The following is a 55441-nucleotide window of genomic DNA, read 5'->3' on the forward strand; positions in this document are numbered from 1 at the left end:
CGTCACGCCGGGGCGGACCTAGGCTGGTGTCCGTGCACATCAGCTCCCTTTCCACACAGGACGGCGACGCCGGTCCCGGCGCGGCTGCGGCCCGGATCACCGGCCGTTCGGTGCGCAGCGAGCGCCGGTTGTCCGGTGCGCTTGCCGAAGTCGGCCTGGACGGCGGGCAGTCCGTGATCGTCAAGCGGGCGGACCCGCCCGGCGCGGTACAGGCCGAAGCGGCGGGACTGCGCTGGCTGGCCGATGCCGGCGCGGTCGCCGTTGTGAACGTCCATGGGTACGACGCGCGTTGGCTGGTGACCGGCCTGGTCCCGCCGGGCAGACCCACGGCCCGCTCGGCGGAACGGTTCGGGCGTGGACTGGCAGCCCTGCATGCCGCGGGCGCACCGGCGTTCGGCGCGCCACCGCCCGGTGGCCCGGTCGAGGCATACATCGGGCTCGCCCCGATGCGCAATGTTCCCGGCGCCGACTGGCCGCACTGGTACGCCGAGCAGCGTGTGCTGCCGTATCTGCGCGGCGCGGTCGACCGGGACACGATCCGCCCCGCCGAGGCGGCCGCGGTCGAGCGGGTCTGCGAGCGGCTGCCGGAACTGGCGGGGCCCGCCGAACCACCCGCCCGGCTGCACGGCGACCTGTGGAACGGCAACGTGCTCTGGGGGGCCGACGGGGAGGCCTGGCTGATCGACCCGGCCGCGCACGGCGGGCACCGGGAGACCGACCTGGCGATGCTCCACCTCTTCGGCTGTCCGCACCTGGAGCACGTACTCGACGGCTACCAGCAGGTGGCGCCCCTCGCGGACCGGTGGGCGGACCGGATCGCTCTGCATCAGCTGTTTCCGCTGCTGGTGCACGCTGTGCTCTTCGGCCGCGGCTTCGCCGAACAGGCCCTCGCGGTGGCGCGAGGAGCCCTGGCGTGAAGTGGGCGGCCCGGTGGGAAGTGAGCGGCGAGTGCCGCCCGCGCGGGCGCGAACGAGTACCGTCCCGTACGCCTACCAGCCCCGTGCAGCCTGCAGCAGGTGGTCGCGGACCAGGGTCACGTGCGGATTGGCGAAGGCGCCGGGGCGCACGCCGCCGTGTACTGCCCCGGCGGCCACGGTCCAACAGCCATGGGTGAGGACCCGGGCTGTGCTGTGCGGTCGTAGCAGCAGCGGTGGACCAGTTCTGCGGTGCTCAGGGCAAGAACCTCTCCGATGCCGAGAACGGACCTCCCACGGTGTTGGGAGGTCCACCATCGGCCGGGTGTTCAGGCCCATGCCGGGTGGCCGACGGCCCTCGTAGCGTCATGGTCATGGCTGACAACAAGAACGTCACTGGCAGGCGGCACGTGATGCGGGTCGCGGCAGGGATCGGGGGTGCCGCGCTCGCCGCCGGCCTCGGTGTGCCGAACGCGAGCGCGGCGGACGCGGACGGCCTCGGGTCTCGCCGCCGTCATGCCGTACGCACCTATGTCCTGGTCCACGGCACGCACAGCGCAGGTGCCTTCTGGACGGCGATCGGCCGCGAACTGGCGCTCCGCGGACACCGCGTCATCGCCGTCGACCAACCCCTGCACGGCACCGAGAGGTTCATGCCCGAGGCGTACCAGACACAGGACCTGCCTGCCCTTGCCACGGAGGCCTCGCCCATCGCCGCCCTCACGCTGGACGACTACGAGCGGCGCGTCACCGGCGTCGTACGCCGCGCCGCCCGGCTGGGCGGCCCCGTGGTGCTGGTCGGGCACAGTATGGGAGGCGTCTCGGTCAGCAGGGTCGGCAGTGCCGTGCCCGAACTCCTCGCGCACATCTGCTACATGGCCGCGTTCTGCCCGAGCCGGAGCATGCCCTCCCTGAACGCCTGCGCCGCCTCGCCCGAAGGGCAGCACGCCATCACTCCACTGGACCAACTCGTCGGAGACCCCTCGAAGTTGGGCGTGCTGCGCCTCAACTGGCGTACATCCGACCGCCGGGACCTCGCGGTGTTCAAGGAGATGATCTGCGCCAACTATTCGGACCTCGCGTTCCTGCGGGTGCTGGAGGGCATGCAGACGGACGAGTCGATGACCGCGTACGACGGCCGGGCCGTGGGCCGGGCGGAGGCGTGGGGCCGGATCCCCCGCACCTACCTGCGGTTCGGCAAGGACAGGACCGTCGCGGCCCAGCTCCAGGACCGCATGATCGCGGAGGCCGACGACCTCACCCCGGACAACCGCTTCACCGTCCGCAGCATCCCCGACGCGGGACACCTGGGCCCCGAGGACCCCACCCGTGTGACCGACATGCTGCATGGCCTGCGGGTGTAACCGCGCGGGCGCCCGGGCACGCCGAGGTGTTCACTGGACGTTCAGCCGAGCGACAGTTTGTTCGGTTCCCAGTGAGCACACTCGATTCATGGCGACTGTTCAAGCAACCGACACGAATCCCGGCGAGCTCAAAGACGTCCCCGGCTGGTTTCCGCCGCTGGACCAGACCCTGTTCACCTGGTTCCTCGAACGGCAGGAGACGCGCGGCTTCGGGGGCGACCTGGTGGAGCTGGGCGCCTACATGGGCAAGAGCGCCGTCCTGCTCGGTCACCACCGCCAGGACGGTGAGGAGTTCACGGTCTGCGACCTGTTCGGGGGCGAGGCACCGGACGGGGCCAACCGCGCAGAGACGGCGAAGTCGTATGCCTCGCTCACCCGGCAGGCCTTCGAACGCAACTACCTGGCCTTCCACGGAAACCTGCCCACGGTGATCGAGGCGCCCACCTCCGTGATCTCCAAGGAGGTGGCCGCGGACAGCTGCCGCTTCGTCCACATAGACGCCTCGCACCTGTACGAACACGTCCACGACGACATAGGCGCGGCCCGCGACCTGCTGCTCCCGGACGGCATCGTCGTCCTCGACGACTTCCGCTCCGAGCACACTCCCGGCGTCTCGGTCGCCACCTGGGAGGCGGTGCTCAACCGCGGGCTGCGTCCCATCTGCCTGAGCACCCAGAAGCTGTACGGCACCTGGGGCGACCCGGAGCCCGTCCAGGAAGAGCTGCTGACGATGCTCAGGGCCCGTACGGACGTCGGTCTGAGCGTCCAGGAGGCCGCGGGCCACCGGTTGGTCCGCACCCGCGCCCACAAGGGGATGCAGGCGCCGCCCTTCCCGCGCTCCCGGTACTACACGGGGCCCGAGCAGCCGAAGTCCTCGACGCCGGCCGGCCATGCTCCCGCTGCCACGCCCCGCCGACCGCGATCCCGGGCCCGCCGCATCGGCGTGGACCTGCTGCCCCCGATCGTGACCCGGGCGATACGCCGGGCTCTCGCATCCGGCGCCCAGGGTGCCGCTGGGCGCGCGGCACGCCGAAGGTCAGCGTGACAGGCGTCGGTCGCCGGTGAAGCCGCTGGCGCAGTAACCAGCCCCGGATCTCGTCCCGGCGAGCGGGTGGGCCGCTTCGTGGAACCGCTCCACCCGCTGCTCGGCCCGACATTTCGCGGCCCGGGGTGGAGCGTTCGACCGCACGCCGCTTTCCGAGGCTCGACGAGATGGAGGAGATGCCCCGACAGCCGTTCCGGTCGCGCTACTCGGCCAGACTCTGGGTGCCGACCACCGAGAGCAGCTCCAGCTTCTCTGCCGCCTCGGTGCCCGGTTCGGCCGAGTAGACGATGATGTGCAGGTCGTTGTTCTCCACGCGCAGGGTGTCGCAGTCCAGCGTGACCAGACCGACCTGCGGATGCTCGACCGTCTTGCGAGCGGCCTCCAGACGGCCGACGACACCCGACTCCCACAACTCGGCGAACCGCTCGCTCTTGGCGCGCAACTCCGCGATCAGGCAGCGCAATTGACGATCGGCCGGATACCGGGCGGCGGTCGTCCGCAGTTCGGAGACCATGCCGACCTGGAAGGCCCGCCATTCGTCCGGGGTGTGCCGCACCCGGGTCGGCCAACCGAGGAAGTTGCGCCACACACCGTTGCGTTCGAAACCGCGCAGACCGGACGGGTCACCCATCAGCGCCCCGTACATGGGGTTGGCCACCAGCAGCGTCATCGCCGCGTCGGACACCGCGACGGGCGTGTCCACCAGCCGGTCCAGCAGCCGCTGGACGCTGGGCGTGATGTGCCCGGGCACCAGCTCGGGACCCGGCGGCACCAGCTCCGCCAGCCTGTACAGATACGCCCGCTCGTCCCCCGACAGCCGCAGCGCCCGGGCCAGCGCCTCGACGACCTGCCCGGAGGGGTTGGCCGCCCGGCCCTGCTCCAGGCGAGTGATGTAGTCGACCGAGATCCCGGCCAGCAGGGCCAGCTCCTCGCGCCGCAGACCGGCCGCGCGCCGGTGGCCGCCCGCGGGCAGCCCCGCCGCCTCCGGGGAGACCCGGTCGCGCCAGCGCCGCAGAGCCTGTCCGAGTTCTGTCGCCGTCATCCCCTCAGTGAACACCGTGCGCCGTGCCCGTGCCTGGTACCCGCAGTCCCAGGAAGAAGGGTCTTCTGGCTGATGATGCCGCCGCGCCGGAGCCTGGACGCATGACGACAACACTGATCACCGGAGCCAACAAGGGCATCGGCCACGAGACCGCACGCCGACTCATCGCCACAGGTCACACCGTCTACGTGGGGGCCCGTGACGCCGAGCGCGGCCGCCGGGCCGCCGAGCGGCTGGGTGCGCGCTTCGTCCTCCTCGACGTCACCGACGACGCGACGGTCGAGGCCGCGGCCAAGACCGTCGAGGCCGACGGGGGCCTCGACGTACTGATCAACAACGCCGGCATCGAGACCAGGGGCGAGGGCAACAGCGTGCCCACCGCCGAGACGGTGACCGCCGACCAGATGCGGAACACCTTCGAGACGAACGTCTTCGGCGTCATCCGCGTCACCCACGCCTTCCTGCCCCTGCTGCGGCGCTCGTCCGCACCGGTCGTGGTAAACGTCAGCAGCGGCCTGGCCTCGCTGACCCATCTCTCCGACCCGGAACACCCCGCGCACTTCTACCCGGGCATCGCCTACCCGACGTCCAAGACCGCGGTGAACATGATCACCGTGCAGTTCGCGAAGGCATTCCCGGACATGCGTATCAACGCCGTCGAGCCCGGCTTCACGAAGACCGACCTGAACGACAACACGGGTACCCAGACCGTCGAGCAGGCCGCCGAGATCATCGTGCGCATGGCGCAGGTCGCGCCCGACGGTCCGACCGGCGGCTTCTTCGACGCTGGTGGTCCGCTGCCCTGGTGAGAAAGAGCTGAACCAGCTGGGGTGCGCCTGCCGAAGAGTTCACGCCGACTGAGTCGTCTCTGACAGGCATGCAGGGCATCACTGGCCGCTGCGCCGCAGCCGCACGCGATACGAGTAGTGCTCGGGCAGGAAGTGGCTGATGGCCAGCTCGACGAGCCGGCCGCCGACGGTCTGGTACGCGCGGTCGATACGCAGCACTGCCCGGCCGGGTTCGCAGCCGAGGTGCTGGGCGATCTCGGGGGTTGCCTCGGCGACGGTGATGCTCTGTTCCGCCTCGGCGATCGGTTCGGGCAGCCGTTGGTCGAGCAGCCCGATGACGGTGAAGGCGTTGGAGGAGCCCGGCAGCGTCAACTCCTCGACCTTCTCCAGTAGTTGGCCCACGGCGGGCGGCAGCCAGACGGAGGTGTGGCAGAAGGCCACGTCGTCGTGCAGCCGGAGGAAGGCCAGCTTGTGCACCCGGTCGGTGTCGAGGCCGAGTCGCCCCGCCGCCTCGACGTCGACCCGCCGATGCAGAGGCGTGACCACGTCCATGCGGGTGTCGATGGACAGCCCCATCAGATCGTCAACCGAGCCGAACTGCCGCAGGTACTGCTCCTCGCGGGGCGTGGCGAACGTCCCGCGTCCCGGTACCCGGTAGACCAGCCCCTCGGTGACGAGGTCCTGGAACGCCCGGCGCACGGTCTGCCGGCTCACCCCGTACGTCTCGGCGAGCTCCGCCTCCGTGGGCAGCCGGACGCCGTCGGGATAGTCGTGCCGCAGGATCGCCGTCCGCAGCTCCCGGGCGAGCCGGACGTATGTGCTCTCCCGCTGCGGCTGCTCAGGCATCGAGACCGCCTCGGGCCACCAACTGCGCTGCGATCACGTTCCGTTGGATCTCGTTCGTCCCCTCGCCGACGATCATCAGAGGTGGCTCCCGGAAGTACCGCTCCACGTCGCCCTCCGTCGAACAGCCGTAACCGCCGTGAATCCGTACGGCGTTGAGCGCGATCTCCGTCGCCGTCTCGGACGCGGCGTCGGCCTCACGAGCCGCGTACGGCGTCAGCGCTCATCGGGAAGCTCTCCACATCGTCGTGGTCAGATGACGGCGTCGGCACGCAGCGCCCCGATGTCGTCGGGGGACAGGCCGAGGTCGGTGAGGATCGTGTCCGTGTGCTGGCCCGCGTCCGGTACGGGATCCATGCGGGCGGGCACCCCCGCGAGGTCGGCCGGCGGAAGCAGCGCCAGCACCGTCGCACCGGGCACGGCCACCTCGCGCCAGCGCTCGCGTGCCGCCAGCACCGGGTGGTCCAGGAATGCGGCGACGTCGTTGACCCCGGCGCAGGCGATGCCGATCTCCTCCAGGTCCTTGAGGATCTCCTCGGCGTCCGAGCGGGCGATGCGTTCGGCGACGATCGCGTTGACCTCGGCGCGGTGCGTCACACGGTCCGTGCCCGTCGCGAAGCGCGGGTCACCGGTCAACGCCGGTCGTCCCAGGAAGTCCGCGCAGAGGGTGGCCCACTCGCGCTCGTTCTGGACGGAGAAGAGAACCTGCTTGCCGTCGGCCGTCGTGAAGGCGCCGTACGGTGCGATGGTCGCGTGCTGGGTGCCGAGGCGGGCGGGCTGACTGCCGCCGTAACGCGTGTAGTTCGCGGGCTGGCCCATCCACTCCGCCAGCGCCTCGAACAGGGACACCTCGACGGGGTGCGTGCGGCCGGTGGTGGCCCGTGTGTACAGAGCGGTGAGGACGCCGGTGTAGGCGTACATCCCGGCGGCGATGTCGGCGACGGAGATCCCCACGCGGGCGGTCCCGTCCGCGGTGCCGGTGAGGGAGACCAGGCCGGTCTGGCACTGCACCAGAAGGTCGTAGGACTTGCGGTCGGCCCACGGCCCGGTCGTGCCGTATCCGGAGATCGTGCACGGGATCAGCCGCGGGTAGCGCTCGGTGAGCGTGTCGACGCCGAGACCCAGCCGGTCGGCGGCTCCCGGCGCCAGATTCTGTACGAACACGTCGGCACCGTCGAGGAGTTGGTCCAGGATGTCCCGCCCGCGCGGGTCCTTGAAGTCCAGGGTGAGGGATTCCTTGGAGCGGTTGAGCCAGACGAAATAGCTGGAGTGGCCGTGCACGGTCGTGTCGTAGCGGCGCGCGAAGTCGCCCCCTCCGGGCCGCTCCACCTTGATCACCCGGGCGCCGAGATCGGCGAGCTGCCGGGTGGCGTAGGGGGCGGCCACGGCCTGTTCGAGGCTGACCACCGTGATGCCGGACAGGGGGAGCTGATGCACCGTCATACCTCTTGGTCCTCGTACGGGAAGTGCGTGCGCGGCAGTTCGGCCGCACCGGCCCGGGCCACTCCGTCGAGCAGTGCAGGCACGTCCGGGCAGCAGGCGGCGGCCTTGGCACGCAGGTCGGCCTCGGACAGCGGGCGCTCGGGTGCGCGCCGGGTGGCAGCGCCAGCTCGGTGCGGACCCGACGGCCGTCGGCGAGGTCGACGCGCAGGGCGACGTCGCCGTCGAGGAGGGAGCCGGTCTGCCAACGGTCCCCCTGGGTTCGTTGCCTGCTCTTCGTACGACGGACGGGTCCTCTGCGCAGATTTGTACGGCCAAATACAAGATCCTGTCAACGCCTGACCCACCTGTTCCGGGCCGCGGCACGCCGAACCCGGCCCGGACGGGCACCCCCATCTGCGGGGAGGGTTCGAAACGGCGGGGGAGCGGCAGCGGTGTGGCCAGGAGGAGGACCCCGGCGATCGCGATCGGCGTGCGGGGGCTGGTCGCGCCGGTCAGCGGGCCCCACAGGGCGGTCATCGCCGCGGTGGTCGCCACCCGCGCCGCATCCCCGTGCACGATCCGACGCCGGTGTATCCGCACTCCCTGATCCGGCGCGGCGACAACCCGCACCCCGCGCCGGCCGCACTGCGCACCCACCTCGGCTCCCCGCGCAACGACCGCGACAACACTTTGCAGCGCCCGCACTGTAGCGCGCATGCAAGTGAAGCTTTGCAGGGTCGCGCCCGCACCGCTCCGGCTGGTAGACCCTTGGCATGGCAGACGCAGATGACGATTCCGGGCGCTTCGTGACGGGGCAGACGGCGCTGGTCGTGCCCGTACCGGAGGCGGAAGCCTCGGTCCGGGTCTGGCGAGACCGCTTCGACCCCGCGGCCCGGGCCGGTGTCCCGGCGCACGTCACGGTGCTCTTCCCCTTCCTGCACGCGTCCCTCGTCGACGACGGGACGTGCGCCCTCCTGGACGAGGTCTTCGGGCGGCACCCGTCCTTCGACGTGCGGTTCGAGGAGTGCGGACGGTTCCCCGGGGTGCTCTACCTCGCACCCGCACCGGCCACTCCGTTCCGCAGGCTCACCGAGGCGGTCGTCGACCGGTGGCCGCAGGCCCCGCCGTACGGCGGAAAGTACGACCCCCACCCGCATCTGACGGTCGCCCAGGGACAGGACGACGCAGTCCTGGACGAGATCGAGTCGGGCCTCCGCCCCGGTCTTCCTTTCGCGGCGCGCGTGCCCACGGTCGATCTCGTGGTCCACAGTGGCACCGACTGGAAGCACCGGGCGTCCTTCGCCCTTCGGTAGCCGACCGGAACCAACCCGTCGTCGTCCCCAACTCCCTGGCCAAGCGCACCCGCACGAGCCCTGGAGGAGCGGAGGGGGACCGAGGCGGGACGCTCGGCCCAAAGGCGGCCCAGTGGCCGTCTGTCCGTCTCGGGGGCGGCCGTCGCGGTTCACGCCGTAGAGGTCCGGCATCGCGACGACGTGCCGACTGCACAGGTACTCGGCGGCCGCCAACCGCAGCCGACCGCATATCTGCCCTGGTCCGTGGTGAGCAGGTCCGCCCCGGGCCCGAGCGGGGTCCGGACCCGTCCGCCGCGCCGTGAGACCACCGCGGTATCCGGCCCGAGGGCGGTCACCCGCACGCCCGGGCGGGGCATCAGCTTGAGCAGTTGTCGGTAGAGGGTCTGCCTCCGGTCACCCTTCGAGAGGTGACGGGAAGTGATCGCTCCTTCGAGCGAACTTGGTCTTGACCGTGAGGAACGGTTGCCGACAGATGGCGCGCGAGGGCCGCGACCGTCAGCGCGGCGACCAGTGCGCATACGCCGGACCAGCCGAAACCGGCATACGCCCGGGCCCCCAGCCAGGACCCCGCGGTGCCGCCGAGGTAGACGCAGGTCATGTACGCGGTGTTGAGCCGGCTGTGGACGCCGGCCCGCAGCGCGTAGATCCGCACCTGGTTGGCGACCATCCCGGACTGCATCCCCACGTCCAGCAGCAGGGTGCCGACGACCAGCGCAGTCAGCCCGGCCGCACCGCCCAGCCCGCCCAGTGCCAGGACCGGCGCCGAGACGCCGACCACCAGGAAGCAGCCGAGGTTCACCGCGTCCGGCCCCCGGCGGTCCACCAGTCGCCCCGCGGCCGGCGTGCACAGCATGGTCGCCGCGTTCACCAGCGCGAGCAGCCCCGCGGACCGCGCAGTCAAGCCGTACGCCGGACCCGTGAGCAGGAGCGTCACGCCGGTCCACACCGCGGAGAAGCCCGCGAACACCGCGGCCTGGTAGAGGCAGGAGCGGCGCAGTTCGGGTTCGGTGCGCAGCAGGCGCAGAGGTGCGGCGAGCAGGGCCGGGTAGCGGTGCGTGACGGACGGGGCAGTCGTCGTCAGGGTGCGGGCGCGGGCCAGGAGGGCGGCAGCCGTCAGGGAGAGCACCGCCGACAGCACGTACGGGGCCCGCCAGCCGAGCCAGTCGCCGAGGGCGCTGCCGAACGTGCGGGAGAGCAGCATGCCGGCGATGGAACCGCTCAGCAGGGTGCCGCCGGCCACCCCACGGCGCTCGGCGGGCACCAGGGAGGCCGCGAGCGGGCCGGCCAGCGGCGCGACCACCGTGCTCACACCGACGAGGAGGCTGGCGGCGACGAGCGGCATCAGAGCCCCCGCGCTGCTCGCGGCGAGCAGGCCGAGGCCGGTCAGCGTCAGCAGGGTGACGATCAGCCGGCGCGGGCACAAGCGGTCGCCGAGCGGGACGAGCAGGAAGATCCCGGCCGCGTAGCCGAACTGCGTCGCGGTCACCACCGACGCGGCCGAACCGGGGGAGACGCCGAGGCCGTCGGCCACCAACGGGCTGATCGCCTGCGGGAAGTAGACGTTGCCCACGGCCACCCCGCAGATCAGCGCCAGGAGGGCGAGAGGCCGTCGGCCGGCGGTACGCTGCCGTGTGTCGTGTTCCGTCATGAACCGAAGTCCACGGCATCGACGGGCGGTTGCCAAAGGATGTAGCGGGAGGCTTAATGATCAGCTTCCTGCTCGACGTCGAGGACCTCGCGGACACCCGGTTCGCGATCTCGCCGCTGCGCGAGGTCATGGGCAGCCTGCGGGCCCTGCGCGCCCCCGCACTCTTCCCGCTGCACGTCCCCTGGCGCCGGTCGGTCCTGGCCCGCCTCGACCCCGCCGACGCCCGCCTGCTGACGGCCCTGGTCGGCGAGAGCCTGACCCTGCCGGACTTTCTCACGCCGCGGCCGACGACCTTCGCGCCCACGATCGAGGACCAGCTGGCCGTCGTACGCACCACCCCGGAAGACCTCGTACGACGTGATCTGTACGCGGCACACGCACCGCGCCCCCTCCCGGACGCGCTGCGGCAGATCGCCGCCCCCGGCGCCGCACCGGTCGCCGAGCTGCTGGAGGAGACATGTGAACTCCTGCTCCGTTACTGGGAGTTGTTCCTGTTGCCTGACTGGCCGCGGATGCGGCTCGTGCTGGAGGCCGACATCACCCACCGCGCCCGGCAGCTCGCCACGGGTGGCGCCCGGCTCCTCTTCTCCGACCTGCACCGCAACGTGCGCTGGCGGGACGGGGTGCTGCGCGTCGACCGGATGATCGGCCGGCACCAGGTGGACGGCTCCGGGCGGGGGCTGCGCCTGGTGCCGTCCCTGTTCGCGCACAAGCCCGCGCCTCCGCTCAGCGCCGACGAGCCGCCGATGCTGGCCTACCCGGGCCGGGGCGCCGCCACCCTGTGGGAGCCCGCACCCGACCCCGACACCTCGGCGCTCTCCGCGCTGCTCGGTGCACCCCGCACGACGGTCCTGCGCCTGCTCGCGGAGCCCCTCCCCACCGTCGAGATCGCGCGCCTGCTCGGCGTGACGCCCAGCGCCGTCTCCCAGCACTTGAAGGTCCTGCACGCGAACGGTCTCGTCACGCGAGCCCGCGCCGGTCGCCGCGTGCTGTACCACCGCAGTCCGCTCGGCGACCGCCTGGCCTTCGGCGCCTGACTTCGAGAGCGCTCGAAGGCCCGGGCGGACGGGGACGGCAAGCGGGCGGGCGTGCACATCATGGAACGCTACGGCGGCGCCGGGGCACCGATGACGGCTGCACCGGGCCGGGCCTTGGCCCCGTGATGCTCGGGCCGCGCCTCGGCGGGCCGGCGGACGTGGATCGGGAGATCGCGGCCACGGCCGTTCAGAGGTCGGCCGAGCTGGGCCGAGGCTGCGTGGGCCGGCTGCGGGAGACGACGCGCATCCCGCGGCCGTCCACCACGCGGACCTGCAGCGAGCCGCAGCCGCACCGGGCCCACACGGTGCGGCCCCCGGCGGTGCTGTGCCGCGACACCACCTGGAACGGCTCGGCATCGTCGGGCCGGGTGCAGTGCGGGCAGATGGCGCCGGTCGTGCTGATCATGGCAACTCCTCGTACGTGCTGACTGGTTGACCGTCGCGACACAGCCAGGGTGCAACCAGGGATCCGTTCACGTCCAGGTTGACTTTGTGGACCTCACCTTGAAGTCTGGGCTTCATGATTGACCTGCGCCGACTGCACGTCCTGAGGGCGGTGGCCCACTACGGCACGGTCACCGCGGCCGCCCGCGCCCTGCACTTCACCACCTCCGCGGCCTCCCAGCAGATCCGCCAGCTCGCCCGTGAACTCGGCGTCGACCTCCTCGAACCGCAGGGCCGAGGGGTACGGCTCACCCCGGCCGCCGAGAGCCTGCTTGCGCACGCCGACGCCATCCACGCCCGCTGGGAACAGGCCGAGCTCGACCTGCGCGCCGAACACGCCCTCGCCGGACCACTTCGCGTGAGCGGCATCTCGGTGGCCGTCTCGGTGCTGCTGGCCCCGATGGCCGTGCGGCTGCACGAGTGTCATCCGGGGCTGTCCGTCCGCATCCGGGAGGCGGGGGTGCCGGAGAGCTTCGACCTGCTCTTCGAGGGCGAGAGCGACCTCGCCGTCGTCGAGGCCACCCCGCACAGCCCGCCGTTGAACGACGCCCGCTTCGACCAGCAGCCGCTCCTGGACGACCCGTTCGACCTTGTCGTCCCCGCCGGCCACCCGTTGGCGGGGCGCGAGCGCGTCGACCTCTCCGAGGCGGCGCACGAGGACTGGATCGCGCCCATGGCGGACAGCCCCTGTCGCCAGCACCTGCTGTCCGCGTGCGGGGAGGCCGGATTCAGCCCCGGCATCCTCCATCACACGGTGGACTGGAACGTCACCGCGCACTTGGTCGCAGGCCGGCTCGGCGTCGCGCTGATCCCCCGGCTGGCCCAGCTCACCCCGCATCTGCCGATCACCCGAGTGCCCTGCACGGGCAACCCGCACCGCAAACTGCTCACCTGCACCCGCCGCGGCGGCCGGGAACGGCCCGCGGTCGCGGCCGCACTGCACGAACTGCGCGAGCTGGCGCCGACGGCGGTGGCCTGAGTGGCCTGAGCGGGAGTACGGGTGAGCGCGACGTCGTACTCGCAAGCCGGCGAGAGAAGGAACGGCGGACACGCCGGCCGTCCGGGTCAGGAGGATCACTCGCGTGGCCCGCCGGTTCCACCGCCCGGCGGGGAGAAGAGTCGCACCGAGTCGCCACGCCTGGCTGACATCAGCCGCACGGCAGGCGCGCAGTAGGAACACGCCCCATGTACGGGACGGCGGCCTCGATGATGTCCGCCCCGCTGGTTTGGAGGCGGTGCGTGTTCCGGTGCCGTTGCTGCGGCATGGGTGAGCGACTCGTGGCCCGGCTTCCACGCACCGAGGATCTTGGCGGACTTCGTGTGCCCGGACATGCAGAAGGGGCCGGAGCTGTCGGCTCCGGCCCCGTCAGTGTTTCGTGTTGCTGCGGGTCAGGCGGCGGCGACCTCGCCCGCGTGGCTGTGCAGGCGGGCGACCACCTCGGTCAGCTGCGCGGCGACCTCGGCGTCGTCGGCCGGGTGGGTCTCGGCGAAGCGGGTCAGCGAGCCGGGGATGGAGAGCTTGACGTCCTCCAGCACCTTGCCGCCGGCGATGCCCACGGCCTTGCGGGTCTCGTCCTGCGCCCATACGCCGCCGAACTGGCCGAAAGCGGTGCCGGCCACGGCGACCGGCTTGCCGCCGAAGGCGCCGGCGCCGTAGGGGCGGGACAGCCAGTCGATGGCGTTCTTCAGAACGGCCGGGATGGTGCCGTTGTACTCGGGGGAGAAGAGCAGGAAGGCGTCGGACGCCTGCGCGGCCTCACGCAGCTTGGCGGCGGCGGCGGGGACGCTGCCCTCGACGTCGATGTCCTCGTTGTAGAACGGGATCTCGGCGAGGCCCTCGAAGATCTCCACGTCCGCGCCCTCGGGAGCGAACTTGACGGCCGCCTCGGCGAGCTGGCGGTTGGTCGAACCGGCGCGAAGGCTGCCGACGAGCGCAAGGATGCGAACAGACATGCGAACTCCAAGATGCTGAAACATTGCCGTTACGATCCGGACTGGGGTCCGTTTAGTTCTAGCATCCTAACCGGACCGCGGTCCAGTTTTGTTCCCGATGCTTTACGCTGTCTTCATGTCCGCCGTCCTGCCGCCCATTCCGAGGCCCGAAGAGCCTGTCGGCGAGCCCGAGTTGTTGCAGCTCGGCTCGGCCGAGGACGAGCCGTGCCTGCGTGCCGACGCCGCCAGGAACCGGGCGAAGCTGCTGGAGGCGGCCGCTCGGCTGATCGCGGAGCACGGGGTGGCGGGGGTCACCATGGAGGCGGTGGCCGCCGCGGCCCAGGTGGGCAAGGGGACCGTCTTCCGGCGCTTCGGCGACCGCACCGGCCTGCTGATGGCGCTGCTCGACCATTCGTCGAGGACACTGCAGGCCGACTTCCTCGGTGGTCCGCCGCCGCTGGGCCCCGGGGCGCCGCCGGCCGACCGGCTGCGGGCGTTCGGTGTGGCGCTCCTCTACCGCTCGGCCGAGCAGCTGGACCTGCAGCTGGCCGCCCAGCCGGAGCCGACCCGCCGGTTCGCCCACCCGTCGACGCGGGCCCTCACCATGCACGTCACGATGCTGCTGCGGCAGATCGTGCCGAAAGCCGACTGCGACCTGCTGGCCCAGACACTCATGGGCTCTCTCGATCCCGCCCTGATCCACCACCTGACCAGGCAGCGAGGGATGTCGCTGGAGCGGCTGGAGGCGGGCTGGACCGATCTGGTCGCCCAGGTCACGGGCACGGAGCCGCCCCGCTGACCGGGTTCAGCGCCAGGCGGCGAACGCGTCCACGAGCCCCTGCGGTGCATCGGGGCGGAACAGCAGGACTCCGTTGCGGGCCGACTCCTCGGCGGAGCGCTCGCTGCGGGGGAACATCCTGTCCTCGTAGGCGGCCAGTGCGACCTCGGTGTCGCCCGGGTGCGCCGTCAGAGCCAGGCCCAGTTCCGCCCCGTCGAGCAGGGCCAGGTTCGCGCCCTCGCCGGCGAACGGCGACATCAGGTGCGCGGCGTCCCCGAGCAGGGTCACGCCCGGGACGCGCTGCCAGTGGTGTCCGACGGGCAGTGCGTGGATGCGCCGCGGGACCAGCGGGCCGTCGGCGTCGGCGACCAGAGCCCGCAAGCCCTTGTCCCAGCCCGTGAAGTGCTTGAGCACGTACGCCTTCGCCGCCTCGGTGTCGGTGAGGTCGATGCCGTCCAGCCACTCCTCGGGTGCCTCCACGGCCGCGTAGACGTGCAGGCTGCCGTCGGTCTCGCGGTGGGCGAGGAAACCCCGGCCCGCGCCGAGCGCGAAGAGTGATCCGCCGCCGACGATCTCGGCGCCGGCGGGATGTCGTACATCGGCGTTCCGCAGGTTCGCCTCGACGAACGACACCCCGGTGTAGGCGGGCTCGGCATCCGAGACCAGTGGCCGGATGCGGGACCAGGCACCGTCGGCGCCCACCAGGAGGTCGGTGGTGAAGACGCTGCCGTCCGCGAGCGCCACCTCGTGCCGGCCGCCGCCCAGCGGACGCGCTCCGGTGACCCTCGCGCCCCAGCGGACGGTGCCTTCGGGGAGCGAGCCGAGCAGAAGGCCGCGCAGGTCGCCGCGATCGATCTCGGGGCGTCCGCCGTCCGCGCCGTCCGCCTCGTCCATGTGCACCACGGCGTCCTTGCCGAGGATCCGCATGGCCTCGCCGCCCTCGTGGACGAGCGCCCGGAACTTCTCGTACAGTCCCGCGGCGCGCAGTGCCACCTGGCCGGAGTCCTCGTGGATGTCGAGCATGCCGCCCTGGGTGCGGGCGGCAGGGGAGGCATCCAGGTCGTAGACGGCGGATTCGACGCCGTGCACCTGCAGAACCCGGGCGAGGGCGAGGCCGCCGAGACCGGCGCCCACGATGGCTATGGGGTGGTGGGTGGTCATGTCGTACTCCCTGAAGTCAGTCGGATACGGCGGTCCGCTCGATGCCCGCGATCAAGGCCCGCAGGCCCCATGACAGGCGGGCCTCGGGCGCACCGGACAACAGCTCGCTCCCCAGTGCGGCGATATGCGGATGGGTTCGGTCCGAGATGCCGTGCAGGGCGCGGCGCAGGGCGTCCCACTCCTCCTCGGAGGCCTCCTGCGAGTGCTCGGCGGCCGTCGCGGTGGCGTGTTGCAGCAGCAGGTCCACGCCCCACGCGGCCTGCGCGGGCGGCACACCGCCCTCGTCGAGCAGGGCCAGCAGCGCCTCGATCAGCTTCAGGTAGTGGGGGCCGCTCGGCCGGGCCGTGAGCGCGGAGCGGGCCAGGCTCGGGTGCTCGAAGAGCGTCGCGGTGTACGCGGTGAGCACCCGCTCCAGCCGCTCCCGCCACGTGCCCCCGGCCGGGGCCGGGCCGACCGTCCCCAGCAGCTCGTCCAAGACGGCCGCGTGCAGCTCCGCGGTGTTGCGGACGTAGACGTACAGCGAGGCCGGACCGGTGTCGAGCTCCCGCGCCAGACGCCGCATGGTCACCTTCGTCAGTCCCTCGGCGCGCATGATCGCGACGGCCGCAGTCACGATGCCCTCCCTGGTCAGGGCGGGTTTGGCCGGGCGCTCGCGGCGGCTCGGGGGGGTGTCGGTGCGGTCTGTCATGCCTGGAGACTAACGAACATGTTCGTTACGAACAAGTTCGGGACGAACGCGTTCGCGCATGCCCGCCTGTGGTCTCTGCCACAGGTTCTGCAAAGATGCCGTACGTCATGGTGCAGATACCGAAAACGCCCGCGCCCACCTCGTCCACGCAGTGCTCCGTGCCCACGAGCGCCGATGTGGCCCGCCTGGCCGGCGTCTCGCGCGCGACCGTCTCCTACGTCCTCAACAACACCAGCGCCGTACGGATCAGCGAGCCCACGCGCCGCCGGGTCCACGAGGCCGCGAAGGAACTCGGGTACGTGCCGCACGCGGCCGCCCGCAGCCTGCGCGCCGGGCACAGCCGTATGGTCCTGATGCCCGCCCCGGACTTCCCGGTCGGCCCGCTCTACAGCCAGTTCATCAGCGAGCTGCAGTGGGCGCTCGGCCGTCTCGACTACACGGTCGTGCAGTACGGCTCGGTCGGCGTACGCGGCGACGAGGCCGCCCGCGCCTGGGCCGAACTGCGGCCCGTCGCCGTCCTGGTGCCGGGTGCGGGCCTCGGCCCGCAGGGCGTGACGGTCCTGAAGCGCTCCGGCGCCCGGGCCGTCCTCACCCTCGGCTCCGGGTCCGTCGAGGGCGCCCACGCCCTGGTCATGGACCAGGAAGCCGTCGGCCACTGCGCAGGCAGCCACCTCTTCGACCGCGGCCGCCGCCGCATCGGCGTCGTCGTGCCCGAGGAGGACGGCCTGGAGCCGTTCACCCTGCCCCGCCTCGAAGGCGTGCGCAGGTCCCTGCACGGCACCGACGCCACCGTCACCGAGTTGCCCCTCGCCTACGAGGAGGAGGCGGCCGCCCGCCTCGCCGCCCGCTGGGGAGACCTGGGCCTCGACGCCGTGTTCGCGTACAACGACGAATACGCGATGCTGCTGATGAGGGCCCTGCAGGATGAGGGCGTACGCATCCCGCAGGAGGTGGCCGTGATCGGAGCCGACGACCTCATGCTCGGCCGGCTGCTGCGGCCCCGCCTGAGCACCGTCCATATCGAGCTGCCGTCCGGCCGTGACCTGGCCGAACTGGTCGACCGCGCGGTCCGCAACCCCGCCGCCGCGCCCGAGTCCCACAAGGTGCTGGGAGCGACGGTGGTCCACCGCGAGTCCAGCTGACCCCCCGGGAGGTAGGCATGGCGCCCATGCGTACGACGGTCGGCATCATCGGCGGCGGCCCCGCCGGGCTGCTCCTGGCCCGGCTGCTGCACCGCACGGGCATCGACTGTGTCGTCCTGGAGGCCAGGGCCCGGGAGTACGTCGAACAGCGCCAGCGCGCCGGGATGCTGGAGCAGGGCACGGTCGACGCTTTGCGCGAGGCCGGCGCCGCCGAACGCCTCGACGCCGAGGGCCTGGTCCACCAGGGCATCGAGCTGCGCTTCGAACGCGAACGCCACCACATCGACTTCCCGGCCCTCACCGGCGGCCGTACCGTCACGATCTACGCCCAGACCGAGATCGTGAAGGATCTCGTCGCGCTCCAACTGGCCGAAGGGCCACCGCTGTTGTGGGAGGCGCAGGCACTCGCGGTCGAGAAGCCGGAGAGCGCCTCGCCCGTCGTGCGGTTCCTGCACGAGGGCCGCGAGCAGACACTCATCTGCGACTGGGTCATCGGCTGCGACGGCTTCCACGGCATCTCCCGCGGCACGTTCCCGGCCGCCGGCAGTCACACATACGAGCGCGACCACCCGTACTCCTGGCTCGGGATCCTCGCCGACGTGGCACCGTCCTGCGACGAACTGATCTACGCGCGCGGGCAGAGCGGCTTCGCCCTGCACAGCATGCGCTCTATCCATGTCTCCCGCCTCTACCTGCAGGTCCCGGGAGGGACCGACGCCGACGACTGGCCCGACGACCGCATCTGGGACGAACTCGACGCCCGCTTCGCCGTCGACGCCGACTGGACGCTGCACCGCGGCCCGATCACCGCCAAGTCCGTTACACCGATGCGCAGTTACGTCCACGAACCCATGCGCCACGGACGCCTGGTCCTGGCCGGCGACGCCGCCCACATCGTCCCGCCGACCGGCGCCAAGGGCCTCAACCTCGCCGTCTCGGACGTCCGCGTCCTCGCCCGGGCCTTCGCCGAACTGCACCGCACCGGATCCGAGCGACTCCTGGACGACTACTCCCGGACATGCCTCGCACGTGTCTGGCAGGCCACGCGTTTCTCGTACGACATGACTAGGATGTTGCACGCTCAACCAGATGGGGATGTGTTCGAGAACCGGCTGCAGTTGGCACGTCTGCGCCGGATCGCCTCATCCCGCCACGCGGCCGCCGAACTGGCCACGAACTACACGGGACTTCCGCTGTTGACCTGAGTCCCGCCCGGTGACGAAACGGAGAGCCGTCATGCCGTTGCTCGAATCGAAGACCTGGCAGTCCCGCCCCCTGTCGGGACCCGAGTACGCCGTAACCGAGCCTGCCACCGGGGACACCCTCGCCACCGTCACCCTCGCCTCTGCCGAGGATGTCGGCACGGCAGCCGAGGCCGCGCGCGCCGCCCAGGCCGAGTGGGCGCGTGTCCCGCACTTCGTTCGCGCCGGCGTTCTGCGCAGGGCAGGCGACCTGTTCACGGCGCACGCCGCCGAACTGCGCGACTGGATCGTGCGCGAGTCCGGATCGATCCCCGGCAAGGCCGACTTCGAGCTGCACGTCGCCGCCCAGGAGTGCTACGAAGCCGCCGCGCTCGCCTCCCGCCCGGCCGGACAGATCCTGCCCAGCGAGGCGCCCCGCCTGTCATACACACGACGGGTTCCGGTGGGCGTGGTGGGCGTGATCTCCCCGTTCAACGCGCCGGTGATCCTCTCGATCCGCTCGGTTGCCCCGGCCCTCGCCCTCGGCAACGCGGTCGTCCTGAAGCCGGACCCGCGCACGGCGGTCTGCGGCGGACTCTCCCTCGCCGCGGTCTTCGCCGAGGCCGGTCTGCCCGAGAACCTGCTGCAGGTACTGCCGGGCGGCCCGGACGTCGGCCAGGCCCTGGTCGCCGACCCGCGCGTGCCGGTCATCTCCTTCACCGGCTCCACGGCCGCGGGCCGGGCGGTCGGCGAGGCGGCCGGACGCCACCTCAAGCGCGTCCACCTCGAACTCGGAGGCAACTCCGCCCTCGTCGTGCTGGAGGACGCCGACCTCGACGCGGTGATCTCGACGGCCGCCTGGGGCTCGTTCTTCCACCAGGGCCAGATCTGCATGACGACCGGCCGGCACCTCGTCCACCAGTCGGTGTACGAGGAGTACGTCGAAAGGCTCGCGGCCAAGGCCGACGCACTGGCTGTCGGCGACCCGCACCGCGAACAGGTCCACCTGGGCCCCATCATCGACGACGCCCAGCTCGCCAAGGTGCACGGACTGGTGGAGGCCAGCACGTCCCGGGGCGCCACCCTGGCCGCGGGCGGCACCCATGAGCGGCGCTTCTACCGGCCGACGGTCCTGGCGGGCGTCGACGACAGCACTCCGGCCTACGCCGAGGAGGTCTTCGGCCCGGTCGCTCCCGTACGCTCCTTCGCCACCGTCGACGAGGCGGCGGCTTTGGCGGCCCACGGCGAGTACGGCCTCTCCCTGGGCATCGTCACCCGTGACACGGCCCGCGGTCTCGACCTCGCCGAACGCATCCCGACCGGCATCGTCCACATCAACGACCAGACGGTGAACGACGAGGCCGTCGCCCCCTTCGGCGGCATCGCCGCCTCCGGCACCGGCGCCCGCTTCGGCGGCGAGGCCAACCTGGAGGCCTTCACCGACGTGCGCTGGACGACGGTGCGTGGGGACGTCGCGCCGTATCCGTTCTAGTGCTCTAGTGGTGCGTGATGCGCAGTGCCCTACTGGCCGTTCTGGTCGGCCTGGGCCTGCTGCTCCGCGACCGCCTTGCGGACCTCGTCCATGTCCAGCTTGCGCGCCTGTCCGATGACGTCCGTCAGGGCGGCCTCGGGCAGGGCGCCCGGCTGCGCGAACACGGCGACCTGGTCACGGACGATCATCAGCGTCGGGATCGACTGGATACCGAAGGCCGCGGCCAGCTCCGGCTGCGCCTCGGTGTCGATCTTGCCGAACACCAGGTCCGGGTTCTCCTCCGCCGCCTTCTCGTACACAGGCGCGAACTGACGGCACGGCCCGCACCACGACGCCCAGAAGTCGATCAGGACGAACTCGTTGTCCGTGACCGTCTGGTCGAAATTCTCCTTGGTGAGCTCCACGGTGCTGCTCATGACCTGAAATCCCTCTTCCTGCTGTCGGGGCGAAGCCGTCGGCACAACACGGCCGACCAGTCACGTATTCCGCGCCCCTACCCGTGTGGCCTGAGCGCACACCACCCACCAGACTGGGCCCATGACGGAAACGGAAACCATCGCGTACGACGTCGTGGTGCTCGGGGCCGGGCCCGTGGGGGAGAACGTGGCCGACCGCACGCGTGCGGCAGGCCTGTCCACCGCGGTCGTGGAGAGCGAGCTGGTCGGAGGCGAGTGCTCGTACTGGGCCTGCATCCCCAGCAAGGCCCTGCTGCGCCCGGCCATCGCCCGCGCGGAAGCCCGCCGGGTGCCCGGCCTGCGCCAGTCGGTGCAGGGCCCACTCGACGCCGCCGCGGTCCTCGCGCACCGCAACTACTACACCTCCGACTGGCACGACGACGGCGCGGCCGGGTGGCTGGAGGGCATCGGAGCCGACCTCTACCGCGGCCGTGGCCGGCTGACCGGCCCGCGCACGGTGACCGTCACCGGCTCGGACGGCGGGCTACGCGTTCTCACCGCCCGGCACGCGGTCGTCGTCTGCACGGGCACCGACGCCGTGCTGCCCGACCTGCCGGGCCTGGCCGACGTCAAGCCGTGGACCAGCAGAAACGCGACGAGTGCGCAGGAGGTGCCCGGCCGTCTCGTCGTGGTCGGCGGGGGAGTCGTCGCCATAGAGATGGCCACCGCCTGGCAGGCACTCGGATCGCAGGTCACCGTCCTCGTCCGGGGCAAGGGCCTGCTCAACCGCATGGAGCCGTTCGCCGGGGAACTGGTCGCCGAGGCCCTCACCGAGGCCGGCGCGGACATCCGCACCGGGACGTCGGTCGGGTCGGTCGCCCGCGAGAACGGCACGGTCGTCGTGGTGACCGGCGACGGCGAGCGCATCGAGGCCGATGAGATCCTCTTCGCCACGGGCCGCCGTCCGCGCACCGACGACATAGGCCTGGACACGGTCGGCCTGGAACCGGGCGGCTGGCTGTCCGTCGACGACAGCATGCTGGTGAACGGAAGCGACTGGCTGTACGCGTGCGGCGACGTCAACCACCGCGCGCTCCTCACCCACCAGGGCAAGTACCAGGCGCGCATAGCGGGCGCCGCCATCGCCGCCCGCGCGTCCGGCGTACCGATCCTGGAGTCGGACGCCTGGGGCGCCCACGCCGCCACCGCCGACCACCACGCCGTCCCCCAGGTCGTTTTCACCGATCCGGAGGCGGCGGCCGTTGGCCTCTCCCTCGCGGAGGCGGAACAGGCCGGGTACCGGGTACGGGCCGTGGACGTCGAGATGTCCTCGGCGGCCGGCGCGGGACTGTACGCCGACGGCTACCGCGGCCGCGCCCGCATGGTCGTCGACCTGAACGAGGAGATCCTGCGCGGAGTCACCTTCGTGGGACCCGGCGTCAGCGAGCTCATCCACTCGGCGACGGTCGCGGTCGCCGGCCAGGTCCCGATCGCCCGGCTGTGGCACGCGGTGCCGTCGTTCCCGACGATCAGCGAGGTGTGGCTGCGCCTGCTGGAGGCGTACCGCGACAACTGACGTCCGCGAAGATCGGGGGCGCGGCGGGGGAGTCGGGGCGGCGAGGAGGCTGCGGTGAGCGCGCCCCCTGATTGGCGGCAAAGCGCCCCTGATTCACGGCAGTTCGAAGCCGAGTGCCTTCGCCGCATCCTCCGGCGTCGACTGCGTCCAGCGCTCCGCCATCGATGCGTTCGAGGACAGTGAGCGAAGTTCCGCGCGGTCGAGGTACAGCATCCCGTCGAGGTGATCGGTCTCGTGCTGCACGATCCGCGCGGGCCAGCCGGTGAACACCTCGTCCAGCGGACGCCCCCGCTCGTCCTCGCCCGTCAGCCGCACCTGGGCGTGCCGTGCCACCACGGCCTGCCAGCCCGGCACGCTCAGACAGCCCTCGAAGAAGGCGGCCCGCTGCGAACCGACGGGCTCGTACGACGGATTGACCAGGACCCGAAACGGCTGGGGCACCCGGCCGCGGGCCAGCCGTACCTCGTCCGGCACCGGCGCCGGGTCCTCGATCACCGCGATCCGCAGCTCCACACCGACCTGCGGCGCGGCGACACCGACGCCAGGCGCCGCATGCATGGTGACGCGCAAAGCCTCCACGAAGCGGGCGAGCAGGGCCGGGTCGAGCTGACCGTCGAACCGCTCGGTGCCTCGCCGCAGCACCGGGTCGCCGGCCGAGACGATGGGCAGCGGCCCTTCGGCGGCGAGGAGTTCCTCGACCCGCTCGGCAAGGGGCGCGTGGTCACGGGGAGTTGCCATCGGCCCAGCATGCCACGGCCACCGGCGACCGACGTCACCCCGTGTGACTCACGCCACTTCTGTCTCCGGGAACTCGGCGTCCCACGCGTCCGACTACTGGACCGCTACGCCACATCGCCTCCCCGCCCCCGTCCCCCGGAGAAGCCCGCCGATGTCCACCGCTCCCCCAACGACCAAGGACGACACCCCGCAACCGGCCACCGTCCCCGTGCCGTCCCCCAGCCGATGGGCGCCGCTCCGCCCGCTGGTACTGCGACTGCATTTCTACGCCGGAGTGATCGTCGCACCGTTCCTGCTCGTCGCCGCGGTCACGGGCTTCCTGTACGCCGGCGCCTTCCAGGCCGAGAAGCTTGTGTACGCGCATGAGATGACCGTCGCGAAAACAGGCGGCACCGAGCTGCCCATCTCCGAGCAGGTGGCCGCCGCCCGCAGGGCCCACCCTGGGGGCACCGTCTCGGCCGTACGCCCCTCCCCGCAGGCCGACGCCACCACCAGGGTGCTGCTGTCCGGCATGAAGGGCGTCGATCCCGACCACACCCTCGCCGTCTTCGTCGACCCGTACACCGGCAAGGTCCGCGGCGCCCTCGAACAGTACGGCTCGACCGGCGCGCTTCCGCTGCGGACCTGGATCGACGAACTCCACCGCGACCTGCACCTCGGCGACACCGGCCGGCTCTACAGCGAGTTCGCCGCGAGCTGGCTGTGGGTGATTGCGGGCGGCGGCCTGGTGCTGTGGTTCTCCCGGCGCCGCGCCCTGCGCACGGTGCGCGGCACCAGCGGACGGCGCCGCACGCTCGGCCTGCACGGCACAGTCGGTGTCTGGGCCGCCGCCGGGTTCATATTCCTCTCGGCGACAGGTCTGACCTGGTCGACCTACGCCGGGTCGAACATCGACGAACTGCGCACCTCGCTCGGCCAGGCCACCCCGTCGGTCTCGGCGACGGCCGGCGGTGCGCACGCGGGCCACGGCGCCTCCGCCTCCACCGGGGACGCCGAGCACGGCGTCGGCCTCGACAAGGTGCTCTCCGCGGCCCGTGCCGAGGGCCTGACCGACCCCGTCGAGATCGTGCCGCCCGCGGACGCCAACTCGGCATACATCGTCCGGCAGGTGCAGCGCAGCTGGCCCGAGAAGCAGGACTCGGTCGCGATCGACCCGGCCTCCGGCAAGGTCACCGACGTCCTGCGGTTCGACGACTACCCGCTGCTCGCCAAGCTGACCCGCTGGGGCATCGACCTGCACACCGGAGTCCTCTTCGGGCTGGTCAACCAGCTCGCCCTGATGGCGCTCGCTCTCTCCCTCGTCCTGCTGATCGTCTGGGGCTACCGCATGTGGTGGCAGCGCGGGCGCGGCTCCGCCTTCGGTCGGCCGATCCCGCGCGGCGCCTGGCAGCAGGTGCCTCCCCAGATCCTGGTCCCGGCGGTCGCCGTCATCGCAGTCCTCGGCTATTTCGTGCCGCTGCTGGGCATTCCGCTGGCCGCCTTCGTCGTCACCGACGTCCTGCTCGGCGAAATCGCCCACCGGCGCAGCGTGGCCGTCAAGTAAGGCGCAGGGGCCCGGTTTTCCGGGCCCCTGCCATGTCCGAGCCCTGCCACGTCCCACCTGGTCCGAAACGGTCCTCAGACCGAAACGGCGTGAATCGGTGCTCAGACCGAGACGGTCCTCAGACCTGCTCGAAGTCGCCCGCGAGGGCCGAGGCGATGCGCAGGTGCGACTCCGCCTCCTCCTGCCGCCCCTGCCGCTCAAGCGTGCGACCGAGCATCAGCCGGGCGTAGTGCTCCACCGGGTCGCGCTCGACGATGGCGCGCAACTCGCCCTCCGCGCGCCGCAGTTGGGCCGAGTGGTAGTAGGCCCGCGCCAGCAGCAGCCGCAGTCCGGTCTGCTCCGGCACCTCCTCGACCAGCCCGCCCAGCACGCGCGCCGCGGCGGCGTAGTCCTTGGCGTCGAAGAATATCCGCGCACGCTCCCAGCGCTCGGCTGCTGTTCCGTGGTCGTAGTACGTCGTCTCCACCGTCTTCTCCACCCTCGCCTCCACTGTGACCTCCTTCGGCGTACTGCAACCGCGAGGGATGGTTGAACATTCCAGTACATGATTTCGCTGCGGGGGAGTCCTCAGGCCGGCATCGCGGCCAGCTCCGCGTTGGCCCGCTCGGTCACCCGGGCCAGGACGTGCTCCAGGACGGCGCGGCCGGCGTAGTGGGCCAGGGCGATGACGCGGCCGTCGACGGTCGGTGTGGTGGTGGTCATGACTGCTCCGTCTCGTTGTCACTGAATGGATCAAGAGGTGCGTCGAGCAGCGTCGCCAGGTCGCGGTTGAACTCCCGCGCACGCGGGCTGTCGAGGCCGCCGAGCGGCTCCAGCAGTTGCTGCAGCAGTCCCTGTACGACCTTGATGGCGCGCCCGGTGACCTCGCGGCCCTGCTCGGTGAGGGCCAGCTGTACGGCGCGCGGATCCCGGGGGTCCCGGGTGCGCTCCAGGAGGGCGGCCGCCTCCAGGGTGCGGGCCAGTTTCGACACGTAGAGCGGTTCGAGTCCGGTGTGGTCGGCGAGGCGACGCTGGCTGGGGCGCTCTCCGCTGCGCTGCATGCCGTAGAGCGAGGCCACCAGCGAGTACTGCGCGTGCGTGAGGCCCAGTGGCGCCACCGCACGGTCGACGGCCACACGCCACTTCATGGACAGGCGCCACACCAGGAAACCGGGCGTCGCCGTCTCGGAACCATTGCTCATGAGACATACAGTACATGGCTACTATGTCCATGGCTACTATTCTGGATTGCCGGGCGAGACCGCCCGTGTGACGGACTGACGGGACGCCTCCGGCGGGGCTAGGTTGGCGCCATGAGCAATCTTGATCGCGAGGCGGTTCCCGCTCTGTGCGGCGGCCGCGGCTTCGTGGTGGCGGAACCCGTGCGTGAACTCCTCAGCCCTCGACGCGTCCAGCTCGGCGAGTCGACCGAAGTCCGCCGCCTGCTGCCCAACCTGGGCCGCCGCATGGTCGGCGCCTGGTGCTTCGTCGATCACTACGGTCCTGACGACATCGCCGACGAGCCCGGTATGCAGGTGCCGCCGCACCCTCATATGGGCTTGCAGACGGTCAGCTGGCTGCACGAGGGCGAGGTGCTGCACCGCGACTCGACCGGCAGCCTGCAGACGATCCGCCCCCGCGAACTGGGGCTCATGACCTCCGGCCGGGCGATCAGCCACTCCGAGGAGAGCCCCAGGCCGCACGCCCGGTTGCTGCACGGTGCGCAGCTGTGGGTCGCGCTCCCCGACACCCACCGCCACACCGACCCCCGCTTCGAACACCACGCGGAACTCCCGGTCGTCACCGCGCCCGGACTCAAGGGCACGCTGATCCTCGGCGACCTCGACGGCGCGACCTCGCCGGGAACGACGTACACCCCGATCGTCGGCGCCGACCTGGCCCTCGCCCGCGGCGCGGACGTACGCCTGCCGTTGCAGCCGGACTTCGAGTACGCCGTGCTGTCCATGTCCGGCGAGGCCCACGTCGACGGTGTGCCGCTGCTGCCGGGCTCCATGCTCTACCTCGGCTGCGGCCGCACCGAACTCCCGCTGCGCGCAGAGTCGGACGCCGCACTGATGCTCCTGGGCGGCGAGCCCTTCGACGAGGAGCTCATCATGTTCTGGAACTGGATCGGGCGGACGCAGGGGGAGATCGAGCAGGCGCGTTTGGACTGGATGGAAGGGCGGCGATTCGGTGAGGTGCAGGGGTATGACGGTGCTCCGCTACCGGCTCCGGAACTGCCGCCCGTCGCGTTGAAGCCGCGCGGGCGAGTGCGTTGACCTGCAGGAACGCCTGAGTGTGGGCAGGGCTGTCGGGTGGCGGGCGTCCAGGCGGTGCTGCTCGTGCGCTACGGCCTGTCGGACGGTGGCCGGTCGGGGCGGCTCCCTGCTTCGCGTCGGCTCACGGTTCCACCCAGGTCATCGGTTCGACAGGGGGGACCAGCTCTTTGTGTGTTGGTCAGGATGGTGCCGCGTTACGCAGTCGATTCGCGGTGGCGCCCGCTCGACGACGGGCTGACCGGAAGCCGGCAACCGGCCAGGCCGCGTGGGCGCACGGACAGCCGCTTTGCGATGTCCCGGAGCACCATTGCTGCCGGAGCCTCCGGTTCGTTCAGCACCAGCGGCGTTCCGGCGTCGCCCGCCTCACCCAGGCGGGGGTCCAGCGGCACCTGGCCGAGCAGGGGGACTTCCGTGCCCATGGCGAGAGACAGTGACTCGGCGACCGACCGGCCGCCCCCCGAGCCGAAGAGCCGTGCGGTCGAACCGTCAGGCAGTTGCAGCCAGGACATGTTCTCCACCACCCCGGCGACGCGTTGACGGGTCTGTGCGGCGATGGCTCCGGCCCGCTCGGCCACCTCCGCCGCGGCCGCCTGCGGGGTGGTCACCACGAGAATCTCGGACTCCGGGAGCAACTGGGCGATGGAGATGGCGATGTCGCCGGTGCCGGGCGGCAGGTCGAGCAGCAGAACGTCCAGATCCCCCCAGTACACCTCGCCGAGGAACTGCTGCAGCGCGCGGTGCAGCATCGGGCCGCGCCACACCACCGGGGCGTTGCCCGGGGTGAACATCCCGATGGAGATCACCTTCACACCGTTCGCCCGGGGCGGCATGATCATCTTCTCGACCCGGGTGGGGCCGGCCGTCGCTCCCAGCATCCGGGGAACCGAGTGGCCGTGGATGTCGGCGTCCGCCACGCCGACGGACAGACCCCGGGCGGCCATCGCGGCGGCCAGATTGACCGTGACGGTGGACTTGCCGACGCCGCCCTTGCCGGAGGCGACGCAGTACACCCGGGTCAGGGAACCTGGCCGGGCGAACGGGATCTCCGGCTCCGTCGCGTCGCCCCGCAGGCTCCTGCGCAGCTCGGTGCGCTGCTCGTCGCTCATCACGTCCAGTTCGACCCGCACCGCGCCCACGCCGGGCAGCGCGGACACGGCGGCGGTGGTGTCCGCGGTGATCCGCTCGCGCAACGGGCAACCGGAGACCGTCAGGTAGATCCCGACGGTGACGGTGCGGTCCGTGCCGACGGTGATCTCCTTCACCATGCCGAGGTCGGTGACGGGCCGCTGGATCTCCGGGTCGAGGACGCCGTCCAGCGCCTGACGGACGGCCTCCACGGTCGGGGCGAGGGCTACGTGGGTGTGTGCAAGGGTCACAAGAGGCTCCGTATCCGGATCCGGGGGTTGGTGCGGGGGAGATGCGGTGCGGCGTCAGCCGGCGACGGTCCAGGTGTCCTTGCCGGTGAGCAGCGACTGGAGGTCGGCGGGGGCGGCGGAGGTGGCCCGGTCGGTCTGGGCGCGGACCTGGTCGTCGTAGACCGGGCGGCTGACGGAGCGGAAGACGCCGGTGACGGTGTGGCCGAGGTCGGTGGCCGACAGCCGTGACAGCGCGAAGGCGTACGAGGGGTCCGTGAGGGTGGCGTCATGCACCACCAGTGCATCCTCCCCGGCCTCGGAGACCTTCGCCGGCGTCAGCCCGCCGGCTCCTGCGGGTCCGGTGCGGATGACGCCGTACTCGCCGTCGGCGCCGAAACGCACGGGTTCGCCGTGGTGCAGCGGGATGAGGCGCCGTTCCTTCTCGCCGGGCCGGCGCAGGACGTCGAAGGCGCCGTCGTTGAAGATCGGGCAGTTCTGGTAGATCTCCACGAGCGCGGTGCCGCGGTGTTCCGCTGCGGCGGCGAGGACCGCCGTGAGGCCGGCGCGATCGGAGTCCAGGACGCGCGCCACGAAGGTGGCGTCGGCGCCCAGTGCCAGCGACACCGGGTTGAAGGGGGCGTCCACGGAGCCCATCGGAGTGGACTTGGTGACCTTTCCCGGCTCGGAGGTCGGGGAGTACTGGCCTTTTGTAAGCCCGTAGATCCGGTTGTTGAAGAGGAGGATCTTCAGGTTCACGTTGCGCCGCAGGGTGTGGATCAGGTGGTTCCCGCCGATCGACAGGGCGTCGCCGTCCCCGGTGACCACCCATACCGAGAGGTCGGGACGGGTCACGGCCAGGCCGGTGGCGATGGCAGGGGCGCGGCCGTGGATGGAGTGCATCCCGTAGGTGTTCATGTAGTAGGGGAAACGGCTGGAGCAGCCGATGCCCGAGACGAACACGGTGTTCTCGCGCCGCAGTCCCAGTCGGGGCATGAAGCCCTGCACGGCCGCCAGGACCGCGTAGTCGCCGCAGCCTGGGCACCATCGCACCGCCTGATCGGACTTGAAGTCCGCCGCCGACAGCTTCGTCTCGGCTGCGGGCACCCGCGCCTGCCCGCCGAGGGCCGGCAGACCGAGGTCAACGGCGGTCATGTCCCCACTCCTTCGATCACGTCGGTGAACACGCCCTGCAGTTCTTCCGCCCCGAACGGCAGACCGGCGACCTTGGTGTACGAGACGGCGTCGATCAGGTACCTCGCCCGCAGCAGCAGTGCGAGCTGGCCGAGGTTCAACTCCGGGACCAGGACGCGCTCGTAGCGGGAGAGGACGTCGCTCAGGTTGGCCGGTAGGGGGTTGAGGTGGCGCAGATGCAGGTGCGCCACGGTGTGGCCGGTCCTGCGGACGCGGCGTGCGGCGGCGCCGATCGGCCCGTACGAGGAGCCCCAGCCCACCACCAGGACGTCGGCCCGGCCGGACGGGTCGTCGACCACCGCGTCGGGCACGGTGATCCCGTCGATCTTGGCCTGTCGCAGTCGCACCATACGGTCGTGGTTGCCGGCGTCGTATGAGATGTCGCCGGTGCCGTCGGCCTTCTCCAGACCGCCTATCCGGTGTTCGAGCCCGGGTGTGCCCGGCACCGCCCAGGGCCGCGCGAGGGTGTACGGGTCGCGCAGATAGCCCCAGAATCCGCCGGACCCGTCCGGGGCGTTGGGCTCGGTGGTGAACTCGACACTCAGGTCCGGAAGTTCGGAGACGTCCGGGACCAGCCAGGGCTCGGAGCCGTTGGCGATATGGCCGTCGGACAGCACCACCACCGGTGTGCGGTAGGTGAGCGCGATCCGGGCCGCGTCGAGCACGGTGTCGAAGCAGTCCGCAGGCGTGGACGGGGCGAGCACCGGCACGGGGGACTCGCCGTTGCGGCCGAACATCGCCTGCAGCAGGTCCGCCTGTTCCGTCTTGGTGGGCAGTCCGGTGGACGGCCCGCCGCGCTGTACGTCGATCACCAGCAGCGGCAACTCGGTCATCACGGCCAGGCCGATGGTCTCGCTCTTGAGGGCGAGTCCGGGACCGGAGGTGGTGGTCACGCCCAGCGCTCCGCCGTACGCGGCCCCCAGCGCGGCACCGACGGCGGCTATCTCGTCCTCCGCCTGCACGGTGGTCACACCGAAGTTCTTGTGCCGGGACAGTTCGTGGAGGATGTCGCTGGCGGGGGTGATCGGGTAGCTGCCGAGGAACACCGGCAGTCCGGACCGTGCGCCGGCGGCGACGAGGCCGTAGGCCAGGGCGGTGTTGCCGGTGATCTGCCGGTACTCGCCCGGGGGGAGTGTCGTCGCGGGTGCGACCTCGTAGGTGACGGCGAACGACTCGGTGGTCTCGCCGTAGTTCCAGCCGGCCCGGAAGGCCAGGATGTTGGCCTCGGCGATGTCGGGTCTTCGCGCGAACTTCTGCCGCAGGAACCGCTCGGTCCCGCTGGTCGGGCGGTGGTACATCCAGGAGAGCAGGCCCAGGGCGAACATGTTCTTCGCCCGCTCCGCGTCCTTCTTGCTCAGGCCCGTGTCCGCCAGGGCGCCTCTGGTCAGCGTGGCCATGGCGACCTCGTGGACCTGGAACGCGGTCAGGGTGCCGTCCTCCAGGGGGTTGGAGCCGTACCCGGCCCTGGCCAGGTTGCGCTGCGTGAACTCGTCGGTGTTCACGATCGCCGTCGCGCCCGGCGCCAGGTCGGCGAGGTTGGCCTTCAGCGCGGCCGGGTTCATCGCCACCAGCACGTCCGGCCGGTCTCCGGCGGTGAGGATGTCGTAGTCGGCGAAGTGCACCTGGAACGACGAGACCCCCGGGATGGTGCCCTGCGGAGCGCGGATCTCGGCGGGGAAGTTCGGCAGCGTGGCCAGGTCGTTGCCGAACGCCGCCGCCGCCGAGGTGAACCGGTCGCCTGCCAGCTGCATGCCGTCTCCCGAGTCGCCGGCGAACCGGATCACGACTCGGTCGAGCCGCTCGGTCCGTTCGCTCCGTTCGGGGAGGGTGCTGCTCATGACGTGACGTAGCTCTGGACGAAGGGTGTGTCGACGCCGATCGAACCGAGGTCGGCCGCTCCGCCGGGCGTACCCAGCGGCTCGGCGCGGCCAGGCAGCACGTCCGTGAAGAAGCGCGCGTTCTCCGTGGCGAACACGGTTTCCTCGGGGGCGAGTTCCTCCACTGCGGCGATCGCCTCGACCGGACAGACGGGTTCGCACGCGCTGCAGTCGATGCACTCCTCGGGGTTGATGTAGGCCATGCGTTCCCCGACGTAGATGCAGTCCACCGGACACTCGTCGACGCAGGCGCGGTCCATGACGTCGACGCACGCGGCACCGATGACGAAGGTCATGATGGGTGGCTCCTTTGCTGTGGTGGTGCGGAAGACCAGGACGGAGGGTGGGGCGGACGGTCGAAGGGGCGTCAGGTGCTTTCGACGGAGAGGACGGCGGGCGGGGCGTCACCCATCGAAGCGAGGATCTCGTAGCGCCGACGGGCGAACTCGGGTTCGAACTGGGCTCCAGGACGCCGTGGGTTGGGGATGTCGACGACCTTGCTCACCGTGGCGGGGCGAGGAGTGAGCAGCACGATCCGGTCGCCCAGCAGCAGCGCCTCGTCGACGTCGTGGGTGACGAACAGGATCGTGGTGCCGTACTGCTGCCAGACCGAGACCAGCAGTTGCTGCATCTCCGAACGGGTCTGGGCGTCCAGGGCGCCGAACGGCTCATCCATCAGCATCACCTGGGGGCGGGTGGCGAGGGTCCGGGCGAGCTGGACACGCTGCCTCATGCCGCCCGACAGCTGGCCCGGCAGATGACCGGAGAAGCCTTCGAGGCCGACCTGGGCCAGCAACTCCTCGGCCTGCTCCCGCCGTTGGCCGCGCGGTACACCCCGTAGCTTCAGCGCGTACTCGACATTTCGCGCGGCCGTGCGCCAGGGGAGCAGGGCGTCCTCCTGGAAGACCATCGCGCACACCGCGCCGGTCTCACCCACCGGTTTCCCGTCGACCTCCGCTTTCCCGGCAGTGGGCTGGAGCAGGCCCGCCAGCGCGCGCAGGATGGTCGACTTCCCGCAGCCGGAGGGGCCCAGCAGGACGACGATCTCACCGGGCCGCACATCGAGGTCGACCTCGGCGGCCGGCATGTCGCCGAAGGCCAGCTTCAGCCCCTCCAGCCGGACCCGCGCTCCGGCGCTCACCGGGCGTTCCTCGGCAGCCAGCGGTTGATCCGCGCGCCGATCCGCTCCACCAGCCAGGCCGTTCCCCAGCCGAGGATGCCGATCGACAGCATGCCGACGACCACGCCGGAGTAGTCGAGCAGCCCGTAGGACTGCCAGGTGTAGTAGCCGATGCCGAACTGCCCCGAGATCATCTCGGCGCTGATCACACAGATCCAGGCCACGCCCACGGAGACCGACAGCCCCGAGAAGATCCCGGGCATGGCTCCGGGAAGCACCACATGGGCCAGTACGGACAACCGGCCCGCGCCCATGGTCCGGGCGGCCTCCTCCCACACCTTGGGCAGGGTCTTCATCGCGTGGATGGTGCTCACCACCACCGGGAAGAACGCCGCGAAGAAGGTGATGAACACGATGCCCTGCTCGCCGGTGGGGAACATCAGGATGGCCAGCGGCACCAGCGCGATCGCCGGAATCGGCCGGGCGACCTCGATGAGCGGCCGCACCAGGATCTGGACGACCCGCGAGCGCCCGACGGCGATGCCGACGCTCACCCCGCTCACCGCGGCGAGCCCGAAGCCGAGCAGGATACGGCGCAGACTCGCCAGGAGGTCCGTGTAGTAGCCGCCGGACGCTAGCCGGCCTCGAAGCGTGTGCAACACGTCGAGGGGGCCGGGCACCTTGTCGAAGCGCAGCCACAGGACGACGTTGTCGGCCGTGAGGAGGTACCAGAGGAGTACCGCCGCGGCCAGCGGCAGCATGGACAGTGCTGCCGCGCCCAGTCGGCGGGGCCATGCTCCGGCCCTGACGAGCGGACGACGGCCGGGGGCCGGTCGCGGGGAGACGGTGGCGGGATCAGGGGTGGGAGACAGGGACTGCCGGGAGACGGGGGTTGTGGTCATGCGTCCTCTCTTCTACGAGCCGTCGGTGCTCCTGCGATGTGAGGTGTCCTGCTGGTTTTCCCGCGTTCGCTGTCGCTCACGAAGCCGCCAGTGCCGCCTCGTAGCTGAGTTCGCGGGCGCCGGAGTGGCCCGCCAGGTAGGAGTCCGCCTCGTCGGCCAGCTCGAACGGCAGTAGCCGGGAGTCAGCGGGTGCGCCCGGGTCGAGCACCCAGGTCGCGGCAAAGGCGAACATCCGGGTTCCGTTCTTCGCGTCCGGTACGTAGGCGGCGCGCACGCTCCCGTGGTGCGCGGCGATCTGCCGCAGCAGGCAGGTCGGTGTCGCCGCGACCGCCGTCGACTGCGCGCCGCTGAACCACACTTCGGAGGCGGTGGCCGGGTCGGCGACGGGCTGGTGGCAGACCGGGTCCTGACCGGTGAGCGTGCTGGAGGAGGTGATCTCCTTCCGGGCGGTGTCGTAGGAGGCGCCGTAGATCCTGCGCAGGTAGCTGTCGTTGACGAACTTGTCCAGCTCCAGCTTTTTCACCGAGCCGAGATCCTTGAGGAACGGCAGGTCGGCCGCGAGGGCGACGACCAGTTGAGGCTTGATCGTCGGGTCGAAGGTCACCAGTCCGTTCGGCCCGTTGTACAGGTAGACCACCTCCGGCTCGATGCCGGTGATCTTGGCGACCTGCTGTGCGGCGGCCAGGGGATGCTGGTTGAGGTAGCCGGCGGTGTCCCGGACCGATTCCAGGAAGGCCCGCATCACTTCGGGGTGGGCGTCGGCGTAGGACTGGCGGGCGACCACGGCGTGGAAGGTCGGCACGCCGTTGGAGCCGCCGTCGTAGAGCAGCCTGCCCTGCTTGCGGAAGACCATGAGCTGCGGCCATGGCACGAACTGCGACAGTGCGGCGACCTGGTTTCCCTGGAGCGCCGAAGCGCCGACCGCCGGGTCCTGGTTGAGCAGTTTGACGTCGTCCGGGCTCAACCCGTTCTTGCGCAGGGCGTTCGCCAGCATTCCGTGTGCGGCCGAGCCGACGCTGGTGGAGACCACCTTCCCCCGCAGGTCGGACAGCTTCTCGGCCGAGGAGTCCTTCGGCACGACAACCTGGTTGAGCGAGCCGCGCAGGTTGTAGCCGGTGACGGCCACCAACTCGGACTTGGCATCCGGGAATTCGGCGGTCTTGGAGCCGTTGACGAGGACCGGGTAGTCGCCCATGGAGCCGATGTCCACCTTGTCGGCGATCATCTGCGCGGTCAGCGGCGGCCCGGAGGGAAAGTCCTGCCAGACGACCTTGTAGTGCTTGCCGTTGGCCTTGCCGATGGCGTTCAGCTTGCGTTCGAAGGTGCCGCGCTGACGCAGCAGGGTGCCTGCGGTGACGGTGTTGATGGTCTTGGACTGGTAGCCGATGTTGACGACCACGGTCGAGGACTCGGCTGCGGATCCGGTGCCGCAGGCACTGGCACCGAACCCGAGCACCGCCAGTACGGCAAGCACCGGCCGGCCCCGGCGGGCCGGGCGCATGGCGCGCGGTCTGGGCTGAGTGGGCAGCGCGTCCGGGTGCAGGGAGGGGTTCATGTCAGACCCCGCTCACCGCAGCAGGAACGGGATGTCGACGGTTACCGCGTCGACCGGGCAACGTGCCGCGCAAGGGCCGCAGTACCAGCACTCGTCGACGTGCATGTACGCCTTGCCGGTGTCGGGGTGGATGGCCAGTGAGTCGAGCGGGCACATGTCCACGCAGAGGGTGCATCCGTCGATGCACTTGGCTTCGTCGATGGTGACCGGTACGTCGACCCGGTTCGCAGCTTGCGCCATCAGTGGTCTCCTTCAGCTTTGTTCGGTGGTCTGGGAATCGGTGAGGCCCATGCGGGCGAAGGCGCGGACATCGGCGTCCACGTCGGTGACGGCCGCCTCGAGCGCGGCCCGGACCTCCGGGCGCCCCGCCGTCAGACCCCCGAGGGCCTTGACGGCGGCCTTGCGCACATCGAGGTTGGTGTCCCGGGTGGCGGCGATCAGCGGTGCGACCGCCTTCGCGGAGTCCGCGACGGCAAGGGCCGCCGCCGCACCTTGCCGGATCTGCCAGGCGGGGTCGTCCAGCGCCGCGCGGGCCAGGGCGGCAGCCTGCTCGGTGCAGCCGGTGTGTGCCATGGCGGTCAGTGCGGCGGCGCGGACCAGGACCTCGGTGTCCTGGGCGAGGCGGATCAGGGTGGCGGCGCCGCGAGGGTCCCCGACGGCGGCCAGGCCCCGGGCCACGGCGAGACGTACGGGGGTGGCCGGGTCGGCAGCGGCTCCCGCCAGGGCGTCGAGCGCGTCGAGGGAGACGAACCCGAGCACGGCCTCGCAGCGCACCCCCTCGTCGGCGTCGGACAGCAGGGCCGTCAACTCCTCGACATCGCACTGCCGGTGACGCCACAGGGAGCCGACAGCGGTGGCGCGGACGTCGGCGTCCGGGTGCTCGCAGGCAGCGCGCAGCGACCGGGTGAAGCCCTCTCCGGGTACGAGCACCTCGCGCAGCTCGCCGAGCAGCTCCATCGCGGTGCGGCGGACAGCCTCGTCGGGGTCCAGCAGAGCCGCGGCGAAGACGGGCGAGGGCTCCTCCCAGGACTCGGCGGCCTCACTGAGCACCGTCAGCGCGGTCCGGCGCACATCGGGGTCGGCGTCGGTCAGGAACTCCGCCAGTTCCTCGGTGGTCGGGGCTTCTTCGGCGAGTTCGAGGAGGGCCAGGATGCGGTGGGGGCGCCGGGTGGGCGTACTGCTGCTCATCCCCACACCGCCGCCAGGTCGGCGCCGGCCGGTGCGGGCTCGTTCGGCACCCCGTCCGGGCGGGTGAAGCCGGGCACCGGCACGATGTAGGGGGCCACCGGCCGGGTCAGTGTCTCCATCTCGCCTGTTCCCGCGCTCTTGCGCAGGTTCAGATGGCGGAACCAGTTCGCGTCGTCCTGCTCGGGCCAGTCGGCGCGCTGGTGGTAGAGGCCCCAGCGGCTCTCCGTACGGGCCAGTGAGGCGCGCGCCGCCATCTCGGCACAGTCCCGGATGAAGGTGACCTCGGCGCAGCGCATCAGTTCGTGCGGGGTCTGGGCGCCCATCCGGGCGATGTCCCGGTTCATCCGCCCGAACGCCTCCAGACCGAGGGTCAGATAGCGCTCCGTCTTGGGCGGCTGGAGGTAGTCGTTGACGAAGCGGCGCAGCTTGTACTCCACCTGCGGCTGGGGCGGGCCGTCCGGATGGGACAGCGGCCGGTAGATCAGCTCGTGCGCCGCCTGGATCTGGTCCTGCGGCAGTGCGGGCCGGCCGGCAGAGGCGGCGAAGACACTGGCGTGCTCGCCGGCGATGTCCCCGTAGACGAAGGCGCCGATCATGTAGTTGTGCGGTACGCAGGCCATGTCCCCGGCGGCGTACAGGCCCGGCACGGTGGTCGCGGCATGTTCGTCCACCCACACGCCCGAGGCGGAGTGCCCGCTGCACAGTCCGATCTCCGAGACGTGCATCTCGATGTCCCGGGTGCGGTAGTCGTGTCCGCGACCGGAGTGGAAGGTGCCACGGGTGGGCCGCTCGGTGGTGTGCAGGATGCCCTCGATCTGGCTGATCGTGGCGTCCGGCAGATGGCTCAGCTTGAGGTAGATGGGGCCGCGGGCACTGTCCAGCTCTCGCTTGACCTCGGCCATCATCTGACCGGACCAGTAGTCGCAGTCGACGAACCGGTTGCCGTCGGCGTTGACCGTGTAGCCGCCGAAGGGGTTGGCCACGTAGGCGCACGCCGGCCCGTTGTAGTCCTTGATGAGCGGGTTGATCTGGAAGCACTCGATGCCGGACAGCTCCGCGCCCGCGTGGTACGCCATCGCGTAGCCGTCGCCCGCGTTGGTGGGGTTCTCATAGGTGCCGTAGAGATAGCCGCTGGCCGGAAGGCCCAGCCGTCCGCAGGCCCCGGCCGCCAGGATGACCGCACCGGCCGAGATGGTGACGAACTCTCCGGACCGGGTGTCGAAGCCCACCGCACCGACCGCCCGGCCGTCCACGGTGAGGACCCTCACCGGCATGATCCGGTTCTCGATCGTGACCCGGTCCCGCACATGACGGGCCCGCAGCGTGCGGTACAGGACCTTCTTGACGTCGCGGCCCTCCGGCATCGGCAGCACATAGCTGCCGGAGCGGTGCACCTTGCGTACGGCGTACTCGTTGTGCTCGTCCTTCTCGAACTTGACGCCGTAGCCCTCCAGCCGCTGCACCATGCCGAAGCCGCGGGTCGCGGTCTCGTAGATGGTGCGCTGGTTGACGATGCCGTCGTTGGCGAGGGTGATGTCCGCGACGTAGTCCTCGGGCGTTGCCTTGCCCGGCACCACCGCGTTGTTCACCCCGTCCATGCCCATGGCCAGCGCACCGGAGTGACGCACGTGGGCCTTCTCCAGCAGCAGCACGTCGGCGCCGTGCGCGGCCGCGGTCAGCGCCGCCATCGTGCCGGCGGTGCCTCCGCCGACGATGAGGACGTCGCAGGTGAGCTCGCGCCGTTGCGACTGAGGTGGAATCTGCACGGAAGTCAGCCCCTTTCGGAGTACGGGTGGTTCAGCAGCGGGTCGGGGGTGCGGTGGAGCCAGCCGGCCAGGGACATCCGGTCGCCGCGAAAGCGGACGAACTCGAGATCGATCGGCCGGCCGGCATCCGTGTAGGTCAGCCGTTCGAGGAACAGCAGGGGGAAGCCGTCGGGCACCTGCAGGAGACCGGCGACCGTACGGTCGGCGGCGATCGCCTCGATGGAGAGTGCGGCGGCGCCCAGAGGCAGGCCCAACTCGCCTTCGAGCAACCCGAAGACGTCGTGCCGTGTCAGGTCCATCTCCAGCAGGGGTCTGCCGATGTCCGCGGGAAGGTAGCTGGCGTCCAGGGACAGGGGCTGCCCGTCGAGCAGCCGCACCCGCTCCAGAGCGATCACCTCGGTTCCGGGGGCCAGTTCGAGCCGCTCGGCGACGGTGGGTGTGGCGGGCACGGTGTCCGCCAGCAGTACCTGGTTGACGATGCGGTCCGGCCCGGTGCCGAAGCACTCCGCCAGCCCGCGCAGCCGGTCCAGCCCCTGCACGGCCTTTCCCGACACGACGAACGTTCCGACGCCGGGGATACGGTCGACCAGACCCTCCATGCGCAGCAGGGCGAGGACGTCCCGGACGACGTTGCGGCTGGCCCGGAACTCGGCCGCCAACTCCGCCTCGGAGGGCAACGGCCGGGTTCCGTATACGCCGGTGAGGATCCGCGTACGCAGCACGTCCCGGACCCGCCGCACCGGGGCGACACGGCTGCCTGCCCCTCTGCCACCAGCGATGATCCCTGTCATGGCCGGAATGCTGGGGATGGCGTGTTACGTCAACCAGTGGCCGGAATTACGCGTCGGTTACGCCAACCTCCTCACTGCAAGCGCCTCGCTGACCAGGCAAAACAGTCATGAGCGGGTTGATATCGCCAGGCTTTGCGACAACCGGAGGCTTGCTCGCCCCGCCCTGCCGGGCTGCCGGGGCCGTCCGGCGCCCCGGCGTCTTCCATGGACAGCGGTCCGGGTTGCGCTGCCTCGCGGGGCCTTCGGTGGGACGGAACGGCGGGTGCGCAACGCGCGCGTCGGGCGTCGGGCGTCCTGGGCTCGTCGCGAGGCGCCGCTCAGCCAGGGCGTCACCGGCATGGGCGGCCGCAGCCGCATGGCGCCTGCCGAGAGCCGCGCGAACGGAAATAACCTCCTGCTACCTGCCGGAGACGAGGGCGAGCAGCGTGGCGGCCGGCCCCGTGGGTGGCGTCTCACGCTGCCAGACGGCGCGGAAACGCCGCCGCAGCAGGGCAGGCTCTTCCAGCGGGACGCTGATCAGCCGCCGGTCGTCGAGTTCGGCGGACACGGCGAGACGGCTCAGCACCGCGGGAGCGTCGCCCGCCGACACCGCGGACTTGATCGCGGTGGTGGAACCGAGCTCCGCCGCAGGCGGGGCGGGCTCTGCACATGTTCTCGGCCCGACCACCATGCTGCCGACGGCACTTCGTGGCCGGCGACCGGCGGGCGGCGGGGGAGTCCCCGCCAAGGACGAGTCGGGCGGCGCTGTGTCCGTTGAGGCCAGGGGATCGTGTGCAGCGGACCGGCGGAGGACTTCCCAGACGGCGTCGCGCGTTCCCGACCCCTGTTCCCGCACGATCAGCGGGGTCGCGGCCAACGTGCGCAGCGGCAGAGGCTGTCGACGCCTGGCCCAGGGGTGTCCCGGCGCCACCACCACGACGAGTTCGTCCTCGGCGATGGTGCGACTGCGAAGACCGTCGGGCGCGCGCGGGCCCTCGACGAAGCCGAGGTCGGCCTCTCGGCTGCGCACCATGTCCGTGACCTGAGCCGAGTTACCGACCCGCAGGGCGACCCTGACCTGGGGGAGTCTGGCGCGCAGAGTGATCAGCCAGCCCGGCACCCGGTGGTCCGCGATGGTCATGGACGCCGCGATCCGCAGTCGGCCCTGCTGATCCGCGTGGAGCGCGGCGACGCCACTGACCAGCGCCCTGGCGGCGTCGAGGACCGGCAGTGCCCATTCCACGACGGCGGTCCCGGCCGGGGTCAGCCGCGACCCGGTGGAACTCCGTTCGAGCAGCACCAGCCGAAGCCGGCGCTCCAGGGCGCTGATCCGCATGCTCGCCGCCGGCTGGCTCATCCCGTGGCGTGCGGCGGCCCGGCCAAGACTGCCGGTCTCCGCGACCGAGACCAGCAGTTCCAGAACCTTCAATTCCGGTGTCTCCGGGGGGAGTCCCATCAGCACTGCTTATGACCTCCTCGGAAATCGGTCTCTACCGAACACCGACTGGACGCGGTGATCGTGCAGTACGGATCACGGCCATCGTGCGGAACAGAACCAGGCGGCCGTACGGAACGGATCGAGTCGACCGTACGGAACGGACCGAGTCGGCCGTGCGGAACGGATCGAGTCGGCCGTACGGAACGGATCAGGAAGAAGACGCCATGGAATCGCCCTACACCCTGCTGGTCAAGCCGCTGCCACAGCGCGCTCTCGCCGGGACGAGACGAACCGCACGTGTGGTGGGTGCCAAACTGCCCGGGCTGGCCGCCGCTGTGACGGTCGCTCTGCCGGCCACATGGCTGGGCCGCCTCGCCCCGACGGTGGGCGGCCCGGTGTTCGGCATCGTGGTCGGTGCGTTGGCCGGGGCACTGCTCGGGCGGTTCGCCGCACCCGGAGTGGCTGAGCGCCTGCGCCCCGGCCACGCCTTCGTCGGCAGACAGGTTCTTCAGGCGTCCATCATCGTGCTCGGAGCCGGACTCCCCTTGAGCGAAGTGCTGCACGTGGGGGCCGGGTCGCTGCCGGTGATGCTGGGCACGCTGGCGGTGGCACTGGGGGGTGCATGGGTCGTCGGCGGACTGCTGGGGGTCCACCGCGAGACCGGGCTGCTGATCGGAGTCGGAACCGGCGTGTGCGGAGCCTCGGCGATCGCTGCGGTCACCGCCGCCGTGGGCGCCGCCGAGGCCCGGGTCGCCTATGCGCTGGGCACCATCTTCACGTTCAACATCGCCGCGGTGCTCCTGTTTCCTCCGATCGGACATCTGCTGGGGCTGTCGCAGGAGGCGTTCGGGCTGTGGAGTGGCACCGCGATCAACGACACGTCCTCGGTTGTGGCCGCCGCATATGGTTACGGAACGGAGGCCGGCGCTTACGCGGTGGTGGTCAAGCTGACCCGCAGCCTCATGATCGTGCCGATCTGCGCGGCCCTGGTGATGTGGCGGACCTGGCGTCGGCGGGCCACCCACGTCCAACCGAACGAGACGACGAGCGGGCACATATGGCGAGCGTTTCCCCTGTTCGTCATTGGTTTCCTCGCCTCCTCGGCTCTCGCCACCTGCGGCGGAATTCCCGCCTCATGGCAGCCGGTGCTTCCGGTGATCAGCACCTTTCTGATCACCCTCGCCCTGTCGGGGATCGGTATGTCACTCAAGTTCTCTCAGCTGCGCCAGGCGGGTCCGCGGCCCCTGCTGCTGGGCGCCGTCCTCTGGGTCGTCGTCGGGGGGACCGGAGTCGCTCTGCAGGCGATCACCGGTCGGCTATGACACGAGCACGGTTCGCGGACCTGCGGTACCGCGAGGCTGTCACGATCGAGATCGGGGTGCCGGGTGCCGGGTGCCGGGTGGAGGTGTTCCGTGCCTGACTCACGTACGTCACCTGTCATGACGTGGCGATACGGGAAGGCCGGGCGCGCGCCGATTCCACCGCCCGGCGCTGGAACGGAACGGCGGCCCGTGACCAGCCCGGTGCCGACGGTGCGCGAACCCGACCCGGCACGGGTCATCCGCGGTGGTTCGCCGTCACATGAGATGTAGGGGATTGACGGCGGCAGTATTCCCAAAATGAGTACTACTTATTTTGGGCTGGGTGACTTTGCTGGATGAGTTGGAGCGGGATGCGGTCGGCGACCGATCGCCGCGTAGCGCTACGACCTGGGCAATTCTGCGCTACAGGTGGTGCGCTTGGTGTCGCGACTCACGCGTCCGTATGTCACTGGTGTTGCATTGGTGAAAAATAAGCATGTCTATCATCTTGACGGTGGTGCCCCATTGCCTCGATAAATGCAACTCATGAGGCGCGAGATTGAGGAGAGGCACCACAGATGAGATCCATACGTATCGGCGCGGGGACGGTCAAGGCGCTCGCAGCGGCAACTGTCGTCTTCGCGGCTGTGCTGCCCGCTCAACCCGCCTACGCGGCCACGACGAACTTCTACGTCGACCCCGTCAACGGCAGTGACAGCAACTCGGGAACCAGCACCGCCGCGGCGTTCAAGACCATCCAGGCCGCCAAGGCCGCCGTCCGAGCCGTCAACGCGAACATGTCCGACGACATCGTCGTGAACCTGCGCGGAGGCACCTATCCCCTCACCGCCCCGGTCACCTTCGGCACCAGCGACTCGGGCACCAACGGCCACACGGTCGTCTACCAGGCGTACAACGGTGAGACGCCCGTGATCACCGGCGGCAAGGCGGTCACCGGCTGGACCGCGGCCGCGGGCGGCGAGTACAAGGCGCCGGTGGGCAGCCTCAACTTCCGGCAGCTGTACGTCAACGGGGTCCGCGCCACCCGGGCCCGCTTCCCCGACATCGGCACGGACTTCCAACTGCAGGGCAGCGACAAGACCAACAAGCTGCTGAAGGTGCTCAGTTCGCAGGTCTCCAACTGGGACCACCTCAACCAGGTCGAGATGGCGCTGGAAACGCAGTGGGGCGAGAGCTTCCTGCGGCTGAAGTCGATCAGCTCCGCCAACGGCACCGCCAACGTGTCCATCCAGGACCACGAGGCGGGCATCCTGTTCCAGCGCCCCTTCCCGGTGCTCTCCGACGGCTCCCCCCTGCACTTCGAGAACGCCCACGAGTTCCTCAACGAACCGGGAGAGTTCTACGTCGACACGGCCGCGCAGACCGTCTACTACAAGCCCCGCCCCGGCGAGGACATGTCCACGGCCACCGTGCAGGCGCCGACGCTCAAGACGCTTTTCGACGTCAAGGGCACAAGCCTCGGCAGTCCCGCCCACGACCTGCGCTTCTCCGGGATCACCTTCACCCGGACCACCTGGATGGAGGCGACGGACAACGGCTACCTCAACGCCCAGGGCGGCAACTACAACATCTCGGCCGACAACTCCAACAACCAGTACGTCGACCGTCCGCCGGCCGGTGTCCAGGCCGCGAACGCCGACCATGTCTCCTTCACCGGCAACACCTTCACGCAGATGGGCGCCACCGCCCTCGATCTGTCCCACGGCGTGCACGACAGCGCCGTGACCGGCAACCTCGTCTCCGACATCGCCGGCAACGGGATCATGGTCGGCAAGTTCTCCGACCCGACCGTGGAATACCACAGCGTCTACAACCCGCCGACCTCCCCGCCCGGTGAGGACGCCAGGGAGGTGGTCAAGAACGTCACCGTCAAGAACAACCTGATCACTCGGATCGGCCAGGACTACCTGGGAACCGCGGGCATCAACGCGGGCTTCGTCAACAGCACCACCATCGAGCACAACGACATCTCCGACACTCCGTGGGCCGGCATCTCGCTCGGCTGGGGCTGGCAGTCCGCCGCCAACGCGGAGGGGAACAACTCCATAAGCTTCAACCGGATCGGCAACGTGATCAACCGGCTGTGTGACACCGCCGGCATCTACCACCTCTCCAACGACCCGGGCACGGTCATCAACGGCAACTACGTCCACGACGTGGTGCGTACGCCGGCCGCCTGCGCTTCCGCGGTCAGCGGCCTCTACATGGACGAGGGGTCGGACAACATGACCGTCTCGAACAACGTGCTGTCGCACACCGACGGATTCATCAACCAGAACCGCAACGGCACCCACGTCACGCTCACCAACAACACGACCTCCGGCACCTCGGTGATCAAGGCCTCCGGTCTTGAGCCCGCCTACCAGGGGCTGGCAGCCAAGATCAACCTCGCCTACAACAAGCCGGCGTCCTCCTCCTCGGTGAACGGCTCCGCCTGGGGGCCGGCCAAAGCCGACGACAACGACAGTGCCACCGGCTGGTCGCCGACCGGCAGCGACACCTCGGCCTGGTGGCAGGTGGACCTGGGGCAGGCCTACCGGCTCGGACAGTTCTCCCTGACCACCCGCCAGGACCTGGACCAGCCCGAGACTCGCGGCAACTTCGAGATCCGGGGCTCCAACGACCCGTCCTTCGGCACCTACACCGTCCTGGGACGCCAGACGAGCACCCTGCCGCTCGCCTCGACGCTCACGGGCAGCATCGACGTCCGCCAGAAGTTCCGCTACGTGCGGGTGGCCAAGACCGACGGCGCCTACTTCTTCTTCTCCGACTTCAGTGTGCAGCAGGCCGGCGGGGCGCTGGAGGACTCGACCGGTACGCCGAACACCAACCCCTCGACGTACTACACGATCAAGAACGCCAACAGCGGGCAACTGATGGACGTGTACCAGAACTCCACCACCGACGGCGCGAGCGTCATCCAGTGGCCGGGCAACGCCGGCGCCAACCAGCAGTGGAACATCGTCCCGGTCAGCGGGCAGCTCTACAAGATCGTGAACAGGAGCAGCGGCAAGGTCCTCGACATCGACAACTCCAGCCACCACAGGGGGGCCGCGCTGCAGCAGTACACCTACGACGGTGGCAACAACCAGCTGTGGTACTTCGAGCAGACGAGCGGGGGGTACCTCATCCGCAACTTCGAGAGCAGGCAGATCCTGGAGGTGGGCAACGCATCGACGGCGAACGGAGCCGCCATCGACCAGTGGATGCCCCTGAACCAGTCCAACCAGGCCTGGACGATCCAGTAACAGGGCGACCCGACGCGTCCGCGCATCCGCCCGCCCGCCTTCGGTCTCCTGTCAACCTGTCAGCTCGGTGTCCTGGCGGATCCGTTCACAGGGTTCCTTCTCGGCCCGGCGCCGGCGGTAGTAGGTGGAGGCGGGGATGTGCGGTTCGCGCAGGACGGGCTCGACTCCCGGTCGCAGGTGCTCGTCGAGAAGCGCGGTCACCTGGGCCGGGACCCTGCGCGACCTGGGCGTCCGCCAGGGCGACCGGGTCGTCGGCTACCTGCCCAACACCCCCCCCACGCGATCATCGCGTTCCTGGCCGCCGCGAGCCTGGGCGCCGTGTGGTCGGTGTGCGGCCAGGACTACGCCCCGAAGGCCGCCGCCGACCGCTTCGCCCAGCGCGAACCCACCGTCCTGATCGCCGCTGACGGCTACTTCTTCAACGGCACCACCCACGACCGCCGCGACGCCGTCCTCGAACTCGCCGGTGCGCTGACGACGTTGAGGGCGACGTTGCTGGTGGACCACGTGGGCCTGCCCTGGCTCTCGCGGGTGTATCCCTCGCTGGTCGTCCCTTGGGAGGACGCGGCCACCTGCGCCGAGCAACTCGCCTGCACGCCGGTGCCGTTCGACCATCCCCTGTGGGTCGTGTTCTCCTCCGGCACCACCGGCCTGCCCAAGGGCATCGTGCACTGCCACGGGGGAGTCGTGCTGGAGCACCTGAAGACTCTCGGTCTGCACTCCGACCTCGGCCCCGGCGACCGCCTTCTGTGGTACATCACCCACCCACTGGATGATGTGGAACCTGGTCGCCTCCACCCTTCTGACCGGCGCCGCGACCTGCACCTACGACGGCAGCCCGGCACCCCTCGCCGAGCCCGGCACCCTGTGGAAGCTGGCCGCGCGCCACCAGGTGACAGTCTTCGGCACCAGCCTCAGTACCTGCTGGGCATGGCCAAGTTCGGCATCGACCCCTCGGCGCACGACCTGTCGTCGATCCGTGTGGTGGGGTGCACCGGCTCTGGTGCCTGCCGGCCTCCGCCTACCCGTGGGTCCGCGACCACGTCGGCGAGCGTGTGCTGCTGGCGTCGATCAGGGGCGGCACGGACGTGGTGTCCGGCTTCGCCGGCGGCTCGCCCAACACACCTGTCTGGGCGGGGGAGTTGTCCGCACCCCACCTCGGCGCGGCGTTGGCCGCCTACGACGCCGAGGGCTTCCCGATCGTGGACCGGGTCGGCGAGCTGGTCGTCACCCGCCCGATGCCGTCGATGCCGCTGTACTTCCGGAACGACCCCGACGGCAGCCGCTACCGCGACACCTACTTCTCCTCCTCTCCCGGTGTGTGGCGGCACGGCGACTGGATCACCGTCACCGGTCACGGCTCGGTGATCGTTCACGGCCGCTCCGACTCCACCCTCAACCGCAACGGCGTCCGCCTGGGCAGCGCCGACATCCACGACGTCGTCGAACGCCTCCCCGAGATCACCGAGGCCCTCGTCATCGGCGCCGAGGAACCCGACGGCGGCTACTGGATGCCCCTGTTCGTGGTCCTCGCCGCCGGAACCGAACTGGACGACACCCTCCGCGACCGCATCCGCGACGCCATCCGCACCGGCGCCTCACCCCGCCACGTCCCCGACGACATCCTCGAAGTACCGGGCATCCCGCACACCCGCACCGGCAAGAAACTCGAAGTCCCCGTCAAACGCCTCCTCCAGGGCACCTCGGTCGAACAGGGCGTCAACCCGGCCGTTGTGGATGCCCCCGACCTCATCGACTACTACGGCCCGCCTGGGCGCTGAACGCAGGGACCGATCGGCATGAACACCGCGCAGACCATCCTCGCCGTTGTGCTGTCCCTCGTCTTCCTCCCGCTGGGCCTGGCGAAGATCGCCGCGGTGCCGTTCATGCGCCAGGCGGCAGCCCACCTCGGCATGTCACCGAACCTCTACCGCGTCAGAAGCAGCTGGCTGCCGAGCAGGGTGTCAGCTTCGAGTTCGAGGGCTCGGTTACTCGGCGGCACCCCCATCCTGCGCACCGCCGAGCGCATGTTCGGCGGCCTGGAGATCACCGGCGTCCAGGGCATCATGAACGGCACACGACAGGAGTCGAACAGAAGCGAAGCAATATTCCTGTCGGAGTCCATTGAATCCTGATCGTTGAGCGGGCTGTCGTGCCGGTCCGCTCTGCAGCGGTTGAGCACGTCTGGTGCCCCGGAGGGGGAGTCTCCGGGGCACCGGACCGCGGTGGCGTTCCGTTACACCGCGGCGATGCCCTCCATACCGGATTCGGCGAAGGGGGGCAGTCCCGTGGCCGTGGTGACCTTTGTGAGCGAGCCGTTCTTGCCGATGCGGAAGCCGTCGACGGTGCCGGAGGTCCCGTTCTGCACGTACAGGAACCTCTCGTCCTGTGTCACCGCCAGGTCGATGACTCCCTGGGACATCGCCGACGGCGGGGTGGCGATGCCGACCGTATTGGTGAGAGCGAGCCTGCCGTGTCGGTCGGTGCGGTAGCCGGTGACCGTCGAGTTGCCGGTGTTGCCGCCGTAGAAGAAGTCGCCCGCGCGCTCCAGCCAGCACAGCGTGTTCTGCCCGTTGGCCAGGGGCTTCTGAACGACCTTGAGGCGGCCGTCGGCACGCACCTTGTACGTACTGACCGTCGACTTCGCGGCCTCGGCCACCAGCATCCGGCCCGCCTTGTCGAAGGTGATCGCAAACGGCACGCCACCGGCCGAGTCGTTGACGACTGCCCGGTGCGCGGGACGCCCGTCGCGCCGCATCGGGAAGACCTCGATGGTGTTGGCGGACTTGGTGGTGACGACCAGGTCACGGCTGTCAGGGGTGAACGCGACCTGGCCGGGCGAACTGCTGAACAGCGGCACCTCCTCGTTCTTCAGACCCAGGGAGCGCTGCGAACCGCCAAGGGACTTGAGGCCCTTGGCTGTTATCCTGAAGCCCTGAATGCTGCCCTCGCCGCCTGAGTTCATGACGTAGGCGAGTTTGCCGGACACCGCGATGGACGAGGGGAAGTCCCCGCCCGAGCGCACCACCCGCCGGTCCGTCAGCCTCTGCCCCTCGACCCGGAACGAGGTCACGGTTCCGCTGCCAGCGTTGACTGCCAGCAACAGGTGCGATCCGCGGTCGTAGACGAGCGAGCCCTGGGAGGCGAGGGAGTCGGTGGGCGCGTCGACCTGGTCCCCGCCCTTGCCGCCGGTGCCGTACGTGCCCGCGGCGGTCAGCTTTCCGTCGTCACCGCGCTTGAAGACGTGGATGGTGTTGCCGTCGAGCTCGTTGCCCTGCACGAAGACCGCGTGGTCGGCTCCCGCCTTCGCACTCTTCGTCGTCACGCCTTCGTGCCCGCGGGAGACCTCCCCCGCCGAGGCGATGGCCACCGTCGTCGCGACGGCCGCCGAGGCGAGGATTCCTGCTCCGGCAATGGTCAGCCGGACCTGCAACTTCGACCTGCGCCTGGTATGCCTGCTCACGCCTGACTCCTCGTACCTCGCCGCCACCGCCGGTCGGTGACGTGCAGAGCCAGAGTTGCCTGTGGGGCAGGAGGGACGAAGGTGATTCGGTCCCGCGTCAGCTTCTCGTAAGACTTCTGTTCGCTGTGGAAACCTCGGTGGCGGTCCGGTCGGCTCATCCAGAGGTGAGGAGGCCCCGCAGGACGATATCGAGCGCGGAGTCGAGGCTGCGAGGCAGGTCGAAGGGCGGCGGCTCCTCCCGGATCCAGCGCAGGACGGAGGAGAAGTAACAGGCCGAGAGCAGGGCGCCGGCCTGGTCGGAGTCGACCGCCCGCCGGATCTCGCCGCGCCGCCGCCCCTCGTCGACGATCTTCGTGAGTTCGATTTCGAGAGACGGATCCTGCAGCAGTCTGCCGAAGCGTGCGGAGGCGTCCATCAGGACGGTGGTCTCCGCGCGGGAGGTGACGTTGAGTTCGGCCATCTCCCGCAGATAGCGCCTGAGTCGCTCGCCGACCGGGAGGTCCTCCGAGTGCTGCCGGCCGAGGATGGCCGCCACCCGCGCCCGGCGGCGGACGCCCCACTCCTCCAGGAAGCCGACCTTCTGTGAGAAGTGGTTGAAGACGGTGGCCCGGGCGACGTCCGCGGCGTCGGCGATCTGGTCCATGGTCGTCGCCTCGTAGCCCTGGGACACGAACAGTCCCACAGCCGCCTCGTACAGCTGGTCGCGGACCTGGCGGCGCTTGCGCTCCCGGCGCCCCGGGACCGGTACCTCGCGCGGGGTAGCCGCTTCTGCCTCCGGGATCTTCATGGACTCCAGTACAGCACAGCGGTACATACCTCTTGACCCCTTCCCAGAGACGGATCTAGATTCCAGGCCATTAATGGACTTCAGTCCATTCATGGATTCACGTCTCGTGTTGTCGCGGGACATGGACAGGAGGCAGTGTGGCTTCCGCAATCCCCCGGGCGGGCCGTGTCGAGGTCGCTGACGGCTGTCATGCCTGGCTGCCGAGCCGGGGTGGCTGGGGCATGAGCAACGCCGGGCTGGTCGTCGGACGGGGTGCATCGCTGCTCATCGACACCCTCTACGACCTGCGGCTCACCGGAGAGATGCTCGACGCGTTGGCTCCCGTGACCGCCGACGCCCCCATCTCGACCGTCGTCAACACCCATGGCAACGGCGACCACTGGTTCGGCAACCAGCTCGTGGCGCATGCCGAGATCATCGCGGCCCGTGGCTCACTGGCCGACATGCGACAGGTGGGGCCGGCCGAGATGCGGCAACTGACCGCCGCCCCGGATCTCACCGGACGCTTCGCCCGCCGGATCTTCGGCTCCTTCGACCATGCCGCCATCGAACCCGTCCTCCCGGGCCGAGTGTTCGACGGGGAGCTGGCGCTGGACGTCGGCGGCACGGAGATCCGCCTGATCGACGTGGGCCCCGCGCACAGCGTCGGCGACACGATCGTCCATGCGCCACGGGCCCGTGTCGTCTACACCGGTGACATCGTGTTCGCCGGCGCCACCCCCGTCGTATGGCACGGGCCGTTCGACAACTGGCTCGCCGCCTGCGATCTGCTTCTCGGCCTCGACGCCGACACCATCGTGCCCGGACACGGTCCGGTCACCACCAAGAAGGCAGTCCAGAAGGTCCGCGACTACCTCGAATTCGTCCACGAGCAGGCCGCCACCCGGTTCAAGGCCGGCATGCCGGTCATGGACGCCGCACGCGACATCCGCCTCGGCCGCTTCGCCGACTTGGACGAGAGCGAACGGCTCGCCGTCAACGTGCACACCGTCTACCAGGAGCTCGACCCCTCCCTGCCGCCGCTCGACGGCCCCGGCCTGTTCGGCCGCATGGCCGAACTCGCCTGCGCCCACACCGCCTTCTGAGCCGCCGGTAATTCCCCGGACCGCCCCGTCCCCTGACCATCCCAAGGAGGAGACATGGTCTCCAGCCCCGCCTACGACGCACCCGCCAACCCGTCGGCCGCTCCGACGACCCGGCACACCGCGACGATCGTCGCCGGCTGCCTCGCTGTGTGCCTGGCCCAGATCGGCCTGGTGCTGCCCGCCGCGATCAACGGCGTCATCCAGCGCTCGGTCCAGGCCTCTGGCGCCGAACTGACGTGGATCAGCGACGCGTTCCTCGTCCCGGCCGCCGTGCTCGCGCTGACCTTCGGTGTCCTCGGTGACCTGTACGGACGTAAGAAACTGCTGGTGGGTGGTGCGATGCTGGTCGCCGTCGGGTACGCGGTCTCGGCGACCTCCCATTCCGCGGCGCAGCTGATCACCGGGCAGGCGCTCTCGGGTATCGGCGCCGCCGCGCTCTTCCCCGCCTCGCTGGCCGTGATCACCGCGAGTTCACCGACGCCCGCCGCCCGGGCCCGCGCGCTCGCCTCGTGGACCACCGCCCTGTCCCTCGGCGCGTTCATCGCCCCGCTGCTCTCCGGCACGATCGTCGAACACGCCTCCTTCCGCTGGGCGTTCGCCGCCACCGGACTGCTCGCGCTCGTCGCGGCGGCAGCGGCGTGGCTCCTGACCGGCGAGTCCAGCGCCCCCGAGGGCCGCTCGCTGGACTGGCCGGGGCAGATCACCATCGCGCTGTCTCTGCTGGCCCTGCTGTACGGCATCATCCAGGGCCCTTCGGACGCCTGGAGCTCGGCGCCCGTCGTCCTCTCCTTCGCCACCGCGGCCGCCCTGCTCGGCGCCTTCATCTGGGCGGAGAGCCGCAGCGCCTCACCGATGCTGCGCCTGGAGCTGTTCCGCATCCCGGCCTTCGCCGCCTCTGCCGCGATGGCGGTCATCGGCATGTTCGGCTTCCTGGGCGGCGCGTACGACCTGAGCATCCGGCTCGGTGTCATCCAGCACAAGAGCCCGCTGGAGGCCGCGGTGCCCTTCCTGGTGATGCAGGGCATCACGCCGTTCATCTGGCCGCTCCTGGTCCGGCTGCTGCACCGGGTCGGTCCCGGCCCGATGCTCGTCGCCGGCTTCGCGGCGCTGGCCGCCGCTCAGCTCTGGCTGCGCGAGGTGCCGATCCACGAGACCGGCCTGGTGCCCCTGCTCGGCCCGCTCGTTCTCAACGGTGTCGGCTTCGGCCTGGTCGTCGCCGCCATCACCGCCGCCGCCGTCAACGTCGTACCGCCGAGTCTGACCGGCATGGCCAGCGCCACCACCAGCCTCGTCCGCGACCTTGGCCAGACCCTCGGCCCGGCTCTCGTCGGCGCCGTCGCCCTCGGCATGGCCACCAACAAGCTGACGGACAGCCTCGCGGGCGCGGGACTCACGCCCGCCGAACACGGAACAGCCGCAGCCATCCTCGACGCGGGCGGACCCATCGCCCTGCACACCGCCCAACTCGGCCCGCTCAGCGCCAAACTCGCCCCGCTCACCCAACGGGCTCTCACCGACGGCTACAACAACGGACTCGTCCTCACCGCGATCGCCTGCGTGGTCGCCGCCGCGATCGCCGCCGTCTTCCTGGGCATCCGCACCGGTGGCGACAGCGCCTCCGAGAAGACCGAAGCACCGGTCACCGAACCCGAAGGGATTCGAGCGTGAAGTACGCGACCTTCCGCCACGACCGGCAGCAGCACTCCGGAGTCGTGATCGACGACCAGGTCCATCCCTTCGAACCCGGCGTCGTTCTGCTGGACCTCATCGAAGCCGGCGAGAGCGAACTGCGTGCGGCCGGCGCCCGGGCCTTGACCAGATCGCGGCCCTTCTCCCTTGCCACGGTCCGGCTGCTGCCACCGCTCCAGCCGCCGACCGTACGGGACTTCATGACCTTCGAAGGCCATGTCGCAGGCGTCGCGCAGGGATACGGCGACACCGTGCCCGAGGAGTGGTACACCCAGCCCGCGTTCTACTTCACCAATCCCTACGCGATGACCGGCGCCTTCGACGACGTACCAGTTCCGCCCGGCTGCCGCCGCTTCGACTTCGAACTGGAGGTGGCCGCCGTCATCGGACGAGCCGGGCGGGACCTGACCTCCGAGCAGGCACGCGAGCACATCATCGGCTACACCCTCATGAACGACTGGTCCGCCCGCGATCTGCAGGGCCAGGAGATGAAGGTCAAACTCGGCCCGGCCAAGGGCAAGGACACGGCCACCACCCTCGGCCCCTGGCTGGTCACCGCCGACGAACTCGAGCCCCACCGCGACACCGACGGCTTCCTGGACCTCATACTCACGGTGGACGTCAACGGTGAGACAGTCGGACGGGACACCCTGGCCAACATGGCCTGGACGTTCGAGGAGATGGTCGCCTACGCCTCCCGAGGCACCTGGGTCCGCCCCGGCGACGTCCTGGGCTCAGGCACCTGCGGGAACGGCGGATGCCTGGCCGAACTCTGGGGCCGCAACCGCGTGTTCGAACCACCGCCCCTGACGCCTGGCGACACGGTCACCATCATGGCCGAGGGACTCGGCAGCCTCAGCAACACGGTGGTCGAGGGGGTGGAACCCGTGCCCATAGCCTCGGCCCGCCGCAGGTTGTGAGGCCTCGCGGCGCATGAGCCGGTCCCGACGCGCCGCGTCCCTCACCTCCTCCCGGCGAAGGGCTGTGGTGTCGTGGAATCCGTGGCTGCCGGCATGCGCAAGAGCGTCCGACAACCCACGGGACCGTGCCTGGCGTGCCGGTCATATGGTGCCGGGTGTGGAATCGACCTGGGTCATCCGTGCGCGATGCCGCGGCCGAAGCCACGACTGGATCCGGGCCGTCGACAGGACGAGCGCCCGGTCCGTCTACCGTGCGGTCGTGGGCCGAACCGCCGAACGAGGGGACGGGAAACCGGGCCGTAGCCGCCTCCCGGACGCCCTTCCCGCCGGAGGAGAAGGCAGGCGGCGAGGACACGGCAGCGGTTGACGTCCGGCCTCGTGAGGCGCTGGTGTACGGGGACATGCGGGTCGGCGCGCCGGTGCTCTTGGTCACCGCCTCCCCTGGCCGGCGTCGGCGGTGCTGCGGTCCGGACCGCTTCGGCTCCCGTTGGGCCAGCGTGCTGGCCAAGACCCGGCCCGGGGTGTTCGAGCAGCGCCTGGAGATCTACACCCCGCCGTACCTGCGACTCGCGGCCCACACTGACCGGCGGCCCGAAAACCGTCAGCCTGGGCGGAACGGCAACCTTCTCCACCAAATACGCGTCGGTCATCAAGACGGCGCGACTGATCCGCCCAGCTCCACCACGCACGTCACCGACGTCGAACAGCGCTCCATCGCCCTCGCCTTCAAGAAGACGAAGGACGGCAAGGGCATCCAGGTCACCGTCCCGAAGAACCGCGACCTGGTCCCGGCCGGCTGGTACATGCTGTTCGTCACCGACGACCAGGGAACACCGTCCAAGGCGCTGTGGGTGCGCGTGCCCTAGCCGGTCGTGCCGAGGGCCTGTTTGAGCGGGCCAAGGGCATCCCCACCCACGGCAACCAGCGCTCGGAGTGGGAAGCGGGCTGCCACTGTAGCGGGGCGGATCCGGGGGGGCGACCGGGCGGCGGTCGCCGGTGATCCAGGCGGCGGGCTCGTGGATGAGGACCTGGGTGGGGGCGCGCGCCGAGTCCATGACAGCTTCGGCGTGGGCGTCCTCGGTGCCCATGAGAGCGTCGATGAGCCGTTTGCCGAGTCGCTGCTGTTGTGCCGGGTCGAGGGCGCGTGCGGGGACGAAGACTTCGATGACAATCATGGTTTCATGCTTGTCACGCGGGCCGTGGTAGTCGTCGTACGGCAGAAGCGGATCGGGTTACTCCGAGGGGAGCGGCCGGCTGCTGCGGCGGGAGTTCTACCCTTCTCAGCCACCGGTGCGCGTGCGGTTGCGGGTCCTGATCCGGAAGATCACCAGCCCGATCGCGGTGAAGGCGGCCGCCCAGGCCAGACCGAGTGCGAGGTGGCTCCACAGTGCGGTGTGGCCGAAGGAGCCGCCGACGGCGAACTGCATCGGCCCGAAGGAGGGAAACCATTCCAGGACGGGCTTGTTGGCCAGGGGGTTGCCCAGTGGATTCTGCAGGAAGGTGTCCATCAGTCCGCCCATGATGATCAGGAAGAAGCCCTCCAGGTCGTGCTTGACCAGGACGCCGAGGAGCAGGCCGAGGGCACCGTAGGTGAGCGCGATGGCGGTGAAGCCGGCGAGCACGGCGAACCAGCCGCCGGGACCCGGTTGCCAGAAGGGCAGCATCGCGAGCGCGGTGTACAGGGCGATCGCCCCCGCGACCAGGGCGACGGCAAGGGACTTGGCGCCGATGAGCGTGGACTGCCGGTATCCGGCGAAGACCAGGCGCCGGTCGAAGACGAGGGCCTTGCGGACGGCGTCGAAGACGACGAACCCGGCGATCATCGTGACCGAGTTGAGTCCGGCCGAGATCAGCGTCAGGTGGCTGCCGTCCACGTGCAGGACGTCACCGGTGGCGTACAGCTTGAAGTCCAGTGGTGTGTGTCCGGCCAGGGCGTCCATGATCAGGTACCAGACGGGGACGAAGAGGACCAGGAGCAGTGCGGCGAGCCGGTTGCGGGTCTGGTCGCGTACGCAGAACCGCAGAGCGGTGGGGAACTGCCGGTACAACGGCCTGAGTTGGAGTGCGTCAGGCGCCGACATGGTGGTCCTCCCGGGAGATCGCGCGCGGGGTGAGGCGTCCGTCGGTGAGGTCGGCCAGCACGTCGAAGCGATCCTGTTCGAAGACGAGGTGGGTGATGATCACGATGGCTTTGCCGCGGGTGCGCAGGTCGTCGACCAGGTCCCAGAACCTCAAGTAGGTGTCCCAGTCGAAGCCCTGGTAGGGCTCGTCGAGAAGGAGGACGTCCGGATCGTGCAGGAGGGCGAGGGTGAGGTTGAGCTTCTGCCTGGTGCCGCCGGACAGTTCGCCGGCGAGGGATGCCAGGTACTGCTCGTAGCCGAGGAGTTCGACGAGTTCTCCGCCGCGGTCCAGGTCGGGCAGGCGGTGGGCGGCGGCGAAGTAGTGCAGGTTTTGTTCGACGGTGAGGCTCGCGTTGAGGACGGGGTCCTGCGGGCAGTAGCCGAGGGTGCCGGACAAGGTGACCTCGCCGCGGTCAACAGGAAGGGTGCCGGCCAGGATCTTCAGCAGGGTCGACTTGCCGGCGCCGTTCTCGCCCACGACGGCGACGAGTTGCCCGGGGGCGACGGTGAGGTCGGCGCCGCGCAGGACGGGGTGCTTGCCGTAGGACTTGTGGATGTCCTGGGCCTGAAGTACGGGTGTGGGTTCGGGTGTTGAGCCGAGCGCCATGCGCAGCCTCCCTAGGGTGCGTCTCCTGGTGGTTCCGGTGGTTCCGCGTTCAGTCCGCCCGCGTAGATGCTGAGCGTCTCCCGGGCCCAGCGCGTCATCCCGTCCGTCGACAGTGGGTCCGTGCCGAGGACTTCGGTGAGACGGTCGCGCAGCAGGAACAGGGCCAGGTCGTTCGCGAGGAGCAGGGCGGCGCGCACCGCCGGGTCCCGCCCGGAGGAGGCCAGTCCGGCTGCCGCCAGCCCGTCCAACGCGGCCCTGCTCAGGTCGTACAACCGCCGGAACAGCAGCCGTGCG

At 70.5% G+C, this 55441-nt stretch carries 48 protein-coding genes and 5 pseudogenes (1 of these 53 running past the window's edge); 22 read left to right on the top strand and 31 right to left on the bottom strand.

The window, feature by feature from the left end; all coding sequences use genetic code 11:
- Positions 1-32 precede the first annotated feature (32 nt).
- From OOK07_RS39500 to OOK07_RS39510, 3 genes are all read left to right on the top strand, one after another.
- On the top strand, positions 33-917 hold the full coding sequence (locus OOK07_RS39500; protein WP_266801418.1) for a fructosamine kinase family protein: 885 nt from the start codon (positions 33-35) through the stop codon (positions 915-917).
- Positions 918-1288: 371 nt separating this feature from the next.
- Complete coding sequence (locus tag OOK07_RS39505) at positions 1289-2278, top strand: alpha/beta hydrolase (RefSeq protein WP_266801419.1); 990 nt, start codon at positions 1289-1291, stop codon at positions 2276-2278.
- Between the two features lie 88 nt (positions 2279-2366).
- Positions 2367-3323 (top strand): class I SAM-dependent methyltransferase, encoded by a 957-nt coding sequence (locus OOK07_RS39510; RefSeq protein ID WP_266801420.1) that lies wholly within the window; start codon positions 2367-2369, stop codon positions 3321-3323.
- A gap of 202 nt (positions 3324-3525) precedes the next feature.
- Here OOK07_RS39510 and OOK07_RS39515 read toward each other — a convergent pair whose 3' ends face one another.
- Positions 3526-4365: a helix-turn-helix transcriptional regulator gene (locus OOK07_RS39515; protein ID WP_266801421.1), complete on the bottom strand. Its 840-nt coding sequence runs from the start codon at positions 4363-4365 to the stop codon at positions 3526-3528.
- Positions 4366-4466: 101 nt separating this feature from the next.
- Between OOK07_RS39515 and OOK07_RS39520 the strand changes: the two genes are divergently transcribed.
- Entirely contained in the window at positions 4467-5174 is a 708-nt protein-coding gene (locus OOK07_RS39520; RefSeq protein WP_266801422.1) for an SDR family oxidoreductase, read from the top strand.
- Positions 5175-5252: 78 nt separating this feature from the next.
- Here the strand turns inward: OOK07_RS39520 and OOK07_RS39525 are convergent, their stop codons facing one another.
- The 3 genes and pseudogenes from OOK07_RS39525 to OOK07_RS39535 form a co-directional block, all read right to left on the bottom strand.
- Positions 5253-5999, bottom strand: coding sequence for a GntR family transcriptional regulator (locus OOK07_RS39525; protein ID WP_266801423.1), 747 nt, complete (start codon positions 5997-5999; stop codon positions 5253-5255).
- A pseudogene (locus OOK07_RS39530) lies at positions 5992-6216 on the bottom strand (acyl-CoA dehydrogenase family protein); the annotation flags it as partial. The gene OOK07_RS39525 and the pseudogene OOK07_RS39530, both read right to left, overlap by 8 nt.
- A 32-nt stretch (positions 6217-6248) precedes the next feature.
- Positions 6249-7439 (bottom strand): CaiB/BaiF CoA transferase family protein, encoded by a 1191-nt coding sequence (locus tag OOK07_RS39535; RefSeq protein WP_266801424.1) that lies wholly within the window; start codon positions 7437-7439, stop codon positions 6249-6251.
- Between the two features lie 752 nt (positions 7440-8191).
- Between OOK07_RS39535 and OOK07_RS39545 the strand changes: the two genes are divergently transcribed.
- Positions 8192-8731, top strand: a complete 540-nt coding sequence (locus OOK07_RS39545) for a 2'-5' RNA ligase family protein (protein WP_266801425.1) — start codon at positions 8192-8194, stop codon at positions 8729-8731.
- Between the two features lie 355 nt (positions 8732-9086).
- On the opposite strand, the gene OOK07_RS39550 is transcribed toward OOK07_RS39545, so the two are convergent.
- Complete coding sequence (locus OOK07_RS39550; protein WP_266801426.1) at positions 9087-10379, bottom strand: MFS transporter; 1293 nt, start codon at positions 10377-10379, stop codon at positions 9087-9089.
- A 56-nt stretch (positions 10380-10435) separates the two neighbouring features.
- Here OOK07_RS39550 and OOK07_RS39555 point away from each other — a divergent pair, with 56 nt between their 5' ends.
- Positions 10436-11416: an ArsR/SmtB family transcription factor gene (locus OOK07_RS39555; protein WP_266801427.1), complete on the top strand. Its 981-nt coding sequence runs from the start codon at positions 10436-10438 to the stop codon at positions 11414-11416.
- 187 nt (positions 11417-11603) lie between these two features.
- On the opposite strand, the gene OOK07_RS39560 is transcribed toward OOK07_RS39555, so the two are convergent.
- Entirely contained in the window at positions 11604-11822 is a 219-nt protein-coding gene (locus tag OOK07_RS39560; RefSeq protein ID WP_266801428.1) for a hypothetical protein, read from the bottom strand.
- 114 nt (positions 11823-11936) lie between these two features.
- Between OOK07_RS39560 and OOK07_RS39565 the strand changes: the two genes are divergently transcribed.
- Entirely contained in the window at positions 11937-12839 is a 903-nt protein-coding gene (locus tag OOK07_RS39565) for a LysR family transcriptional regulator (RefSeq protein ID WP_266801429.1), read from the top strand.
- 410 nt (positions 12840-13249) lie between these two features.
- Here the strand turns inward: OOK07_RS39565 and OOK07_RS39570 are convergent, their stop codons facing one another.
- Positions 13250-13813, bottom strand: coding sequence for an NAD(P)H-dependent oxidoreductase (locus OOK07_RS39570; RefSeq protein ID WP_266801430.1), 564 nt, complete (start codon positions 13811-13813; stop codon positions 13250-13252).
- Positions 13814-13910: 97 nt separating this feature from the next.
- On the opposite strand from OOK07_RS39570, the gene OOK07_RS39575 reads away from it, so the two are divergent.
- Positions 13911-14591 carry a TetR/AcrR family transcriptional regulator gene (locus tag OOK07_RS39575; RefSeq protein ID WP_266801431.1) on the top strand — a complete coding sequence of 227 codons (681 nt, stop codon included), beginning with the start codon at positions 13911-13913 and terminating at the stop codon, positions 14589-14591.
- A 6-nt stretch (positions 14592-14597) separates the two neighbouring features.
- Here the strand turns inward: OOK07_RS39575 and OOK07_RS39580 are convergent, their stop codons facing one another.
- A complete protein-coding gene (locus OOK07_RS39580; RefSeq protein ID WP_266801432.1) occupies positions 14598-15731 on the bottom strand; it encodes an FAD-dependent oxidoreductase in 1134 nt (377 codons plus the stop codon).
- Positions 15732-15747: 16 nt separating this feature from the next.
- The gene (locus tag OOK07_RS39585; RefSeq protein ID WP_266801433.1) at positions 15748-16419 is read right to left on the bottom strand and encodes a TetR/AcrR family transcriptional regulator; all 672 of its coding nucleotides are present in this window, start codon (positions 16417-16419) and stop codon (positions 15748-15750) included.
- Between the two features lie 107 nt (positions 16420-16526).
- Here OOK07_RS39585 and OOK07_RS39590 point away from each other — a divergent pair, with 107 nt between their 5' ends.
- The 3 genes from OOK07_RS39590 to OOK07_RS39600 are packed head-to-tail and all read left to right on the top strand — an operon-like array spanning position 16527 to position 20234.
- Positions 16527-17561, top strand: a complete 1035-nt coding sequence (locus tag OOK07_RS39590) for a LacI family DNA-binding transcriptional regulator (RefSeq protein WP_266801434.1) — start codon at positions 16527-16529, stop codon at positions 17559-17561.
- A 26-nt stretch (positions 17562-17587) separates the two neighbouring features.
- Positions 17588-18766: a 4-hydroxybenzoate 3-monooxygenase gene (locus OOK07_RS39595; protein WP_266802254.1), complete on the top strand. Its 1179-nt coding sequence runs from the start codon at positions 17588-17590 to the stop codon at positions 18764-18766.
- A 31-nt stretch (positions 18767-18797) separates the two neighbouring features.
- On the top strand, positions 18798-20234 hold the full coding sequence (locus tag OOK07_RS39600) for a benzaldehyde dehydrogenase (RefSeq protein WP_266801435.1): 1437 nt from the start codon (positions 18798-18800) through the stop codon (positions 20232-20234).
- 29 nt (positions 20235-20263) lie between these two features.
- Here the strand turns inward: OOK07_RS39600 and trxA are convergent, their stop codons facing one another.
- Complete coding sequence (gene trxA, locus OOK07_RS39605) at positions 20264-20650, bottom strand: thioredoxin (protein ID WP_266592285.1); 387 nt, start codon at positions 20648-20650, stop codon at positions 20264-20266.
- Between the two features lie 121 nt (positions 20651-20771).
- Between trxA and OOK07_RS39610 the strand changes: the two genes are divergently transcribed.
- A complete protein-coding gene (locus OOK07_RS39610) occupies positions 20772-22205 on the top strand; it encodes a dihydrolipoyl dehydrogenase family protein (RefSeq protein ID WP_266801436.1) in 1434 nt (477 codons plus the stop codon).
- A gap of 93 nt (positions 22206-22298) precedes the next feature.
- Here OOK07_RS39610 and OOK07_RS39615 read toward each other — a convergent pair whose 3' ends face one another.
- On the bottom strand, positions 22299-22943 hold the full coding sequence (locus tag OOK07_RS39615) for a peptide deformylase (RefSeq protein WP_266801437.1): 645 nt from the start codon (positions 22941-22943) through the stop codon (positions 22299-22301).
- Positions 22944-23094: 151 nt separating this feature from the next.
- Here OOK07_RS39615 and OOK07_RS39620 point away from each other — a divergent pair, with 151 nt between their 5' ends.
- On the top strand, positions 23095-24486 hold the full coding sequence (locus tag OOK07_RS39620) for a PepSY-associated TM helix domain-containing protein (RefSeq protein WP_266801438.1): 1392 nt from the start codon (positions 23095-23097) through the stop codon (positions 24484-24486).
- A 118-nt stretch (positions 24487-24604) separates the two neighbouring features.
- Here OOK07_RS39620 and OOK07_RS39625 read toward each other — a convergent pair whose 3' ends face one another.
- From OOK07_RS39625 to OOK07_RS39635, 3 genes and pseudogenes are all read right to left on the bottom strand, one after another.
- On the bottom strand, positions 24605-24952 hold the full coding sequence (locus tag OOK07_RS39625) for a tetratricopeptide repeat protein (RefSeq protein ID WP_266802256.1): 348 nt from the start codon (positions 24950-24952) through the stop codon (positions 24605-24607).
- A gap of 146 nt (positions 24953-25098) precedes the next feature.
- Positions 25099-25188, bottom strand: a pseudogene (locus OOK07_RS39630) (MarR family transcriptional regulator); the annotation flags it as partial.
- Positions 25185-25667, bottom strand: a complete 483-nt coding sequence (locus tag OOK07_RS39635) for a MarR family winged helix-turn-helix transcriptional regulator (protein ID WP_266801439.1) — start codon at positions 25665-25667, stop codon at positions 25185-25187. The gene OOK07_RS39635 and the pseudogene OOK07_RS39630, both read right to left, overlap by 4 nt.
- Positions 25668-25778: 111 nt before the next feature.
- Here OOK07_RS39635 and OOK07_RS39640 point away from each other — a divergent pair, with 111 nt between their 5' ends.
- A complete protein-coding gene (locus OOK07_RS39640; RefSeq protein WP_266801440.1) occupies positions 25779-26744 on the top strand; it encodes a pirin family protein in 966 nt (321 codons plus the stop codon).
- Positions 26745-26938: 194 nt separating this feature from the next.
- Here the strand turns inward: OOK07_RS39640 and OOK07_RS39645 are convergent, their stop codons facing one another.
- The 11 genes and pseudogenes from OOK07_RS39645 to OOK07_RS39695 form a co-directional block, all read right to left on the bottom strand.
- Entirely contained in the window at positions 26939-28120 is a 1182-nt protein-coding gene (locus tag OOK07_RS39645; protein WP_266801441.1) for an Mrp/NBP35 family ATP-binding protein, read from the bottom strand.
- Positions 28121-28174: 54 nt separating this feature from the next.
- Entirely contained in the window at positions 28175-29251 is a 1077-nt protein-coding gene (locus OOK07_RS39650) for a 2-oxoacid:ferredoxin oxidoreductase subunit beta (protein WP_266801442.1), read from the bottom strand.
- Entirely contained in the window at positions 29248-31128 is a 1881-nt protein-coding gene (locus OOK07_RS39655) for a 2-oxoacid:acceptor oxidoreductase subunit alpha (protein ID WP_266801443.1), read from the bottom strand. Before OOK07_RS39655 ends, OOK07_RS39650 begins: the two co-directional genes overlap by 4 nt.
- Positions 31125-31463 carry a ferredoxin gene (fdxA, locus tag OOK07_RS39660; protein WP_266801444.1) on the bottom strand — a complete coding sequence of 113 codons (339 nt, stop codon included), beginning with the start codon at positions 31461-31463 and terminating at the stop codon, positions 31125-31127. Before fdxA ends, OOK07_RS39655 begins: the two co-directional genes overlap by 4 nt.
- A gap of 71 nt (positions 31464-31534) precedes the next feature.
- Positions 31535-32308: an ABC transporter ATP-binding protein gene (locus tag OOK07_RS39665; protein WP_323183022.1), complete on the bottom strand. Its 774-nt coding sequence runs from the start codon at positions 32306-32308 to the stop codon at positions 31535-31537.
- Positions 32305-33048 carry an ABC transporter permease gene (locus OOK07_RS39670; protein ID WP_266802260.1) on the bottom strand — a complete coding sequence of 248 codons (744 nt, stop codon included), beginning with the start codon at positions 33046-33048 and terminating at the stop codon, positions 32305-32307. Before OOK07_RS39670 ends, OOK07_RS39665 begins: the two co-directional genes overlap by 4 nt.
- 217 nt (positions 33049-33265) lie before the next feature.
- Entirely contained in the window at positions 33266-34744 is a 1479-nt protein-coding gene (locus OOK07_RS39675) for an ABC transporter substrate-binding protein (RefSeq protein WP_266801445.1), read from the bottom strand.
- 12 nt (positions 34745-34756) lie between these two features.
- A complete protein-coding gene (locus OOK07_RS39680; RefSeq protein WP_266801446.1) occupies positions 34757-34984 on the bottom strand; it encodes a 4Fe-4S dicluster domain-containing protein in 228 nt (75 codons plus the stop codon).
- Positions 34985-34996: 12 nt separating this feature from the next.
- Positions 34997-37698, bottom strand: a pseudogene (locus OOK07_RS39685) (fumarate reductase/succinate dehydrogenase flavoprotein subunit).
- A gap of 5 nt (positions 37699-37703) precedes the next feature.
- Positions 37704-38489, bottom strand: a complete 786-nt coding sequence (locus tag OOK07_RS39690) for a GntR family transcriptional regulator (RefSeq protein ID WP_266801447.1) — start codon at positions 38487-38489, stop codon at positions 37704-37706.
- 397 nt (positions 38490-38886) lie between these two features.
- Complete coding sequence (locus OOK07_RS39695) at positions 38887-39924, bottom strand: LysR substrate-binding domain-containing protein (protein WP_266801448.1); 1038 nt, start codon at positions 39922-39924, stop codon at positions 38887-38889.
- A 206-nt stretch (positions 39925-40130) separates the two neighbouring features.
- On the opposite strand from OOK07_RS39695, the gene OOK07_RS39700 reads away from it, so the two are divergent.
- Both OOK07_RS39700 and OOK07_RS39705 read left to right on the top strand, forming a co-directional pair.
- On the top strand, positions 40131-41228 hold the full coding sequence (locus OOK07_RS39700; RefSeq protein ID WP_266801449.1) for a YeiH family protein: 1098 nt from the start codon (positions 40131-40133) through the stop codon (positions 41226-41228).
- Positions 41229-41785: 557 nt separating this feature from the next.
- The gene (locus OOK07_RS39705) at positions 41786-44476 is read left to right on the top strand and encodes an RICIN domain-containing protein (RefSeq protein ID WP_266801450.1); all 2691 of its coding nucleotides are present in this window, start codon (positions 41786-41788) and stop codon (positions 44474-44476) included.
- Between the two features lie 51 nt (positions 44477-44527).
- Here the strand turns inward: OOK07_RS39705 and OOK07_RS39710 are convergent, their stop codons facing one another.
- Positions 44528-44677, bottom strand: a complete 150-nt coding sequence (locus tag OOK07_RS39710) for a hypothetical protein (RefSeq protein ID WP_266802350.1) — start codon at positions 44675-44677, stop codon at positions 44528-44530.
- A gap of 4 nt (positions 44678-44681) precedes the next feature.
- Between OOK07_RS39710 and OOK07_RS39715 the strand changes: the two are divergent.
- Positions 44682-46279: pseudogene (locus OOK07_RS39715) on the top strand (acetoacetate--CoA ligase); the annotation flags it as partial.
- Entirely contained in the window at positions 46276-46611 is a 336-nt protein-coding gene (locus tag OOK07_RS39720) for a hypothetical protein (RefSeq protein WP_266801451.1), read from the top strand. The pseudogene OOK07_RS39715 and the gene OOK07_RS39720, both read left to right, overlap by 4 nt.
- Before the next feature lie 101 nt (positions 46612-46712).
- On the opposite strand, the gene OOK07_RS39725 is transcribed toward OOK07_RS39720, so the two are convergent.
- Both OOK07_RS39725 and OOK07_RS39730 read right to left on the bottom strand, forming a co-directional pair.
- Positions 46713-47939, bottom strand: coding sequence for a lactonase family protein (locus tag OOK07_RS39725; RefSeq protein WP_266801452.1), 1227 nt, complete (start codon positions 47937-47939; stop codon positions 46713-46715).
- Between the two features lie 154 nt (positions 47940-48093).
- Positions 48094-48726 (bottom strand): TetR/AcrR family transcriptional regulator, encoded by a 633-nt coding sequence (locus tag OOK07_RS39730; protein WP_266801453.1) that lies wholly within the window; start codon positions 48724-48726, stop codon positions 48094-48096.
- A 137-nt stretch (positions 48727-48863) separates the two neighbouring features.
- On the opposite strand from OOK07_RS39730, the gene OOK07_RS39735 reads away from it, so the two are divergent.
- The 4 genes and pseudogenes from OOK07_RS39735 to OOK07_RS39750 form a co-directional block, all read left to right on the top strand.
- Positions 48864-49811, top strand: coding sequence for an MBL fold metallo-hydrolase (locus OOK07_RS39735; RefSeq protein ID WP_266801454.1), 948 nt, complete (start codon positions 48864-48866; stop codon positions 49809-49811).
- A 54-nt stretch (positions 49812-49865) separates the two neighbouring features.
- Positions 49866-51479, top strand: coding sequence for an MFS transporter (locus tag OOK07_RS39740; protein WP_266801455.1), 1614 nt, complete (start codon positions 49866-49868; stop codon positions 51477-51479).
- Positions 51476-52420 carry a fumarylacetoacetate hydrolase family protein gene (locus tag OOK07_RS39745; protein WP_266801456.1) on the top strand — a complete coding sequence of 315 codons (945 nt, stop codon included), beginning with the start codon at positions 51476-51478 and terminating at the stop codon, positions 52418-52420. Before OOK07_RS39740 ends, OOK07_RS39745 begins: the two co-directional genes overlap by 4 nt.
- Before the next feature lie 503 nt (positions 52421-52923).
- Positions 52924-53286 (top strand): annotated as a pseudogene (locus tag OOK07_RS39750) (galactose oxidase early set domain-containing protein); the annotation flags it as partial.
- 414 nt (positions 53287-53700) lie between these two features.
- Here the strand turns inward: OOK07_RS39750 and OOK07_RS39755 are convergent.
- The 3 genes in view from OOK07_RS39755 to OOK07_RS39765 are tightly spaced (at most 11 nt apart) and all read right to left on the bottom strand, a layout consistent with a single transcriptional unit that may run on beyond the window.
- Positions 53701-54501: a hypothetical protein gene (locus tag OOK07_RS39755; protein WP_266801457.1), complete on the bottom strand. Its 801-nt coding sequence runs from the start codon at positions 54499-54501 to the stop codon at positions 53701-53703.
- The gene (locus OOK07_RS39760; protein ID WP_266801458.1) at positions 54488-55147 is read right to left on the bottom strand and encodes an ABC transporter ATP-binding protein; all 660 of its coding nucleotides are present in this window, start codon (positions 55145-55147) and stop codon (positions 54488-54490) included. Before OOK07_RS39760 ends, OOK07_RS39755 begins: the two co-directional genes overlap by 14 nt.
- An 11-nt stretch (positions 55148-55158) precedes the next feature.
- On the bottom strand, positions 55159-55441 hold the end of the coding sequence (locus tag OOK07_RS39765; protein ID WP_266801459.1) for a TetR/AcrR family transcriptional regulator. It continues 362 nt past the right edge of the window; the window shows 283 of its 645 coding nt (coding positions 363-645); the start codon falls outside the window, past its right edge; its stop codon occupies positions 55159-55161.

It is taken from the genome of Streptomyces sp. NBC_00078 (genome assembly GCF_026343335.1).
In the GTDB taxonomy this organism is placed as follows: Bacteria; Actinomycetota; Actinomycetes; order Streptomycetales; family Streptomycetaceae; genus Streptomyces.

What these genes read in the sequence shown, in the direction of transcription:
- OOK07_RS39570 (WP_266801430.1), bottom strand. Translation starts at nt 13,813, where the DNA reads ATGTCTGTTCGCATCCTTGCGCTCGTCGGCAGCCTTCGCGCCGGTTCG.
- OOK07_RS39545 (WP_266801425.1), top strand. Translation starts at nt 8,192, where the DNA reads ATGGCAGACGCAGATGACGATTCCGGGCGCTTCGTGACGGGGCAGACG.
- OOK07_RS39670 (WP_266802260.1), bottom strand. Translation starts at nt 33,048, where the DNA reads ATGCTGCCGCTGGCCGCGGCGGTACTCCTCTGGTACCTCCTCACGGCC.
- OOK07_RS39575 (WP_266801431.1), top strand. Translation starts at nt 13,911, where the DNA reads ATGCTTTACGCTGTCTTCATGTCCGCCGTCCTGCCGCCCATTCCGAGG.
- OOK07_RS39555 (WP_266801427.1), top strand. Translation starts at nt 10,436, where the DNA reads ATGATCAGCTTCCTGCTCGACGTCGAGGACCTCGCGGACACCCGGTTC.
- OOK07_RS39590 (WP_266801434.1), top strand. Translation starts at nt 16,527, where the DNA reads ATGGTGCAGATACCGAAAACGCCCGCGCCCACCTCGTCCACGCAGTGC.
- OOK07_RS39510 (WP_266801420.1), top strand. Translation starts at nt 2,367, where the DNA reads ATGGCGACTGTTCAAGCAACCGACACGAATCCCGGCGAGCTCAAAGAC.
- OOK07_RS39655 (WP_266801443.1), bottom strand. Translation starts at nt 31,128, where the DNA reads ATGAGCAGCACCCTCCCCGAACGGAGCGAACGGACCGAGCGGCTCGAC.
- OOK07_RS39730 (WP_266801453.1), bottom strand. Translation starts at nt 48,726, where the DNA reads ATGAAGATCCCGGAGGCAGAAGCGGCTACCCCGCGCGAGGTACCGGTC.
- OOK07_RS39580 (WP_266801432.1), bottom strand. Translation starts at nt 15,731, where the DNA reads ATGACCACCCACCACCCCATAGCCATCGTGGGCGCCGGTCTCGGCGGC.
- OOK07_RS39535 (WP_266801424.1), bottom strand. Translation starts at nt 7,439, where the DNA reads ATGACGGTGCATCAGCTCCCCCTGTCCGGCATCACGGTGGTCAGCCTC.
- OOK07_RS39610 (WP_266801436.1), top strand. Translation starts at nt 20,772, where the DNA reads ATGACGGAAACGGAAACCATCGCGTACGACGTCGTGGTGCTCGGGGCC.
- OOK07_RS39720 (WP_266801451.1), top strand. Translation starts at nt 46,276, where the DNA reads ATGAACACCGCGCAGACCATCCTCGCCGTTGTGCTGTCCCTCGTCTTC.
- OOK07_RS39640 (WP_266801440.1), top strand. Translation starts at nt 25,779, where the DNA reads ATGAGCAATCTTGATCGCGAGGCGGTTCCCGCTCTGTGCGGCGGCCGC.
- OOK07_RS39615 (WP_266801437.1), bottom strand. Translation starts at nt 22,943, where the DNA reads ATGGCAACTCCCCGTGACCACGCGCCCCTTGCCGAGCGGGTCGAGGAA.
- OOK07_RS39740 (WP_266801455.1), top strand. Translation starts at nt 49,866, where the DNA reads ATGGTCTCCAGCCCCGCCTACGACGCACCCGCCAACCCGTCGGCCGCT.
- OOK07_RS39690 (WP_266801447.1), bottom strand. Translation starts at nt 38,489, where the DNA reads ATGACAGGGATCATCGCTGGTGGCAGAGGGGCAGGCAGCCGTGTCGCC.
- OOK07_RS39700 (WP_266801449.1), top strand. Translation starts at nt 40,131, where the DNA reads ATGGAATCGCCCTACACCCTGCTGGTCAAGCCGCTGCCACAGCGCGCT.
- OOK07_RS39650 (WP_266801442.1), bottom strand. Translation starts at nt 29,251, where the DNA reads ATGACCGCCGTTGACCTCGGTCTGCCGGCCCTCGGCGGGCAGGCGCGG.
- OOK07_RS39585 (WP_266801433.1), bottom strand. Translation starts at nt 16,419, where the DNA reads ATGACAGACCGCACCGACACCCCCCCGAGCCGCCGCGAGCGCCCGGCC.
- OOK07_RS39620 (WP_266801438.1), top strand. Translation starts at nt 23,095, where the DNA reads ATGTCCACCGCTCCCCCAACGACCAAGGACGACACCCCGCAACCGGCC.
- fdxA (WP_266801444.1), bottom strand. Translation starts at nt 31,463, where the DNA reads ATGACCTTCGTCATCGGTGCCGCGTGCGTCGACGTCATGGACCGCGCC.
- trxA (WP_266592285.1), bottom strand. Translation starts at nt 20,650, where the DNA reads ATGAGCAGCACCGTGGAGCTCACCAAGGAGAATTTCGACCAGACGGTC.
- OOK07_RS39520 (WP_266801422.1), top strand. Translation starts at nt 4,467, where the DNA reads ATGACGACAACACTGATCACCGGAGCCAACAAGGGCATCGGCCACGAG.
- OOK07_RS39675 (WP_266801445.1), bottom strand. Translation starts at nt 34,744, where the DNA reads ATGAACCCCTCCCTGCACCCGGACGCGCTGCCCACTCAGCCCAGACCG.
- OOK07_RS39600 (WP_266801435.1), top strand. Translation starts at nt 18,798, where the DNA reads ATGCCGTTGCTCGAATCGAAGACCTGGCAGTCCCGCCCCCTGTCGGGA.
- OOK07_RS39695 (WP_266801448.1), bottom strand. Translation starts at nt 39,924, where the DNA reads ATGGGACTCCCCCCGGAGACACCGGAATTGAAGGTTCTGGAACTGCTG.
- OOK07_RS39680 (WP_266801446.1), bottom strand. Translation starts at nt 34,984, where the DNA reads ATGGCGCAAGCTGCGAACCGGGTCGACGTACCGGTCACCATCGACGAA.
- OOK07_RS39595 (WP_266802254.1), top strand. Translation starts at nt 17,588, where the DNA reads ATGCGTACGACGGTCGGCATCATCGGCGGCGGCCCCGCCGGGCTGCTC.
- OOK07_RS39635 (WP_266801439.1), bottom strand. Translation starts at nt 25,667, where the DNA reads ATGAGCAATGGTTCCGAGACGGCGACGCCCGGTTTCCTGGTGTGGCGC.
- OOK07_RS39505 (WP_266801419.1), top strand. Translation starts at nt 1,289, where the DNA reads ATGGCTGACAACAAGAACGTCACTGGCAGGCGGCACGTGATGCGGGTC.
- OOK07_RS39755 (WP_266801457.1), bottom strand. Translation starts at nt 54,501, where the DNA reads ATGTCGGCGCCTGACGCACTCCAACTCAGGCCGTTGTACCGGCAGTTC.
- OOK07_RS39525 (WP_266801423.1), bottom strand. Translation starts at nt 5,999, where the DNA reads ATGCCTGAGCAGCCGCAGCGGGAGAGCACATACGTCCGGCTCGCCCGG.
- OOK07_RS39515 (WP_266801421.1), bottom strand. Translation starts at nt 4,365, where the DNA reads ATGACGGCGACAGAACTCGGACAGGCTCTGCGGCGCTGGCGCGACCGG.
- OOK07_RS39565 (WP_266801429.1), top strand. Translation starts at nt 11,937, where the DNA reads ATGATTGACCTGCGCCGACTGCACGTCCTGAGGGCGGTGGCCCACTAC.
- OOK07_RS39550 (WP_266801426.1), bottom strand. Translation starts at nt 10,379, where the DNA reads ATGACGGAACACGACACACGGCAGCGTACCGCCGGCCGACGGCCTCTC.
- OOK07_RS39560 (WP_266801428.1), bottom strand. Translation starts at nt 11,822, where the DNA reads ATGATCAGCACGACCGGCGCCATCTGCCCGCACTGCACCCGGCCCGAC.
- OOK07_RS39760 (WP_266801458.1), bottom strand. Translation starts at nt 55,147, where the DNA reads ATGGCGCTCGGCTCAACACCCGAACCCACACCCGTACTTCAGGCCCAG.
- OOK07_RS39705 (WP_266801450.1), top strand. Translation starts at nt 41,786, where the DNA reads ATGAGATCCATACGTATCGGCGCGGGGACGGTCAAGGCGCTCGCAGCG.